The organism is Streptomyces sp. NPDC038707, assembly GCF_040636485.1.
In the GTDB taxonomy this organism is placed as follows: Bacteria; Actinomycetota; Actinomycetes; order Streptomycetales; family Streptomycetaceae; genus Streptomyces.
Genome location: NZ_JBEZUP010000040.1, coordinates 1 through 53,794, shown reverse-complemented (window position 1 = coordinate 53,794; position 53,794 = coordinate 1). Strand labels below are relative to the sequence as shown.

Genomic DNA, 53,794 nt, shown 5'->3' with positions numbered 1-53,794 from the left:
GGGTCCTCGGGGTGCTTCGGTTTCGGTCAGGCTGATGCTAGGCGCATCATCCGGCCACGGCTAACGGGCCGCATCCCAGTGTCGCCCATCGGCCGCGGTGATGAGCACAGGGGCGCAGGAAGGCCCCCGTACCCCGCAAAGTTCGTTACCATATACCCAGTAGGGGTATCTGTCCCTTTTGTCCGCAGCTCGTCCCGAGACGGAGGCCCGCGATGACGACGACGACCGAGGCCGGCGCCACGCACGGCTACCACAAGCAGAAGGACGAGCACCTCAAGCGGCTGCGCCGCATCGAGGGGCAGATCCGGGGGTTGCAGCGGATGGTGGACGAGGACACCTACTGCATCGACATACTCACGCAGGTCTCCGCCTCCACCAAGGCCCTGCAGTCCTTCGCGCTCCAGCTGCTGGAGGAGCACCTGCGGCACTGCGTGGCGGACGCGGCGCTCAAGGGCGGCGACGAGATCGACGCGAAGGTGGACGAGGCGACGAAGGCGATCGCCCGCCTGCTGCGCACCTGAGCGGCGCGGCGGCGCGGGCCGCGCTCAGTCCGGATCCCGCTCCTCGGCGACGCGCAGCACCGCGTCGATGCTCTCCAGACTGAGCCGGTCCTCGGCGGCCGAGGCCGCGATGATCAGCTCTCCGCAGAGTTCGATCTCGGCGAGGGCCACGTGGTCCTGAACCGCCGTGCCGCCGACCCGAGCCACCCGCCTCACCTCTTCCCTGCCGTCACCGCCTCCTAGGGTAGGCAGCGGTCCGCGCACCGCGCATGGCACGGACGGGCTACTTACCCGAGGACGTTCGGGACTAGTGTCTGGCCGGAATCATCCGCTCTCCACGGGCTCGTCCCCCGCCACCCGGCCCGTGTAGATGTCCGCCGGGGCCGGCAGCCGGATGTCCGCGGGGGCGCCGAAGCCGAACAGCAGCAGGGTGGAGGCGACCGCCACGGTGGCCCGGGCACGGCCGTTGGAGAAGCTGAAGCGCTGCCGGAGCTTGCGGATGCGGCCCTGGTCGTCCAGGTAGGCGTCGAACGGCACCCGGGCCGTGGCGAACCCCGTCGCCGCCGCGGCCAGCGCCGCCCGGATCCCGGGCGAGGCGTACCGGGCCGCGCGGGCGAGGTCGGCGGTGCCCCGGTAGTGGCGTACGGCCGTCCCGGCCACCTCGGTGCGGCCCACGAAGGCCGCCTCGCGGGTGCCGCGCAGCAGTTCGGCCGCGACGTACGGGTCGGTGGCGCCGCCGGTGACCAGATTGCCGTCGGACAGCGTCGCCGTCTCCACCCGCACCCACTTGCCGGCGGGCACGCCCGCGCCCCGGTTCTTCATGTACAGCGCGCCCGGGGTGAGCAGTTCGGTGATGGGCCGGTGCCCGGCGGCGCCGGTGGGTCCGGCGGGGAGCACCACGGTGAGCCGGCCGAGGCGGTGGCGGTAGTCGTAGACGCCCCGGCCCCGGATGGTGACGCGGGTGCCGCCGGTGGCCATCTCCATGGAGGTGCCGGCCTTGGAGCTGCCCGCGTCCCGCAGCGCCCGGGCGGCCCGGCGCAGCGCGTCCACGGGGTCGTCCGCGCCCTTGACGTCCTCGGCGGCGGCCCCGCCGCCGGAACAGCCGCAGACGCCCGCCGCGAGGCCGAGGAGGATCACCGTCGCGGCGGCGGTCCTGCCCGCGCGCCTGTGCTGCCGCCGATCCATCGCCTGCCTACTCCCAGCGGTGTGTCCGTCACGGGCCCCCGTCGTCCGGATAACGACGGGTGGCAAGCGCCGTCACGCGCGGCGGGCGGGCTCGGTACGGTGGTCGGCGTGGCAGTCACCTCGGCGCAGCAGGACGGGCCGGAGCACGCCCGGTCCGGGCAGGAACACCGCACGACGACGACCGAACAGGGCCGCTTCTGCGTGGCCCGCTGCACCTGCGGCTGGCGCGGCCCCGCCCGCCGCGCCCGCAGCCAGGCCCGCACGGACGCGGAGACCCACACGACGGACGGCTGACCGGCCGGTTCCCGCCGACCGCCGCCCCGACACCGGACGCCGGCGACCTCGGCCCCGAGTTTTCCGTGCCCGGTGGCCCGGTCGGGAGGCGGAGGATCGGTTCTGTGGTTTGGCGTGGCTCGGGGGTCGGCCGGGCTGTGGCGGGCTTGGACTCGCGGTTTCCCGTGCCCGGTGGTGCGGCCGGGAGGCGGGGGGTCGGTTCTGTGGTTTCGCGTGGCCCGGGGGGCCGGTGGGGCGGTGGCGGGTTCGGTTCTGTGGTTTTGCGTGGCTCGGGGGTCGGCCGGGCGGTGGCGGGCTTGGACTCGCGGTTTCCCGTGCCTGGCGGTCCGGCCGGGAGGCGGGGAGTCGGTTCTGTGGCTTCTCGCGCCCCGGGGGACCGGACCGGCCGGGGAGGGCTTCGCCGGCCGTGGGCGTGGTCCTGGCGTTCCTGTGCTGTCGGCCGGACGGGAGGCAGGGGGGTCGCTTCCGGGCGTTCTCCGTGTCCGGCGGTCCGGTGGGGGGAGGCGGGAGCCCCTGGTCCCCGGGTCCGGCCGGCGGGCGGCGGGGTCAGAGGCGTCGTTCGCCGGGGGCGGGCGGGACATCGAGCGCGTCCAGCAGCTCACGGTCGCGGAACTGGGTCAGACGGGCCCCGGCGGCGCCCGGGGGGAGCCACAGGATGCGGTCCACCTCGGTGTTCGGTGTGAAGTGGCCGGAAACCGCCTCGGCGGCCCAGTACCGCACCCGTTTGAAGCGGCCGTCGGCCGTGTAGCAGACGGCCGGCAGTTCCGCGCCGGGCTCGGCGGCGTACCCGGTCTCCTCCGCGACCTCGCGCAGCGCCCCGGCGAGCGGGTCCTCGCCCCGCTTCAGCTTGCCCTTGGGATGGGACCAGTCGTCGTACTTGGGCCGGTGCACCAGGCAGATCTCCACGGCACCGGTGAGGGGCGAGCGGCGCCACAGGACGCAGCCCGCCGCCTGGACCACCGTGTCGGTCACGCCGTCTCCTTCCGGGTCAGGGGGCGTTGACGGTCTGCTTCTGCCAGGACTGCTGGAACGCGAACCGGGCCGCCTCCACCTCGTGCCGCTGGTCGGCGTGGAGGACACCGAGGGCGTAGGCGGTGGCCGGGGTGATCCGGGGCGTGCGGGCCGCCTGCGCCGCCGCCGCTGCTGCCTCCGACGCGTCCCGGTGCCGGTTCAGCGCCTGCCCGGCCGTCAGCAGCCGTACGTCCAGCGGGGCGTTGCCGCCGTGCAGCACCTCGCGGGCGTACCGGTACAGCCGCAGCAGCAGCCGTACCTGGTGCCAGGGGCCGTCCTGGGGGTGCGGGGACGGCTCCGGGGACAGGCCGTGGACCAGTGCCTCCGCGTTGTACGGGTGGCCCGCGGTGACCAGGGGCAGCGCGGCAACGGCATCCGTGAGGCGTTCCTCGGCGGCGGCGGCCAGCGGACCCAGCCCGCTGCCGGGCGCGGCCGGGGTGAGGGGGACCTCGCTGGCCAGGACGGCGACCTTGTCGGCCACCGCGTGGAAGCGGGAGGAGCCGAGGGCCTGGAGCGCCGTGGAGTGGGCCCTGGTCCGGGCCAGGGTGAGCTGGCGCTCCAGCAGGGCACCGGCCTTGGCCGCGCCGACGGTGAGCGTGCCGCGCTCCGCCGGTGCCGTGGCGTACGCCGGGCCGCCGGGGCTCGCCGGCTTCGCGGACGGGACCCGGCCGCCGGCCGCCGGCGTGCCGGCCGTGGGCACGGGCAGCGCGGTCACCCCGGACAGCCGGTGCAGCGCCAGCAACAGCCGCTCCAGCCGCCCCTGGTAAGCGTGCTCCAGGCCCAGCGTGCCCGACAGCCAGGCCAGTTCGGGGCGGATCTCCTCGGCCCAGCCGGGGTCGAGGAGCGGGCGGAAGGTGTGCAGGCTGCCGCTGATCCGGCGGGCCGAGCGGCGCAGGGCGCGTGCCGCGTCGACGGACTCCTCCACGCCGTCGCCCGCCGTGCCCGTACCCCCGCGCACGAGAGCGCTCCCGCCGGTGCCGCCGGTCTCCCGGTGTAGGCGCAGGGCGCGGAGGAACTCCGTGGCCTGGGCGCGCAGGTAGTCCGCGAGGGCGTCCCCGGTCGCCGCCTCGGCCGTGGGGTCCGTCTGGTCAAGGTGTTGCTGTGCCACGCCGGCGCCTCCGGGCGTCTATGAGCATCTCCTGGACGTTGCGCAGGGGCCCGCCGTCCCCGTCGGTCGCGTGCCGCGTCCACTCGCCGTCCGGACCGAGGTGCCAGGAGGCGGTGGTGTCGGACATGCCGGTGTCCAGCAGCCGGTTGAGGGCTGCGCGGTGGCCGGGGTCGACCACCCGGACCAGGGCCTCTATCCGGCGGTCGAGGTTGCGGTGCATCATGTCGGCGCTGCCGATCCACACCTCGGGTTCGCCGCCGTTGCCGAAGGCGAACACCCGGGAGTGCTCCAGGAAGCGGCCGAGGATGGAGCGGACCCGGACGTTCTCCGACAGGCCGGTGACACCGGGGCGTATCGCGCAGATGCCGCGCACCCACACGTCCACCGGCACGCCCGCCTGGGAGGCGCGGTAGAGGGCGTCGATGAGCGCCTCGTCCACGATCGAGTTGACCTTGATCCGGATGAAGGCCGGCCGGCCCGCGCGGTGGTGCTGGATCTCCTTGTGGATGCGGGAGACCAGGCCGTCGCGCAGCGACTTGGGGGCCACCAGCAGCCGGCGGTAGGTCTCCCGGCGGGAGTAGCCGGACAGCCGGTTGAACAGGTCGGAGAGGTCCGCGCCGACCTGCGGGTCGGCGGTGAGCAGGCCGAGGTCCTCGTACAGCCGGGCCGTCTTCGGGTGGTAGTTGCCGGTGCCGACGTGGCTGTAGCGGCGCAGGGTCTCGCCCTCCTGGCGGACCACCAGGGACAGTTTGCAGTGGGTCTTCAGCCCGACCAGGCCGTACACGACGTGGCAGCCGGCCTCCTCCAGCTTGCGCGCCCACTTGATGTTGGCGTGCTCGTCGAAGCGGGCCTTGATCTCGACCAGGACGAGGACCTGCTTGCCGGACTCGGCGGCGTCGATGAGGGCGTCCACTATGGGCGAGTCGCCGGAGGTGCGGTACAGGGTCTGCTTGATCGCGAGGACGTCCGGGTCGGCGGCGGCCTGCTCCAGGAAGGCCTGCACCGAGGTGGAGAAGCTGTCGTAGGGGTGGTGCAGCAGCACGTCCCGGGTGCGCAGGGCGGCGAAGATGTCGGGCGGGGACGCCGACTCGACCTCGGCGAGGTCGCGGTGGGTGCCGGCGACGAACTTCCGGTACTTCAGCTCCGGCCGGTCCAGCGAGTGGATGCGGAACAGGCCGGTGAGGTCCAGCGGGCCCGGCAGCGGGTACACCTCGGCCTCGGAGATCTTCAGCTCGCGCACCAGCAGGTCCAGCACCTCGCGGTCGATGGACTCCTCGACCTCCAGGCGCACCGGCGGGCCGAAGCGGCGCCGCATGAGTTCCTTCTCCAGGGCCTGGAGCAGGTTCTCGGTGTCGTCCTCCTCGACCTCGAGGTCCTCGTTGCGGGTGATCCGGAAGGCGTGGTGCTCCAGGATCTCCATGCCCGGGAACAGCTCCTCCAGGTGGTTGGGGGCGGCGATGACGTCCTCGATGGGGACGTACCGGCCCGGGGAGGCCTCCAGGAAGCGGGACAGCAGCGGGGGCACCTTCACCCGGGCGAAGTGCCGGTGGCCGCTGACCGGGTTGCGCACGACGACGGCCAGGTTCAGCGAGAGGCCGGAGATGTACGGGAAGGGGTGCGCGGGGTCGACGGCCAGCGGGGTGAGGACCGGGAAGATCTGGTTCCGGAACAGCGTGAAGAGGCGGGCCTGCTCCTTCTCCGTCAGCTCCTGCCAGCGGACCAGGTGGATGCCCTCCTCGGCGAGCGCCGGGGCGACGTCCTCGTGGTAGCAGGCGGCGTGCCGGGCCATCAGCTCGCGGGAGCGGGCCCAGATCATCTCCAGCACCTCGCGGGGCTGGAGGCCGGAGGCGGAGCGGGTGGCGACGCCGGTGGCGATGCGGCGCTTCAGGCCGGCCACCCGGACCATGAAGAACTCGTCCAGGTTGCTGGCGAAGATCGCGAGGAAGTTCGCCCGCTCCAGCAGGGGCGTGGCCGGGTCCTCGGCCAGCTCCAGGACCCGCTCGTTGAAGGCGAGCCAGCTGCGCTCGCGGTCGAGGAACCGGCCCTGCGGCAGGGGGGTGCCGTCGGCCGGGGCCTCCTCGTACGCGTCGAGGTCCGCGTCGAGGTCGGGCGCCAGACCGGAGACGGCGGCGGACACGGCGCGCTGCCGGCGCGCGGCGATGGAACCCACGGGGGGCTGCTGCGTGTGCTGGGCCTCGGCCTGGGTGTCTTGCTGGCTCATGAACCCATTCTTCCCCGCCGCGGGTGGCACGGGCGCGTCGGAACGCGCGGGCGGGAGCCGCACGGTTCCGCTCCCCGCGGCGGTCTCCTCGGGGGGCGGCGAAGGCTCTGGCACGACGGGTGTCATTGGCCGAGCGTCGCAAGCCAGGCTGAATCAATGGTTACGGCGACATGACGTGTGGGATAGCGGGGGGCGGCTCGAAGGAGTCCCGGACGGAGCGGGCCGACGGCGCGGCGGGGCGGTGACCGCGGAGGGACCGGGCGGGTGGCGGCGCGGAGCGGCCGCCGGCCGGGGACGTCACCCTGGAGGCCGGGGCCGCCTGCGCGCTGGCCCTGGCGCTGGCCGGGCTCGCCGTACGCCACTCGGACGACCCGCACCCGGGCCGGCCGGCGGCCACGGCCCTGCTGGCCGCCGCGCTGCTCGCCCCGCTGCTGCTGCCGGACGACTGGCCCCTGTTCGTGCCCGCCGGGGACCCCCGCTGGGACACGGCCCACGGCCACTGGGCCTGGGTACTGGCGGCGGCGGGCACCGTGTGGCTGGTGACCCTCCACGAGCCGCTGCGCCGCCCCTTCCGCCGCCGGTCACCGAGGTCCCGGCACCCGGGCTGAACCGTTCCTCACGTCTCCGTGCGGTACATCAGGTCGGTCTCGTGGACGGTGAAGCCCAGCCGCTCGTACACCGTCACGGCCGCCTTGTTGTCGGCGTCGACGTAGAGCATCGCGGTGGGCAGCTGCTGGGCGGCCAGGTGGCGCAGCCCGATCGTGGTGAGCGCCTTGCCGAGGCCGCCGCCCTGCTCGCCGGGACGTACCCCGAGGACGTACACCTCGCCGAGGCCCTCCTCGGCGTGCGTCTTGGTCCAGTGGAAGCCGATCAGCTCGCCGCGCCGCTCGGCGAGGAAGAACCCGGCCGGGTCGAACCACGGCTCGGCCTTGCGGTCGTCCAGGTCCCGCTGGGTCAGCGAGCCCTGCTCCGGGTGGTGGGCGAAGGCGGCGGCGTTCACCGCGAGCCAGGCCGCGTCGTCCTTGCCGGGCACGAACGCGCGGACGCTCACGCCCTCCGGCAGCACCGGCTCGGGCAGCTCCAGGTCCGTCAACGGGCGCCGCATCTGCCGCAGTTCCCGGAACAGGTTCATGCCCAGCACCTGGGCGAGGTGCCGGGCGGCGGGGTGACCGCCGTGCGCCCACACCCGCAGCCGCTTGCCGGAGGCGGCGAGCAGGGCCGAGCCGAGCGCCCGCCCGTGCCCGTGCCCCCGGTGCCCGGGGTGGACGACCAGTTCGGCGGCCGGGGGCTCCACCGGGTCGGTGTCCTCCAGCTGGGCGTAGCCGGCGAGTTCGCCGTCGACCGTCAGCAGCAGGTGCGAGACGCCCTCGCGGGAGCCGCCGCGCAGGTGCAGCCGGCCCTGCTCGGACACCGGCAGCTGCCCGTCGACGCGGGCGGCCTCGCCCAGCAGGCGCAGCACGGCCTCGCCCTGGTCCGGGGTGAGCGCGGAGTGGGTCTCGATGGAGCGGGCGGGAAAGCCCCGTACGGTGTCGTCGCTGCTCATGCGTACGAGAGTACGGGGCGCCCCGGGTGAAGTCCCGGCACACCGGCGGCAAAGGGGACCGGCAGGGGCGTCGGCGAAGGGAAACCAGGATGTGACCTGAACCCCCTGTCGCGCTACGCGCGTTGACTCTAGGCTGCGCCGAGCACCACAGCCGACCCACAGGGGGGTTTCCATGCCATCCGTACCCCGGCGGACCAGACGCCGTACCTATGCCTTCCTCGCGTCCGCGGCCGGTCTCGCCACGGCGGCGGCGCTGGCCGGCGCGCTCCCGGCGGACGCGCACGAGGACCACCACCCCCACCGCCCGGGCCGCTACCAGGACGTCCAGTTGCTGTCGTTCAACGACCTGCACGGCAACCTGGAGCCGCCGTCCGGTTCCTCCGGCCGGGTCACCGAACTCCAGCCGGACGGCACGACGAAGACGGTCGACGCGGGCGGGGTCGAGTACCTCGCGACCCACCTGCGGAACGCCCGCAAGGGCCACCCGTACTCGGTGACGGCGGCCGGCGGTGACCTGGTCGGCGCCTCCCCGCTGCTGTCGGGTCTGTTCCACGACGAGCCCACCGTCGAGGCGCTGAACAAGCTGGACCTGGACGTCACCTCGGTCGGCAACCACGAGTTCGACGAGGGCGCGCGGGAACTGGCCCGCCTCCAGAACGGCGGCTGCCACCCCAAGGACGGCTGCTACACGGACCAGGAGTTCCAGGGCGCGGACTTCCCGTACCTGGCGGCGAACGTCCAGGACGAGAAGACCGGCAAGCCGATCCTGAAGCCCTACTGGGTGTGGAAGAAGAACGGCGTCAGGATCGGCTTCATCGGCGTCACGCTGGAGGGCACCCCGGGCATCGTCTCCGCCGACGGCGTCAAGGGCCTCACCTTCAAGGACGAGACCGAGACCATCAACAAGTACGCCAAGGTGCTCCAGCGCCAGGGCGTGCAGTCCATCGTGGCCCTGATCCACGAGGGCGGATACCCGGCCTCCGGCTCCTACAACTACGACTGCGACTCCCCGGGCGCGGGCGACGGCATCTCCGGCCCCATCGTGGACATCGCCAAGAACGTGACCCCGGCGGTGGACGCGCTGGTCACCGGGCACACCCACCAGGCGTACGTCTGCACGGTCCCCGACCCGTCGGGCCGCCCGCGCATGGTCACCTCGGCGTCCTCCTTCGGCCGCCTGTACACCGACACCACGCTCACGTACGACCGCCGGACGGGCGACATCGTGCGGACGGCGGTGAACTCCGCCAACCACGTGGTCACCCGGGACGTCCCCAAGGCGCAGGACATCACCGACCTGATCGGCAAGTGGAACACCCTGGCCGCCCCCATCGGCAACCGCCCCATCGGCTACATCTCCGGCGACATCGGCAACACCGGCACCGAGTCCCCGATGGGCGACCTGGTCGCCGACGCGCAGCTCGCCTACGGCCGTGAGCTGGACCCGAGGACCAGCCTGGCGCTGATGAACCCCGGCGGCGTCCGGGCGGGCCTCACCTACGCGGCCAAGGGCGCGGAGGGCGACGGCGTGGTCACCTACGCCGAGGGCTTCACGGTCCAGCCGTTCGCCAACACGGTCAACCTCGTGGACCTCACCGGCGCGCAGCTGATCCAGGCCCTCAAGGAGCAGGTCAGCGGCCCGAACGAGGCGGCCCCGCGCATCCTCCAGCCCTCGGCCGGCCTCACCTACACCCTGGACCTCACCAGGTCCGGCGCGGACCGCGTGGTCACCGACACCATCCGCCTGAACGGCGCGCCCATCGACCCGGCGGCCACCTACCGCGTCGCGATGAACGCCTTCCTCGCGGGCGGCGGCGACGGCTTCCCGTCCCTGGGTCAGGGCAAGAACCCCCTGGTCGGCACGGACGACCTGGCGGCCCTGGTGAAGTACCTGACGGCGAACTCGTCGGCGTCCTCCCCGCTCGCGCCTCCGGCGACGAACCGGATCACGATCACCAAGTAGGCCGTGCTTCTCCTCCTCTGACCTTGTCCACAGCTGTGGACAAGGTCAGAGGGCGACCGGATCGATCACGACGATCTGAGGCCGAGCCGCTTCTCCAGGCTCTCCAGGGACGCCCGCTGGGGCCCCGGAAGCGCGGCTCTGCGCCGGGCCGCGCGCTCCACGTACCTGATCGAGTACGCGCTCACCTGCGCCTGCCCGTGTCGACGGGCTGGCTGTCGGCGTCGTAGGCGTTGCCGTCCGCGTCGTAGAAGACCAGGCCCTCCGTGTCGCCCTCCGTCAGCCGCTTGACGATCTGCTCCACCTCGTCGAGGTACCCGGGAGTGGCGCAGGCGCAGGCGAACGGGAACCACTTGTCGATCACCGCGTCCAGGTCCGGCTGATCGAACTCCGCCGCCGCGCTCAGCCAGTCCCGCTCGAAGGCCTTGAGCCGGTCGGGGCGCCGCTGCAGAGCCGCACGGATCGCGTCCGGGGTCCTCTCGCAGGAGGTCGGATCCACCTCGTGGGCCATGATCGCGCTCTCTTCTCCGGCTGGGACGGTGGGGGTGCCTGGAAGTCCACGGTAGGCCTTGGCGGGAGGGCATCAACGCTCGTACGCGGGAATGCGGGCGCCCCTGCTGTGGGCGATACGGAGGACCTCCTCCAGGGACTCGCCGGCGCGCGTCAGCGCGAAGCGTACGGCGCGTTCGCCCGCCGCCCGGTCCGCGAGCACGGCCCTCGCCCCGGCCAGCACCTGCTCACCCGACCGCATCTGCGCCGCCTCCACGTCGTCCGCGAGCCGGGACAGCCGGCTGTCGTCGTGGTCGGTACTCAGATAGCAGGGCTTGCCGTCGGGGCTCGTCCAGGGCAGCAGGCGCAACTCGGCCATGAGAAGTCTCCGTTGTGGGGTGGTGACGATTACGGTTCGTGCCTCGATCGTCACGGACGGCGAGTACGCTGCGGAAGAGGTGTCGTGTTGTCCGTGAGCAGGGACAACAGGGAGAGGTGACGTGGGCGAAACCGTTGACCCGGGGCCGGTGTCCGGGCGGGCCATCCTCGGCCAGACCCTGAAAGTACTGCGCGAGAAGGCCGGCAAATCCCTGGGCCAGCTGGCCGAGGACACCGGCTACGACAAGAGCTACCTGAGCCGCCTGGAGTCCGGCGAGCGCCTGTCCAAGGTGACGGTCATGGAGGACCTGGACAGCTACTACGGCACGGGTTCCTTGCTGGTCGGCCACTGGAAGGCCGCGCGCCTGGACGCCTTCAAGGACCAGTACAAGGAGTTCATGAAGCTGGAGGCTACGGCCAGGATCATGTGGCTCTTCACACCAGGTGTCCCTGGGCTGTTGCAGACCGAGGACTTCTCGCGCGAGCTTCTGCGTAAGGCCCAGACAACGGCTGACGGTGACGATTGGGTCGAGGAACAGGTGGCAGCACGACTCGGGCGGCAGTACCTGCTACGGCAGGACCCACAGCCCGATGTGCGGGTCATATTGGACGAGACCGCGCTCCGGCGACCCGCCGCCGACCCCCGAACCTGGCACGATCAACTGCTTCACCTTGAATCCGCTGCCATGTGGCCCAACGTGACGATGCAGGTGCTGCCGTTCTCAGCAGGCGTCCATCACCACATGACTGGTTCGCTGACGCTGCTGTGGCAGCAAGATGGAAGCGCGGTTGCCTATAAGGAGGGCAACGAATGCAGCCGACTGGAAGAAGGGCAACACCAGGTGCTCAGGTGCCGGTTGTCCTACGATCGGCTCCGTGACCAGGCGTTGTCACCAGCGCGCTCGCTGAATTTCATCAGGGCCGTACTGAAGGAGCACAGAGACCATGAAGCGCACCCCTGACCTCACCGCAGCCGTCTGGCGCAAGTCGAGCTACAGCGGAGGGGGCGCCAACGACTGCGTTGAGGTGGCCGACGGTTATCCCGCGGTCGTCCCGGTCCGCGACAGCAAGGTCCCCGCAGGCACCGCCCTGATCTTCGGCACCGCGTCTTGGTCCGCGTTCGTAGAAGGCGTGAAGGAGTCCCTGTGACCCCCGACCTGTCCACCGCCACGTGGCGCAAGTCGAGCTACAGCGAAGGGGGAGCCAACGACTGCGTCGAGGTTGCCGACGGTTACCCGGGCGCCGTCCCCGTCCGCGACAGCAAAACCCCCGCCTCCCGGCCCTTGGTCCTCTCGGCCGCTTCCTGGGCCGGGTTCGTGGACGGGATCAAGCGGGGGAAGGGCGCGCACACGTTCGGGTGAGTGGAGCGAAAGCCCTGCGTGTCGGGTCGTGCGTCCCCGCATGGTTGGTCTCCCGGTCGAATGGACGACCGGGTACGAACTACCGATGCGGAAGGTGCCCAGGCGGTTATGGTCGTAGACACGACGCGCCGAAGGAGGACATCGATCATGGCCACCCACGCCAGCGACCGCGATCCGATCATCCCTCCCATGCCCGAGCGGACCCCCAAGGCGCTGCGCAGGGCCATCACCCAGCACGCGCCCCAGCTCCTCCCCGACTTCGACGCACACTGGAAGTGGGCGATCGCTGACGCGTACGACACGACGCCCGTGGCCGCGTTCATGGCTTTGTGGTGGGGCGAGTACGCCCTGGCCCGGGACCCCGAGCTAGACGCACACGTGCGTGATCTGGAACAGCGAGCCTCAGTGGCCACCGACTTCAACGAGGCCAAGGCTCTGCTCGAAGAAGCGTCGAAGATTCACCACCGGATGCGAGACCTGGAGCCCGGGGAGTGACCGACGGTTTCATGGGGCCGCCCTGGCAAATGGACTGGCGGCTCAGCGCTCTCGCCTACCTGGAAGCGCTGCCTGCGGAGGTGCGGGACCTGGTCTACGCCGTGCGTAGCGAGCTGATTACGGTCAAAGACCCTTACTTCCGCGGAATCGATGCCGATGAAGGCCCTCCCGATGGAATCAAGGTACGGCCGGCCCGGTGTACCGAGCCGAAGGGGCGTCACATCTGCTACTTCGGCCACGGCAACGGCTGGCTCAAGTTCGTCTTCGTACCCAGGGTGGAAGATCCCCAGATCGTGGTGGAGGAACTCTTCTGGCTGGGCACCGAACCGGCTGAGGCGCCGCCAACGGAGGAGTAGGACCCCGGCCGCCGCTCCGCAGGACCACGCGGCGGCCGGAGTACCCGAAACCTCAGGAAGCCGAAGGAGTCCAGTCGCCCAGCCAGTCGCCGATCTCCTGGCCGGAGGCCTGCGCGTCGGTCAGTTGAGGGCGGTCCGTGCTGGCCGAGCCCGCGCCCGCGCCGGTGTTCTTGTACTCCGCGAAGCGGTCGTTCTTCCAGGAGAAGCCGCTCATGTCGGTCCAGGGGGTTGTTTTGATCGCCGCGCTCAACGACGTGTTGCGGACCGTGGTCTGCGGGTCCAGCGTGGCGTCGCCGCCGGCGTGCCAGGGGCGGCCCAGGTAGAAGGTGCGGTCGGAGACGTCACCGGACACCGTGGAGTTGGCGATCAGGATGCCCTTGCGGTTCGCCGCCGTGGACGGGGCCGTCACGTAACCCGCCGACGTGCCGTTCCACCGCTTCTTCAGGGTGATGACCGACTTGTCGATGACCGCCGTGGCCCGGCCGAAGATGAAGTCGACGTTGCCGATCACGTACGAGTTCGTCATGTAGACCCGGCCGAGGCGGTCCTTGGACGCCGTGTCCAGGAGGAGGGTGTCCTGGTCGCCGGACACGATCACCCCGTCCAGGAACACCTTGTCGGACGCCGTGCGCAGGGCCACCGCCTGCTGGGCTATGTCCTGGTGGGCCGCCTCGTCGAAGTCGTTCGTGATGCTGAGGTTGCGCGCCTGGAAGTCGTCGGCCTCCACGGCCACGGTCGCGCTGCCGCCGGTGCCGTACGTGCCCGAGCCGTCCGGCTTGGGCGTGCCGGACGCGTTGTTGTAGACGATCACCGTGTCCTTGCGACTGGCACCCGTGCCCTGGATGGTGACGTGCGGCTTGTTCGACGGGACCTTGACCGTCTCCCGGTACGTGCCGGGCTTCACCGCGATGACCACCCGGGAGGCGTTGTTCGCCGGGACCGCGTTCACCGCCGCCTGGACGGTCGTGTACTGGCCCGAGCCGTCCTTGGCGACGGTCAGCGTGGTCGCCGCCGCCTTGGCCGTCGTGGTGGTCGTGCCCAGGGAACTGCGCGGCCCGGCCCCCGACTTCACCACCGACGGTACGTCCGCCGCCTTGTCGGGCGTGTACGCGTAGTAGCTCCTCGGGTCCCACGACCCGCCCGTGCCCCCGCTCTCGTTGCGGCCGCTCGTGCCCGAGAAGACGTTGCCGCGCTGGACGAGGGTGGCCGTCGTGTCCCTGATCACCGGGTTGGCCAGGCCCTGGAAGTACGAGTTCTCCAGCAGCATGCTGGTGTTGCCGCGCGCGTAGTTGCCGTAGGACGACGTGATCGCCGTACCCGGCTCGTCCACGAGGTAGTTGTTGTACAGGTGGGCGTGGGCCACGTTGTCCGTGGACGGGTTGCGCTGCTCGGTCTCGCGGATCCAGTTGTGGTGGATCGTGATGTCCGCCGTGGTGTTCTCGGTCCAGCCGATGCCGAACGCCTTGTTCTCCTGGCCGAGCCGGTTCCAGGACACGGTGAGGTACGTGGTGTCCTTGCGGCTGTCGATCAGCCCGTCCGCCATGTGCCGGATGTCGTTGTGGTCGATCCAGACGTGGTGGGCGCCGTCCATCTGGATGCCGTCGTAGTCGTGCTCCTTGTCGTTCCAGACGCCCTGGTACGCGTCCCGGATGGTCAGGTTCCGGATGATCACGTTGTGGACGCCCTGGCCGAGGAAGAAGCCGCCGCCGACGATCTGGCCCGAGGTGCCCGAGCCGATGATGGTCTTGTCGGACTGGACTTTGATCTCCTTGCCGACCGGGTCCATCGTGATCGCGGCGGCCACGACGATGATGTACGGCTTGTCGGCGGTGGCGTACTTCTCCAGGTCGGCGAGGGTCTTCACGGTGACGATCTCGCCACCGCGCCCGCCGTACGTGCCGTTCTGCCCGAGCGCGTTCACCGAGGCGAACCCGTCGGCGGCCTGCGTGGCCCACGCCGGTACGGCGGTCGCGGCCGACGCGTGCGACGAGGCGCCGGGGCCGAGCAGGCCGTAGCCGAGTCCGCCCGCCGCCGCGAGCGCGAGCGGCAGCCCGGCCGCGAACGCGGCACGGCTCCTGCGGTGACGGGGAGTGCGAGTGCTCATGAGCGACTCCAGGTGTGGTCCGTGTGGGGGTGCCACACCGGAGTCGCCGCCGGGCGCGGGAAGGTTGCCGGACGTGGTCAGCCGGCGGTGTGGAGGCCGAAACCGGTGCGGCCCGGCAGCTCCAGGCCCTCGCGGAGGCGGAGCGAGGGGATCTCGTAGTCGCCGTGGTTCTGGCGGCGGTACGGGACCGGGTCGGTGTCCTCCAGGGTCAGCAGCCGCTTCTTCCACTGCTCGGCCGCGTCCGCGAACACCTCGGGGGCCATCCGTACCGTCCGGTACAGGACGAACGGCGGCAGCACGTCCATGCCGGGGTGGTAGAGGATGCCGTGCTGGATCGGGAACAGCACGTCCTCGATGGGGCCGTTGATGCCCCGGTCCGAGTAGTGGGACTCGGGGCCGCCGACCGTCACCGACAGCATGGCCCGCCTGCCCTTGAGGGCGCCGTCGCCGAAGCGGTCGCCGTAGCGGACCTCGTTGTGCTCGCCGACGCCGTACCCGAAGCCGTAGGTGAACACGCGGTCCACCCAGCCCTTGAGGATCGCCGGCATCGAGTACCACCACAGCGGGAACTGGAGGATCACGGTGTCCGCCCACAGCAGCTTCTCCTGCTCGGCCCGGATGTCGTCGGACAGCGCGCCGGAGGCGAAGGCGCGGCCGGAGTCGTGGACCACGTCCAGCGGGCTGGAGGCGTCACCGCCGAAGTCGGCCGCGTCGACCTCGGACTTCCAGCCCATCGCGTACAGGTCGCTGACCCGTACCTCGTGCCCCGCACCGGTCAGCGTCTCCACCGCGATGTCGGTGAGCGCGCCGTTCAGTGACCGCCGCTCGGGGTGGGCGTGCACGATGAAGACCTTCATGACTGCTCCTGCTCCTTGAGACCTTGGGTCGGGATGCCCTCGATCCTCGCGGGCTCCGGCGGTGCGATTCAGGGACGCTTCCTCCGTAGGACCGGACTTCCTGGTACTCGCGGGGCCACCCAGCCGGGGCGCCCGGCGCGGATACTGGAGCGATGGACGATCTGGCTGACTTCCTGCGCACCCGGCGGGCCCGGGTCCGCCCCGAGAGCGTCGGCATCCGCGCCGACTCGCGCCGTCGCGTGACCGGGCTGCGGCGCGAGGAGGTCGCGCACCTGTCGGGGGTGAGCGTCGACTACTACGTCCGGCTGGAGCAGGGGCGGGCCCGGCAGCCCTCGGTCCAGGTGCTCGACGCGCTCGCACGCGTCCTCGGCCTGGACGACGTGGAGCGCGAGCACCTGCACCGGCTCGCCCGCCGGGTGGTGGGCGAGCCCCGGCGGGCCACCTCGGCCCGGCCGCGCCCCGAACTGCTGCGGGTCCTGGAGCTGATCACCGACGCCCCCGCGTTCCTCATCGACCACCGGCTGACCGTGCTGGCCGCCAACCACCTCGGCGACATGATCTACAGCCGGCCGGCCGAGGGCCTGAACATCGCCCGGCACCTCTTCCTGACCGAGGAGGGGCGGGAGCTGTTCGCCGACTGGGAGAACTGCACCCTCGACGTCGTCGGCCATCTGCGGCTGGCGGCCGGCCGCTGCCCCGGCGACCGGGAACTGGCCGCCCTCATCGGCGAACTCGCCATGCACAGCGAACGCTTCCGGCAGCTGTGGGCGCGCGCCGACGTCCGCACCCGCACCCATGGCCGCAAGGCGTACCACCACCCGGTGGTCGGCCGCCTGGAACTGCACCAGGAGAACTTCGCCCTCCCGGACGTCACCGGCGCGGAGCTGATCGTCCAGTCGGCCGCCCCCGGCACCGCCGCCCACGACAGCCTGCGCCTCCTCGCCAGCCTGGGCGCGACGGACCGGGCGGCCCGGGACGCCGGCCTGCCCGAGCGGGCGGCGGGCGGGGCCTGACTCAGCCGGCCGCCACCTCCGGGGCCTCCGGCGGCGGGGTCGGGGCGCCCGGCAGGCGGACCGTGGCCACCGTGCCGGTGCCCTCCGCGCGGGCGAGGGTGACCTCGCCGCCCGCCTGCTGGACCGTACGGGCCACGATGGACAGGCCGAGTCCCGAGCCGGGCAGCGCGCGGGCGCCGGGGGAGCGCCAGAACCGGTCGAAGACGTGCGGGAGTTCGTGTTCGGGGATGCCGGGACCGTGGTCGCGGACGGTCAGTACGCCCTCGTGCAGCCGCACCTCGACCGTGCCGCCCCCGGGGCTGAACTTCACCGCGTTGTCCAGGATGTTGACCACGGCCCGTTCCAGCGCGGACGGCTCCGCCCGGACGTACCAGGGCTCCAGGTCGGCGGTGATCGACAGCTCCGGGCCGCGCAGCCGGGCCCGGCGCAGCGCCGCCTCCACGGTGTCCCGGAAGGAGACGACCTGCGGCCGCTCGCCGCGCTGTCCCTCCGAGCGGGACAGCTCCTGGAGGTCGCCGATCAGCGCGGCCAGCTCGGTCATCTGCGCCTTCACCGAGGCGAGCAGCGCCTTGCGGTCCTCGGGCGGCAGCGGGCGGCCCGTCTCCTCGCTGCGGGTGAGCAGCTCGATGTTGGTCCGCAACGACGTCAGCGGCGTACGGAGTTCATGGCCGGCGTCGGCGATCAGCTGCTGCTGGAGGTCCCGGGAACTGGCCAGCGAGGCGGTCATCGAGTTGAACGACCGGGACAGCCGGGCCACCTCGTCCTCGCTGTCCTCCTCCACCGGGATGCGCACGCTCAGGTCCTCGGTCCGGGCCACGTGCTCCACGGCCTCCGTGAGCCGGTCCACCGGCCGCAGCCCGACCCGGGCCACCGCGAGCCCCGCCGCGCCGGCGCCGAGGACCCCGATGGCCGACACCAGCAGCAGGATCAGCGCGAGGTCGTTGAGGTTCTGCTGGGTGCTCTTGAGCGGCATGGCGATGAGCACGCCGACGTTGGGCCCGCGCTCGCCGGTCGAGGACGCGGTGGCCAGCAGCGGCCGGGTGAGCACCCGTACGTCGTTGCCCTCGCTGTCGGTGCCGTTGCGGAAGTAGAGGGTGCCGACGTCCAGGTGCCGGATCTCCGACTTGTCGGCCTCCGTGACGTCGATCTTCACCGAGGCGCCCCCGAACAGGCAGACCTTGCCGTCCTCCGTGACCACCTGGGAGTAGCGGTCCCGGAAGGGGTTGTCGGAGGGCGGGGTGTCCGTGCAGCGGGCGAGGGCCAGCAGCACCTGGTCGGGCTGGGTGGTGTTCTTCAGCGACTTGCGAAGGTCGTCGTCCACCTGGTCGTACAGCTTGCGTTCCACGATGAACCAGCAGGTCATCGACACCGCGGCCACCGCGAACGCCACCGCCGCCGCGACCAGCACCGCCAGCCGTGCCCGGATCGGCAGCGCCCGGTACCGGCGCAGCAGACGTTTCACTCGGCGCCGCCCTGCCTCAGGACGTAGCCCACGCCCCGCACGGTGTGCACCAGGCGCGGCTCGCCGCCCGCCTCGGTCTTGCGGCGCAGGTACATCACGTACACGTCCAGGGAGTTGGAGGACGGCTCGAAGTCGAAGCCCCACACCGCCTTCAGGATCTGCTCCCGGGTGAGCACCTGGCGCGGGTGGGCCATGAACATCTCCAGCAGGGTGAACTCGGTGCGGGTCAGCTCCACCGGCCGGCCGCCCCGGGTCACCTCCCGGGTGGCCAGGTTCATCCGCAGGTCGGCGAAGGTGAGCGCCTCGTCCTGCTGGGCCTCGGCGGACACCGCCGCGGCGTAGGAGCTGCGGCGCAGCAGCGCGCGGATCCGGGCGAACAGCTCGTCCAGCTCGAAGGGTTTGACCAGGTAGTCGTCGGCGCCCGCGTCCAGGCCGGTGACCCGGTCGCCGACCGTGTCGCGGGCGGTGAGCATCAGGATCGGGGTGGTGTCCCCGGCGCCCCGGATCCGGCGGGCCGCCGTCAGGCCGTCCATGCGGGGCATCTGGATGTCCAGCACGACCAGGTCCGGCCGGTAGGCGCCAGCCTTCTCCAGGGCGTCCGCCCCGTCGACGGCGACCTCGGTGTCGTACCCCTCGAAGGCCAGGCTGCGCTGCAGGGCCTCGCGCACGGCCGGCTCGTCGTCGACGATCAGGATGCGCTGGGGGTCACGGTCGCCTTCGGCGGGGCTCATCGCTCGCGGTTCCTCGGGGTGCGGGGGGACGGTTGCGGACGTCTCTCAGCGTGCCACGGGTCGCGGGCCGGTGGGGGACGCGCGGGCCGGTCAGGCCCGGACCGTGCTCAGCCGGTGCAGCGGAACCTTGCGGCGGTGCCGGCGGGCGGCGGAGGTGCGCAGGCCCATCAGCTGCGGGACCGGCGTCACGGTCCGGGTCGCCACCTCGGGGGCGCGGGGCGCCGGAACATCGGGGACATGCAGCTCGGACACGATGGACAGGGCCAGGGTGAGGCCGGCGGGGCCGCGTTCGGCCATGCGGTGCGGAACGTGCTTGATCATGACCTGCTCCTTGCTGACTCGTGCGCCGGCTGGGCGCGTGAGTGGTCTAGCTGGTGCCGCCGGACCGCAGGGCGGCCAGGTCGGACTTGACGGTGTTGACCGGGATGGCGAAGCCGAGGCCGATGCTGCCCGCGTCCGCGGACGACGAGGCCTGGGCGGCCGAGGAGTACATCGCGGAGTTGATCCCGACGACCCGGCCGCTCGCGTCGATCAGCGCGCCGCCGGAGTTGCCGGGGTTCAGGGACGCGTCGGTCTGTATCGCCTTGTAGGTGGTGGTGGACGAGCCGGTGTCGCCGTTGAACTCACGGCCGCCGAACCGGAACGGCCACTGGCCGTCGCCGCCCTGGTCCTGGCCCTGGTTCTCGTCGGTGGAGACGGTGACGTCGCGGTCCAGGGCGGAGACGATGCCGCTGGTCACGGTGCCGGTCAGGCCCTCGGGGGAGCCGATGGCCACGACCGGGTCGCCGACCTGCACGGCGTCGGAGTTCCCGAGCGCCGCCGCCTTCAGGCCCGTGGCGCCCCGCACCTTGATCAGCGCGAGGTCCTTGGAGCTGTCGGTGCCGAGCACCTCGGCGGTGTGGCTCCTGCCGTCGCTGGTGCGCACCTTCACCGAGGTGGCACCGGAGACGACGTGGTTGTTGGTGACGATCTCGCCGTCCGAGCTGACGATCACCCCGGAACCGGTGGAGGAGCCGCCCGCGAGGGTCGCGTTGATCTCGACCACGCTCGGGCTGACCGCGGCGGCGATGGCGGCGACGTCGCCCCGCTTGCTGGTCGGCACCGCTGGGGTGCCGACGGCGGCGGTGGCGTCCTTGCCGGTCAGCTCCTGGACGGTGTAGGCCGTGCCGCCGCCGACCGCCGCGGCGACGATCGCGACGGCCGCGAGCAGGGCCACCGGTCCGCGTCCGCGCTTCTTGCCCGGCTCGGGCTGCTGCGCCGGCCGGTACGGCGGCGGGGGCGGCCACTCCGGGTGCGCGGAGGAGGCGGGGGAGGAAGAGTACGGCTGCTCGTAAGTGCCCTGGCTCTCGGTCATGACACAAGAGTCCCCCGCGACCATGAGAGCTTCCTGAGCGCACGCTGAGAAGCCCGGCAGAACCGTGTTTGCCCGATATAAAGACGGGCACCGGCGCGGCGCCCGGGGGCTAGCCGCAGCCGCAGCTCGTGCGTACCACCAGCCGGGACGGGAACGTCTTCAGCCGCTCCCGGCGCGAGCCCGCGACCCGCAGCCCGTCGTCCAGGACCAGGTCGACGGCCGCCCGCGCCATCGCCGACCGGTCGGAGGCGACCGTGGTCAGCGGCGGATCGGCGAGCGCGGCCTCCTTGATGTCGTCGAACCCGGCCACCCCCAGCTCGCCCGGCACGTCGATGCGCAGCTCGCGCGCGGCCCGCAGCAGGCCGATCGCCTGGTCGTCGGTGGAGCAGAAGACCGCCGGGGGCCGCCGGGGCCCGGAGAGGACGTCCAGGGCGACGCGATAGGCGTCGTAGCGGTTGTACGGCGCCTCGAACAGCCGGCCCTCGACGGTCAGCCCGGCCTCCGCCATGGCCCGCTTCCAGCCCTCGACGTGGTCGGAGACCGGGTCGCCGACGGCCGGGGTCTCGGCCGTGCCGCCCATGCAGGCCACGTACTCGTAGCCGTGCTCCAGCAGGTGGCGCACCGCGAGCTGGGCGCCGCCGAGGTCGTCCGTCACCACGGCCACGTCGTCGATGGCCTCCGGCCGCTCGTGCAGCAGCACCACCCGGGCGTCCCAGGCGTCGATCTCGGCGGCGGCGAGGTCGTTCAGCGCATGCGAGACGAGGATCAGGCCCGAGACCCGCATGCCGAGGAAGGCCCGCAGATAGTGCACCTCTCGCTCGCCGATGTAGTCGGTGTTGCCGACCAGCACCATCTTCCCGCGCTCGGAGGCGGCCTGTTCGACCGCGTGCGCCATCTCGCCGAAGAACGGCTGGCGGGCGTCCGGGATGATCAGCCCTATGAGGTCGGTGCGCCGGGACGCCATGGCCTGCGCCACCCGGTCGGGCCGGTACCCCAGTTCCTTGATCGCTGCGAGGACGCGCTCGCGCGTGGCCGGGGCGACCGGCCGGGGTCCGTTGTTGATGACATAACTGACGACGGCGGTGGAGGTCCCAGCCAGCCGTGCCACGTCATCCCGAGTCACCTTGGCCACGCGCGGAGTCTACGCGGATGGACCCCTTCTGGGCAGGGCGTATCACCTGGTGGCCGGGCGGCGGCGGGCCCCCGCGCGCGGTGCCGGGGGCCGGTCAGGTCTCGGCGTGCGCCTCGGCGCCGGCCGGTACGGCGGTTGCGTCCGCATCCTCCGCCTTTGCCCGGGCGGCCTTGCCCTTGGCCTCGTCGGCGGACCGGTCGGACTTCTCGGGCGTAACGAATCGATAACCCACGTTGCGGACGGTCCCGATCAGCGACTCGTGCTCCGGGCCGAGCTTCGCCCGCAGCCGCCGTACGTGCACGTCGACCGTCCGGGTGCCGCCGAAGTAGTCGTACCCCCACACCTCCTGGAGCAGCTGGGCGCGGGTGAAGACCCGGCCGGGGTGCTGCGCGAGGTATTTGAGCAGCTCGAACTCCTTGAAAGTCAGGTCCAGGACCCGGCCCTTGAGCTTGGCGGAGTAGGTGGCCTCGTCCACGGACAGGTCGCCGTTGCGGATCTCCATCGGCGAGTCGTCGTTGACGAGCTGCTGGCGGCCCATGGCGAGGCGCAGCCGGGCCTCGACCTCGGCGGGACCGGCGGTGTCGAGCAGGACGTCGTCGATGCCCCAGTCCGCGGTGACGGCGGCGAGACCGCCCTCCGTGACGACGAGGACCAGCGGACAGCCGGGGCCGGTGGAGCGCAGCAGCTGGCACAGGCTGCGCACCTGGGGCAGGTCGCGGCGGCCGTCGACGAGGATCACGTCGGCGCCCGGCGTGTCGACCAGCGCGGGGCCCTCCGCCGGGGCCACCCGCACGTGGTGCAGGAGCAGGCCGAGAGCGGGCAGTACTTCTGTCGACGGTTGAAGGGCGTTGGTCAGGAGCAGCAGAGAACTCATACGTCTGGTTCCTCCTCGGTCCCTGCGAGGACGCTGTGCGGACGGGCACTGCTCTGCGATCCCGAAGGCCCCGTACACCCGCGGGGACCCGGAGGATTCCCGCTCGTATACAACGCTTCCGAAAGCACAAAAGGACCCGGGGGCTACGCTGCCCGAGTCCTCTGCCCAGCAGAATAGCCCACATGAGCAATCGACCGGCGGGTGATGTGGCCCGTCCCACCGCTCGTCCGCATTGCGGGACGACCGGAAGCGGCCAGGTGCGGGCCTTTCTCCGCACGGCAGACGGCGTGCGGGTCGAATCCGTATACGATCCGGGCCCCGGTGCCGTATACGAAGGCTTTGCCGGCCCTTTGGAAGCCGCACCTCCGGTCTCCCGCGGTCTCGCGTTCGTGATCGCGCACGGCTTCACCGGGGACGTGGACCGGCCGCACGTGCGCCGGGTGGCCCGCGTGCTGCGCGGCAGCGGCGCGGTGGTCACCTTCTCCTTCCGCGGCCACGGACGCTCCGGCGGCCGGTCCACCGTCGGCGACAAGGAGGTGCTGGACCTCGAGGCCGCCGTGGCCTGGGCCCGCCGCCTCGGGCACGCGCGCGTGGTCACCGTCGGCTTCTCCATGGGCGGCTCGGTGGTCCTGCGGCACGCGGCGCTGCGGCCCGGCGCGGTGGACGCCGTGGTCTCGGTGAGCGCGCCCGCCCGCTGGTACTACCGGGGCACCGCCCCCATGCGCCGCCTGCACTGGCTGGTCACCCGCCCCGAGGGCCGCCTGGTCGGCCGCTACGGCCTGCGCACCCGCATCCACCACCGCGACTGGGACCCGGTCCCGCTCTCCCCGGTGCGGGCCGTGCCGCGGATCGCCCCGACCCCGCTGCTCATCGTGCACGGCGACCGCGACGGCTACTTCCCGCTGGACCACCCCCGGATGCTCGCCGAGGCGGCCGGCGGCCACGGCGACCTGTGGATCGAGGCGGGCATGGGCCACGCCGAGCACGCTGCGGACGACGCCCTGGTGGCCCGGATCGCGGACTGGGCGGTGTCGGCGGCGGGCTAGCCTGACTCACACTGTCTTTGACTTTTCTTGTTCCTGCCGTCGATTGAGGATTCAGATGCCCAAGGTCACGGTGCGCTACTGGGCCGCCGCCAAGGCCGCGGCCCGGGTCGCCGAGGAGCCGTACGAGGCGGACACGCTGGCCGGCGCGCTGGCCGCCGTCCGCGAGCGTCACCCCGGTGAACTCACCCGCGTGCTCCAGCGTTGCTCCTTCCTCGTCGACGGCGACCCCGTCGGGACCCGCGCGCATGAGACGGTACGGCTGGCCGAGGGCGGCACGGTCGAGGTGCTCCCGCCGTTCGCAGGAGGGTGAGCATGACCGACCAGCCTTACCAGGGCGGCCCCCACCAGGGCTACGGCCCCTACCAGCAGCCCGGGCAGCAGTGGCCCGGACACGAGCAGCAGTACGGCCACGACCCCGAGCTGACCCAGCAGTGGCAGGGCCAGACCTGGGAGACCCAGACGCACCCGGCGGTGCCGGCGGAGGAGACGTCGTACCTGCCGCGGCAGGAGCAGCAGCAGGCGTACCAGCAGCCGCAGGGGTACTACCAGGAGCCGGGGTACCAGGGGTACCAACAGGGGCAGCAGCCCCAGCAGCCCCAGCACCCCCAGCACCCCCAGCACCCCCAGCACCCCCAGCACCCCCAGCACCCCCAGCAGCCCCAGCAGCCCCAGCAGTACGCCGACCCGTACGCCGATCCGTACGCGGGAGCGTATGAAGGGGCGCACAGCGGTTCGTACCCCGGGGCGTACGCCCCCGCTCAGGCACCCGCACCGGCCCCGGCCCCCGCACCGGCCCCGACTCCGCCCCCGGCCGCCTCCGTACCCGCCGCCGAGGCCCCCGCCGGCCCCGGCGACCCCGCCGACGAGCCCGCCTACGGCCCCGCCACCCTCGCCGGGAACGCGCGGATCACCGACGCCCAGCGGGCCCGTCTGGAGGGCCGTTCGCCGATCATCGAGCCCGGCATGCAGCCGGCGGCGCTCACCGCGCTGCTGGCCCTGCTGCTGGCCGCGGCGGCGCCCATCGCGTCGTACGCCCTGGTCGTCCCGCTCGTGGTGCTCCAGGCGGTCACGGCCGCGGGCTGGTTCCGGCTGAACGGCATGTGGCCCGCCCGGCAGGGCATCGCGCTGGCCTTCGCGGGCGCGCTGACGTCCGACGTGGCGGTCCTGGCGGCCGGCCGCGACCACGCCCTGGTGGCCATCCTCGGCCCGCTCGGCCTGTGGGTCCTGCTCTCCCTCGTCCTGCAACTGCGCTCGCACGCCTCGCCGGACGAGCGGATGTACGGCCTGATGGCGACGGTCGTCTCGGCGGCCCTCGCCGTGCTGGCCACCGGCTACCTGGCGGCCGGCTCCCACGAGGTGTCGGTGGGCGCGGCGGCCGTCGCGGCGGCGGTCGTGGCCCGCGCCCTGCCGCTGCCGGGCCCGGCCCGGGTCGTGGCCGCGCTGCTCGCGGCGGCGGGCGCGGGCGTCGTGGTGGGCGGTCTGACCGGCTTCGGCACCAAGGGCGCCGTCCTCGGCGCGGCGGCCGGGGCGTGCGCGCTGATCGGCCACCGGGCGGCGAGCTACGACTATCCGTCCCGCTTCGTGCACTTCACGGCGGGCGTCGCCCTCCCGCTGTCGGCGGCGGCCCCGGTGGTGTGGGTACTGGGCCGCGCGCTGGGCTAGAACCCGGCCCCCTGAGCCGCGGGAACCGGGGCTCAGGGGGCGGCGTCCTGATCGGCGACCACGTGCCCTGCCTGCGCTGGACGGGTTTCCCTCCCGGGGCGCACCTCTGGAGCCGGCCCCTGTCCTTGCCCTTGCCCCTGTTCTTGCCCTCGGCATATGGGAGCCGGGTGCATCGGGCCAATCAACCCGGTCACACGGCCCCCATCCGCCCCGGGCGGTGCCGACTGTGCGGAGCGGCCGGCGGTGCGGGGGAGTTCCCCCGGTGATCCATATCGCCGCCATCGGTCCGCCGGCCTGCGTCTTCCCTGATCGACAGGGCGCCCACAGACGCTCTTGGCCGTAAGAAGCGCCTGCCGATTCCGTACCCGTTGATCAGGCTCTGGGCCCTATCTAGCCTCTTCAGGAGTCTTCACCGGGCCCAGACGCGCCTTGTCTCGCGTCTTCGCCGAGCACGTAATCCCCAGCCGAGCATGGGAGATCACCGTGAGCAGCAATGGGCAGGAAAGCACTGTCGTCAACCCCCTGGAGAACGGCGCGCTCCGCCGTTTGGCGCACCACTATCACCGGTACGGCATCGTCACCGTCACCGATCTGATCCGGGAAGAAGTCCGCAAAACCGTGCGGGCGGAGGCGGACCGGCTCCTGGACAAATACGCCGAGCGGCGTGATCTGCGCCTCCAGACCACCGGATACACCCGCCGCTCGATGTCCGTGGTGCCGAGCGAGACGATCGCGGCCAACAGCGAACTGGTCACCTCGATCTACGCGAATCCGGAACTGCTCGGCGCGCTGGAGCGCATAGCCGGGGAGAAACTCCACCCCTGCCCCAAGGCCGACGAGGAATTCCTGATCACCCGGCAGGAACGCAGCGGGGACACGCACGGCTGGCACTGGGGCGATTTCAGCTTCGCCCTCATCTGGGTGCTCCAGGCCCCGCCCATCGACGTCGGCGGTCTGCTCCAGTGCGTGCCGCACACGGAATGGGACAAGAGCGACCCGCGGATCCACCAGTATCTCGTCGACAACCCCATCGACACCTATCACTTCCAGTCGGGCGACGTGTACTTCCTGCGCACCGACACCACGCTCCACCGCACGATTCCGCTCCGCGAGGACACCACCCGCATCATCCTGAACATGACCTGGGCCGGCGAGCGGGACCTGCGGCGCGAGCTCCAGGGCGACGACCGCTGGTGGGAGGACGCCGGCGTACCGGCCGCCGCCGCCCTGGACGAGTGACCGGCCACCGCACCGACGGCCCGGCCGGGGCCTGGCGCCCGGCACCCCGCACGTCCCGCACCCCCCCGCTTTCTCCCGCGACGAGGGATCACCATGACCGATCTGAACACCCCCGAAGCCAAGCCGCTGTCGGACCACTTCGACCACGTGGAGCCGGGGATCCGCCGGCGGATCGCCGTGCAGGACCCGGAGATCAAGGACTACCTGGACGGTGTGCTCGCGAAGATCGCCTCGCACCGCGGCGTCGAGCACCCGTACCTCAACGCCTACCGCACCACGGCGCTCACCCCCGAGCAGGAGCGCCTGATGTACAGCGAGTGCTACTACTTCTTCCGCTACCTCCCCTTCTACATCACGGGGATGGCGGTCAAGACGCGCGACGAGACGATCCTGCGGGAGATCATCCTGAACGTGGCGGACGAGGTCGGCGGCGAGGTCACGCACTCCACGCTCTTCGCCGGCTTCCTGGCCCGGATCGGCATCGACAAGGAGCACCTGGACGCCTACGAACCGCTGGACGTCACCAAGCGGCTCAACGACGGCATCCGGGTCCTGTACACCGAGTCGCCGATCCACAAGGCCCTCGGCGCGCTGTACGCCGACGAGACCATGTCGTCCATCATGGTCTCGAAGATCAACGACGGGCTGCGCAACCAGGGCTACGACGACGACCTGCGCCACTTCTGGCAGCTGCACATCGACGTCGAGGTGGGGCACAGCAACTCCGTCTTCAACGCGATCGCGCCCTACGTCCACTCGCCCGCCACCCGCGCCGAGTTCGAGGCGGGCGCCTACGAGTTCCTCGGGCTGGTGGAGGACTACTGGGACGGCGTGCAGCGGCTCGTGGGCCTCGACGCATGAGCCGAGCGGTATCCGGCACCACCGGGCCGGCCGGCGGCCCGCGGCACATCGCCGCCGGCCGGCCCGTCCCCGGCTCCGTGCACTCGGTGTCCGTCTCGATCCCCGACGTGGCCTCGGTCATCGGCTACGAGTCGCACGACCCGGCCACCCTGAGCCGCATCAACTGGGGCTACCCGCGCTTCCGCCCCCACCCGTACGTGGCCCGGGTGGCGGAGCTGGCGGCCCGGGAGGACCCGGGCGGGGAGCGGGGCGGGGCGTGGCTGCCGGTGCGTACGGCGCGGGCCGCGCGGGCCGCCGCGGCCTACGCCGGCCTGCCGCCCGGCGCGGTGCGCGACCTCACCCTCGGCGGGCACTCCCTGCCCGGGGTGCGGCTGCCCGCCGGGGGTCCGGAGGCCGAGCGGGCGCGGGCGTACATCATGCACACCGGCGGCCACCTGTCCTCGCGGCAGGCGGAGGACGTGCTGTGGGACGCGGGCCTGATCGACGCCCGGCAGCCCGAGGAGACCGCGGACGAGTCGCCCGCCCGGGCCGTCGCGGCGGCCCTCGCCGAGGCCTACGGCGTGCCCGGACCGGAGCACGTGGCGCTGCGCAACAGCGGCATGAACGCGGTGACGGCGGCCGTCGAGGCGGTCACGGAGATCCAGCGGGACAGCGGCCGGCGCCGCTGGCTCCAGCTCGGCTGGATCTTCTTCGACACCATGCGCCTGTTCGAGAAGAAGGTCGTGGACGCCGAGCACACCACCGTGCCCGACCCCTACGACCTGGCGGAGGTCGCCCGGGTCGCCGCCGCGCACGCGGGCGGACTGGCCGGCATCGTCGCGGAGATCCCGAGCAACCCGGGACTGAGCGTGCCCGACCTGCCGGCGCTGCGCGAGATCGCCGACCGGGCCGGCTGCGCCCTGGTGATCGACGCGACGATCGCCACCCCGCACAACGTCGACGTGGTCCCGTACGCCGACGTGGTCTGCGAGAGCCTGACCAAGTACGCCACCGGGTCGGCCGACGTGCTGATGGGCGCGGTGGTGGTCCCGCCCGGCTCGCGGTTCGCCGGCGACCTGCTGACCGTGCTGCCGCACCACGGCGACGAGCCCTACCGCCGGGACGCGGCCCGGGTGGCCGCGCGGGTCCGCGGCTACGCGGAGCGGATGGCGCGGGTCAACGCGAACGCGCTGGCCCTCGCCGAGTGCCTGGACCGCCACCCGGACGTCGTCCGGGACACCGGCTGGGCGCTCGACGGCCGGTCCGCCGCCAACTACCGCAAGGTGGCGCGGGACTCCGGCGGCCCGGGCGGGCTGCTGATGGTGGACCTCAAGGTCCCCCTGGAGCAGGTCTACGACCGGCTGGCGGTGGCCAAGGGGCCCAGTTTCGGGGCGGAGTTCACCATGGCGTCCCCGCAGGTCTTCATCGCGCACTACGACCTGCTCACCACCGCCCGGGGGCGGGCCGCGCTGCGCGAGCGGGGGCTGCACCGGGACATGCTGCGGGTCTCCGTCGGCACCGAGCCGCCGGAGCTGATCGTGGAGGCCTTCGAGCGGGCCCTGCGCCCCGTCTGACGTCCCCGGGGCGGGTCCCCGGACGCCCCGGGGACCCGCCCCGAGGTCAGTCGGCTGCGGCGGGCCGCAGCAGGGCTGCCCGGGCGGCCTCGGTGTAGCGCTCGGCGCCTTCGAACGTCGGCGCCAGCGCGGTGAGTTCCACGAAACCGCAGGTCTTCAGGGCGCCCAGGACGTGCAGCGCGACCCCCTCGCCCCGGTCCCGGCGGTACAGCAGGTCCTCGGCGCGCAGCCGCGCCACCGCGCTCCGCGGGTCGAGGCGGCCCAGCGCCGCGGGGTCGAGGATCCGCCCGTGGACGTAGCACATGGCCTGTCCGTCGGGCCGGCGCAGCCGGCCGTCCTCGCCGACGTCCCGGCCGACCAGGGCCTCGGCGTAGCGCAGCACGTGGCTGGGGCCGACCTTGCGCAGATTGATCTCCACGGCGAGCGGGCCGCGTCCCCGCGCGATCACGAAGTCCACGCCGAAGCTGCCCCGGTGGCCGAGCGAGGCGAGCACCGCGCCGGTCCGGGCCACCGCGTCCGTGATGGCGGGCCGCCACCGTTCCTCGGCGGGGTACCGGCAGCCCCAGTACTGGCCCTGGGAGAGCACCTGGTCGTGGCAGGCGAGCACCTTCACCGTGCCGTCGGCGGCGACGTACCCCTGGCCGCTGGGGGAGGAGGTGACCCCCTCCAGGAACTCCTCCACGATCACGCCCTCGTCGGCCAGTTCCCGGTGGAACTCGGCGGCGGACATCCGCAGGACCTCGGCCGAGCCGAGCAGGTCGCCGGTGCGGGCGTACTCCTCGCAGTCGACGAGCACATTGCCGACGGAGGCCGCCCAGGTGCTCGCGCTGACCTTCACCAGCACGTGCCGGGGCCGGTCCGGCCCGCCGGCCAGCCGCCGGATCGCGGCCGCCACCTCCGCCTCGTCGCGCAGCGCCTCGGCCCCGCCGCCGGGCACCGGCACGCCGGCCCGCAGCAGGATCTCCTTGCTGCCCGCCTTGCTGCCCCAGCGGGCGGCCAGGGAGGCGTGCCCCTCGTCCAGTCCGGCGCCGATCCTGCGGGCCAGCTCGTCCAGCGCCTCGGACGCCATGAAGTGCACGATGTCGGCCCGCGGGGTCTTGCCGACGGCGTCCCGCAGCGCGGCCACGAGACCGTCGTCGCCGAGGACGAGGTCGTCCAGCGGGCGGGGCCCGCGGGCGCTCGGGGTGAGCAGGGTCAGCCGCTCGCGGGCGCTGTCGGCCGTCCGGTCGTCGAATCCGAAGACATCCCGGAAATGATATTCGAGGGTGTACGGGTCGACGGGTTCCGAGGTGACGACGACGGCTCTTTCCTCGGGGTCTTTCAGGCTCCACAGAAAACTCAGGCTCCGCTCGGCGGAGTAACGCAGATACGGCACCTCTTCCAGCATGCGATCGGCGTAGTTGAGCGCGTAGATCAGGATCTGCGTGTAACCGGAATCTGCCATACGGGGAGATTAGGCGTGGCGCTCGGGGAATGGTAGTGGAATCGCCCGTTCCGGTGGTGGGTCGAATTCACCCCCGCCCTCTCATATTCAAGTTGACGCTTTTTCCGGGCACATGCCGGAGGGCCGCACCCCCGTCGGCGTCCAACCCCGGGGATGCGGCCCTCCAGCCGTCACGGTGAGTCCTGTCTGCGGACCCGGCCCAGCCCGCTCAGACCGCGATGGCGACCTCCGCGAGCCCGCCCTGCTGGGCGACGACCGTACGGTCCGCGGTCCCGCCCGGCACCAGGGCGCGCACGGTCCACGTGCCCTCGGCCGCGTAGAAGCGGAACTGGCCGGTCGCGGAGGTGGGCACCTCCGCGGTGAACTCGCCGGTGGCGTCCAGCAGCCGGACGTAACCGGTCACCGGCTCGCCGTCGCGGGTCACCTGACCCTGGATCGTGGTCTCACCGGGCTTGATCGCCGAGGCGTCCGGGCCGCCGGCCTTCGCTCCGCACATGTCGTACTCCTGAGGGGTTGAGAGGGGGGCGGGATTACTTGCCGGCGCCGAGCTCGATCGGCACGCCGACGAGGGAGCCGTACTCGGTCCAGGAGCCGTCGTAGTTCTTGACGTTCTCCACGCCCAGCAGCTCGTGCAGCACGAACCAGGTCAGGGCCGAGCGCTCACCGATGCGGCAGTAGGCGATCGTGTCCTTGGCGAGGTCGACGTTCTCCTCGGTGTAGAGGGCCTTCAGCTCCTCGTCCGACTTGAAGGTGCCGTCGTCGTTGGCGTTCTTCGACCACGGGATGTTCTTCGCGCTCGGCACGTGACCCGGGCGCTGCGACTGCTCCTGCGGCAGGTGGGCCGGGGCGAGCAGCTTGCCGGAGAACTCGTCGGGCGAGCGGACGTCGACCAGGTTCTGTGCCCCGATGGCCGCCACGACGTCGTCGCGGAAGGCACGGATCGAGGTGTCCTGCGGCTTGGCCTCGTACGTGGTCTTCGGGCGCTCCGGGACCTCGTCGCCGGCGACCAGCTCGCGGGCGTCCAGCTCCCACTTCTTGCGGCCGCCGTCGAGGAGCTTGACGTTCTCGTGGCCGTAGAGCTTGAAGTACCAGTACGCGTACGACGCGAACCAGTTGTTGTTGCCGCCGTAGAGGATCACCGTGTGGTCGTTGGCGATGCCCTTCTCCGACAGGAGCTTCTCGAAGCCCTCCTGGTCGACGAAGTCACGGCGGACCGGGTCCTGGAGGTCCTTGGTCCAGTCGATGCGGATCGCGTTCTTGATGTGGTTCTTCTCGTAGGCGGACGTGTCCTCGTCCACTTCCACGATGGCGATGGTCGGGTCGTCCAGGTGCTCCTGGAGCCAGTCGGCGTCGACCAGGACGTCGCTGCGGCTCATGCTCTTTCTCCTCCGGGGCAGTCGCGGCGGGGCGTGCGAGTAGACAGGCGTGCGCTCGGTGCCCGAGCGGCACACGGATGCCCTGACAGCAGGGCGGGTGAGGACGCGGGAGCCGGGGGCTTCCGCTCAGAAGGGGCGACAGAGCATGGCGGCCACGCGGCACAGGTCCACTGCCCGCCGCTTGGTGAGAACCGCCTGTCCCCGCGGCTGGAGGACGCTCGTCGAGTACCGCATGGGCCCGATCGTAGGGACGACGGGGCGGGCATGTCACCGGTGTGTCACATGGCGAGACGCGATCGTCCGAATGGTGGTACGAGGAGAGCGTCCGGCCGACCCCGGGGGGCCCGCCGGACGCTCGCGCGCACGGGTACGGCTACGGAGCGGACGCGCCCGTCTCGCCAGTCGGACGATCGCCGTCCGCCCCGGACTCCGGGCGCCTACCCCGCCAGCCGGACGTCCGAACCCTTCACGGTGATCTCGACGCCGTCCGGGGCCGCCTGCACCTTGTCCAGCTTGATCCCGCCGGGCAGCTGGTCGATGGCCTGCTGGAAGTCGGTGATCGTGCGGATGCGGTCCTCGGCGACCGCGGCGCCGGCCAGGCTGGGCAGCGAGTCCGCGTGCACCTCGACCTTGCCGTCCGCCACGCCCACCGAACTGAGCACGGACACCGTCTGCTTGATCCCGAGGGCGGGCGCGGTCAGCTCCACCGCCACCTTGATCTTCCCGTTGCCGCCGTCGGAGAGCCCGGTCACCCGGGCGCTGGCCCCCGGGGCCACCTGGGTCGGCTCCGACTTGGCGGTCTTCAGCAGCTCGGCGTACGAGACCCGCCCGGTGCCGGTCGCGGTGGCCGCGGTGGCGGAGCCGAAGTCACTGGAGAACTCCACGCCCTTCATGTGGGCCTTCAGGTCCTCGACGCGGATGGTCTGCCCGGCGTTGCCGGTGGCCGCGTCGTACTCCCCGATCCCGACCTCGACGTCGTCCAGGGAGCCGCCCGCGAGCTGGGTGAGGAACGGGAATCCCTTGATGTCCACGTCCGGGGTCCCGGCCAGGTTCTCGGTCGTCTTCAGCTTGTCCGCGGCCTCGCCCTCGGCGAAGTGCACGGCGACCCGGTCCGCGATCACGAACAGCGCGCCCAGGATCACGACGACGATCAGCAGTATGCGCAGGCCTCGCATGGGTTCCCCCGGGTCGGTGGTGTGGCGGCGGTGACGGGCGTCCGGTACGGATACGCCACGGTAACCCCGCCGGGCCCGGCCGCCGGGAAATTGTGGATCAGTTGTGACAGGGCCCGCCGGTCCTACTCTGGAGCTATGTACGCCCGGCGACGGCACCTCTACTTCGCCATGATGGGGACGTGTATCGGCCTCTTCGTCCTGGCCTGGGGAGTCGTGCGCATCTGGTCCGTGCCGGCGGCCGTGGGCCTGTGCGTCGTGGCCATGGTCATCCCGCCGGTCGCCGCGATGGTCGCCAACCGGCGGGGCCCGGAGGACCGCTGGTGGGACGACCCCTCGGGCGACCCGCAGTCGGACGAGTGGTGGGACGAACTGGACGGCAAGAAGCGCCCGCGTCCGTGAGGGCCTGCCGGCGCCTCAGTAGACGAGTGCCTGGGTGCCGTCGCCCAGGGCCTCCTGCACGAACACCTGCGCGCCCGCGATCCGCACGCCCTCGATGACGTCCTTCTCGGTGATCTCGCGGCGGGCGGCGCACTGCGTGCACAGCGTGATCCGGCCGGCCGCGAGGATGGACTCGATCAGGTCGGGCAGCGGCGCGGCGTGCGGCAGCTCGAACTCCGCGGCCCGCCCCGGCAGCGCGAACCACGACGACTCCCCGGTCAGCCACAGCGACACGTCGACCCCGCTGGCCACGGCCACGGCGGCGACCGTGAACGCCTGCGAACACCGCTCGGGGGCGTCGGCCCCGGCCGTCACCTTGATAACCAGCTTTTTCGCCATGCCCGAATCGTAATCCGCTTGCCCACAACTCCATGTGCATGCCATGAGTCTCTGTGTCAGCGCGGCGCGGAAGCCGCGCTTCCTTGTCCTTTGGGGGGAGTCCTTTGGACGTGTACGCGAGACCCGGTACCGAGCCGGCGGACGCCGGTGCCGCCGCCGGTCCTGTCAGTGCGGCCGGTGCTGCCTTAGAGCCCTTAGAGCCGGTACGGCGACGGGGGCGGATGCCGTCGCTTCTGCTTGGAGCCGCCGTGCTCGGCCTGGTCTCCGGTCTGTGCGCCGGTTACCTCGTCCAGGCCGGCCGGGAGCCCACCGCGCTGCCCCCGCTGTCGCAGCCGAGTCCGGCCCGAGCCGCGGGAGAGGGGCCCGCACGCCTGTCCGCCGCGCGGGACCGCAGGGTCAGGACCGACGGCGACCTGCGCCGGCTCCTGCTGAAGGCACCGGACGGGGCGCGTGAGAACACGTCCCTGACCGAGGACGGCTGGATGAGCCTGAACCAACTGGCGGAGACGTACGACGACCCGGCGGTCGGCTACGGCTGGCTGCTCGGCGAGGAGTTCCGCCGCGCCGCCGCCGTCGGCTGGACCGAGGGCGGCACCCGCACGGTCGAGATCCGGCTGCTCCAGTTCCGGCAGGAAGAAGTGTTCGGCGCCCGCGAGGAGGCGGAGGACAGCCAGTACTGGGCCGGGCGCGAGAGCGACTCCGAGAGCTGGGCGATACCCGGCACGGGCGTCGGCAAGGCGTACACGTACCGCGGGGCCCGGACCCGGGACGGAAGGCGCGTGTACGAGGCGCGGGCGCACGCGTGGCGCGGGGACGTCTCCCTGGATATCTGGATCAACGACACCGAGCCGGTCCCGAAGAAGGCGATCGTGGACCTGGCGAAGCGGCAGATGGAGCGGCTGTGACGTCCGAGAGCCCTGAGAACCCCGCTCCCGAGCCGGTGTCCGGGCCTGCCGTCCCCGCCGGGTCCGCTCCCGGGCGCCCTCGTCGCCGTGCCGGACGCGTGCTGGGGGGTGCCGTGCTGGCACTCGCCGTCGTCGCGGGGGTGAGCTGGACCGCGGTCGTCGTGCACGGGGCCGACCGCGCCCCGGGCGCCGCCGGCTGGCGGCTGCCCGAGGCGTCCGAGGGCAGGCCGGCCGAGGCCGGGGGCGCCGGACTGGGCGGCCTGCTGCTGCCCTACGGCGAGCACCGGTACCGGCCCGGCCCGGACCTGAACGAATTCGGCTCCGACATCGAGCTGACCGGCGCCCAGACCGCCGCCCTGCGCAAGCGGTCACTCGCCCGGCTGCCCCGGTCCCAGCGGCTGGCGATGGAGCGTCAGATCGACCGCCAGCCGGTCAAGGGCATGGCACTGCGCAGCTACGTGGGGCCCGCCGGGGCCTCCGCCGGCTCCGACGCGGAGGAGTTCACGGTGCAGATCACGCTGGCGCGGGTGGCGGACCGGCGGACCGCGCACTCGCTGGCGGCCGCCCAGCGGCTGCTCCTGGGCTCCGCGGAGACCGTCCGGGAGGGTCCGGCCATCAAGGGCCACGAGGACGCCGGGTGCTTCCTGCCGCCGAAGGACGTGGTGGAAGGCCTCGACGCGATGCTGTGCGTCGGGTCCGTCGGAGACGTCGTGCTCACCGCCTCGGCGACCGGGACCGAGGCGCTGGACCGGCAGGAGGTGGCGGACATGGTGACCGCCCAGTTCGACCGCATCAAGGACCCGGGGAAGGCCGTATGACCGAGCAGACCCAGCACCCGGCCGCACAACCGCCGACCACACGGCCACCGGCCGAGCGGGAGACGACCCCGCGGTTGCCGGCCGTACCGGAGGAGCCCACCCAGCCGTCGGCCGTGCGGGAGGAAGCCTCGGCGCCGTCGGCCGTGCGGGAGGAAGCCTCGGCGCCGTCGGCCGTGCGGGAGGAAGCCTCGGCGCCGTCGGCCGCGCGGGAGGGGGCCTCGCATCTGCCGGCCGCGCGGGAGGGGGCCTCGCGGCTGTCGGACATGCCGGAGGAGCCCCCGCGGTCGTCGGCCCCCGGTGAGGCGGCGCCGTGGGAGGCAGGGCCGCAGGGGGCGGAGCCCGCTCTGCCGCCGCCGCTCGCCGTTCCGCCGTCCCCCGCCGGTTCCCGGCAGCGGCGGCGGATGCGGGCGGCGCTGCGGTGGACCGCCGCCGCGGCCGTGTTCTGCCTGGTGGGCGCCGGGACGGCGTACGGCACCACCCGGATGGAGCGGACGGATCTGCCGGGCCTGGCCACCGCCTCCGACGGCCGCTGGGACTACCCGGAGCTGGTCCGGCCGCCGCTGCCGCCCGGCCGCCCCGGTCCGCTCGAAGCCGGTAACCGCACCGGAGCGCACCACGCGGACCTGCGGGCGCTGGTGCTGCCCGCGCCGCACGGGGCGACGGTGGAGCCGGGACCGCGCGGCACGGACGGCTGGCTGCCGGTGAAGGACTTCCTCGCCGACTACGCGGCCGTGGAGCAGCGCCGGGAACTGGCCCAGCAGCTCACCGACCACGGGCTGCGCCACATCGCGGGCCGCGGCTGGACCACCCCGGACGGCACCCGCACCACGATCCGGCTGCTGCGGTTCGACAGCGCGGTCGTCGCCGAGACCCTGCTGTCCGGCTCCCTCGCCAACGCCGCGGCGCCCGCCTTCCCGGTGCGCGGTGCCGACTACTACGAGCTGGACGGGACGTTCCCGCCGAAGGCCCGTATGAAGGGCGTGACGCTCTACCCGTTCGCGGAGACCGAGCCGTACGGCGCCGAGCAGGTGCGGCAGGCGTACCTGGCGGCCGGGGACACCGTCGCGGTGATCACCCAGACCCGCGAGGGCGGGGTGGACGCCGTTCCGTTCCGGCAGACGGTGACCCTGCAGACCGAGCTGCTCAGCTGAGCGGACCTCCTCAGGAGGGCCGGGGCCCGGCCGCGTAAGCTGGGCTCCGGCTCTGTCGTATGCCCACCCTCGCTCAAGGAGCACCCGTGGAGATCTTCTTCGAAACCCTGCTGGTCCTGGTCTGCGTCGGCGTGCTCGCCTTCGCCGGTCTGACCGTGAAGAAGCTGTACCAGGGCCAGCGCTGACCCCCCTCTAGGAAAGCCTCCGCTCATGATCGAGATCCCGTCCGACCTGCACAAGGACCTTGTCCCGCTCGCCTTCCTGCTCGGCAACTGGGCGGGCGCGGGCGTGCACGACTTCCCCGGCTCTGAGAAGTGCAACTTCGGGCAGGAGGTCAGCTTCACCCACGACGGCCGGGACTTCCTGGAGTACCACTCCCACACCTGGGTGCTGGACAAGGACGGCAACAAGGTCCGCCCGCTGGAGTCGGAGTCCGGCTTCTGGCGGATCGACGCCCAGCGCAAGGTCGAGGTCACGATGACCCGCGACGACGGTGTCATCGAGATCTGGTACGGCGAGATGGCCGACAAGAAGCCGCAGATCGACCTGGTGACGGACGCCGTCGCCCGCACCCCGGGCTCGCCCGCGTACAGCGGCGGCAAGCGGCTGTACGGCTATGTGAAGAGTGACCTGATGTGGGTCGGCGAGAAGCAGACCCCCGAGGTCCCGCTGCGCCCCTACATGTCGGCCCAGCTCAAGAAGGTCGTCACCCCCGAGGACGTCGAACGCTGGGCCAAGGCCCTCCCGGACGACCTGCCCGACGACGGCATCGCTTTCTTCAAGTAGTCCTAGACTCGTCGGTGTGGTGAGCACCGACTGGAAGAGTGATCTCAGGCAGCGCGGTTACCGGCTGACGCCGCAGCGGCAGCTCGTTCTCGAAGCCGTCGACGTCCTCGAGCACGCGACCCCCGACGACATCCTCGTGGAAGTGAGGAAGACGGCGTCGGGGGTCAACATTTCCACCGTCTACCGGACGCTGGAGCTGCTGGAGGAGCTGGGCCTGGTGAGCCATGCCCATCTGGGGCACGGCGCGCCCACCTACCACCTCGCCGACCGGCACCACCATCTGCACCTGGTGTGCCGGGACTGCGAGGACGTGATCGAGGCGGACGTGGAGGTGGCCGCCGAGTTCACGGCCAAGCTGCGGCAGCAGTTCGGGTTCGACACCGACATGAAGCACTTCGCGATCTTCGGCCGGTGCCGGGACTGCTCCCTCAAGGGTTCAAGTAGCACGTCGTAGGCTTGCGTCATGAAGAGCCCCCTGCTGTCCCTGCCCGGCGCCGTCCCCGCCGAGGGCGTGGACGAAGGTGTCGCCGCCCACTACGGCGACCTGTTCCGCGAGCAGCGCGCCCTCGCCGACGGCACCGGTTTCGTCGACCTGTCCCATCGCGGTGTCGTCACCGTCAGCGGTGACGACCGGCTGAGCTGGCTGCACCTGCTGCTCACCCAGCACGTCAGCGAACTGCCCGCGGGCGAGGCCACCGAGGCCCTGATCCTCTCCGCGCACGGGCACATCGAGCACGCGCTGTACCTGGTGGACGACGGTACGACCGTCTGGGCGCACGTCGAGCCCGGCACCCAGGACGCTTTGATCGCGTACCTGGAGTCGATGAAGTTCTTCTACCGGGTGGAGGTCGCCGACCGCACCGCCGACATCGCCGTGGTCCACCTGCCGGCCGGTTCCATCGCCGAGGTGCCGGACGGGGTCGTCGTGCGCGAGACGGCGTACGGCCGTGATCTGTTCCTGCCCCGCGCGGAGCTGGAGTCCTTCGCCGCCTCGCACGGTCCCGCCGCCGGGCTGCTCGCCCACGAGGCGTTGCGGGTCGAGCAGCACCGGCCCCGGCTCGGCTTCGAGACCGACCACCGGACCATTCCGCACGAACTGGGCTGGATCGGTACGGCCGTGCATCTCCAGAAGGGCTGCTACCGCGGGCAGGAGACGGTCGCCCGGGTGCAGAACCTGGGCAAGCCGCCGCGCCGGCTGGTCTTCCTGCACCTGGACGGCAGCGAGGTGCACCTGCCGGTGCCGGGGACCGAGATCCGGGTCGCGGACGAGGGGGCCGAGGGCCGCAAGGTCGGGTTCGTGACGACGTCCGTACGCCACCACGAGCTGGGTCCGGTGGCGCTGGCGCTGGTGAAGCGGAACGTGCCGGTCGACGCGCGGCTCCTGGCCGGAGAGACGGCGGCGGCTCAGGAGGTCGTGGTCGAGCCGTAGCCGTGGCCGTGGCCGTGCGGCCGGGCCGGCGTCGTCGGGGATCGGTGCGTTGCCGGGTGCGGCGCCGTTGTGGTTGCTCGCGCAGTTCCCCGCGCCCCTTCGGGGCGCTGCGGTGCCGGTCGGTTCGACCGGTGTTCCGCACGCGCGGAAAAGCGACCCCGCCTCACATCTCCAGCAACACCGTGAACGGCCCGTCGTTCGTTAGGTTCACCCTCATCTGCGCACCGAAGCGGCCCGTCGCCACCGTGGCGCCCAGGGCGCGCAGCCGGGCCACGACCTCGTCGACCAGGGGTTCGGCGATGTCGCCGGGGGCCGCCGCGTTCCAGGTGGGGCGGCGGCCCTTGCGGGCGTCGCCGTAGAGGGTGAACTGGCTGATCACCAGCAGCGGCGCCCCGGTGTCGCTGCACGACCGCTCGTCCTGGAGCATCCGGATCGTCCACAGCTTGCGCGCCAGCTGGGCCGCCTTCTCCTTGGTGTCCTCGTGGGTGACCCCCACCAGGACGCACAGCCCCTCGCCCTCGATCGCGCCGACCGTCTCGCCGTCCACGACGACGCTCGCGCTGTCCACCCTCTGCACCACCGCACGCATGCCGACCATCATGCCCGGTGCCCCGCCCGCGCCCGCACGGGGACCGCTATGGATCCGTTACCCCCCATCTGGGGCCGTTCGGGGGCTCTCGGTCACATAGCGGCCGGTTGGGGTGGCACGATGCTTCCCACACGCCGGTCGAGGGGACGGTCACACGCAGATGAGCACACCGAGCACCAGCGGGCGGCTGGGGACACAGGGGCCGCACCGGCCGCCCGCGCAGCGCACCGACAGCCCCCCGGACCCCGGGTCCGACGAGCCCGGTCTGGCCCGCCTCAGCCTGCCCGAGCTGCGCGCCCTGCGCCGCGACGCCCAGCGGGACGAGGCGGACCTCAGCTATGTGCGGCGGCTGCTCCAGGGCCGTATCGACATCCTGCGCGCCGAGCTGGCCCGGCGCGGCCGGGCGTCCGTTCCCGCGCCGGCCGACGGTTCCGTGGTCGACCTGCTCCCGGAGATCCTGAAGGACGCCCCGGCCCGGCAGCGCTCCTCGGCCCGCCACGTCACGCTCGGCACCCCGCACAGCGAGGAGTACGGGCGGCTGGCCGCCGAGATGCTCGCCGAGGTGGAGCTGTCGGACCTGACGGCGCGCACCGATCCGGAACTGACCGCCGCCATGGGCCGCCTGGTCCGCTACGAGCAGGAGGTCTCCCGCCGCCGCCAGCTTCTCCAGCGCACCGCCGACGACTGCGGCGGGGAGATCGCGCGCCGGTACCGGGAGGGCGAGGCCCAGGTCGACGACCTGCTGACCTGAGCGCGGCGCGGCCCGTCTGCGTAGGCTCCCCCTCATGGCTGAGATGGGTCTGCGTGAGCGCAAGAAGCGGCGGATGTACCAGGACGTGTCGGACATCGCCGTACGGCTGTTCCTGGAGCGCGGCTTCGACGCGGTGTCCGTGGCGGAGGTCGCCGCCGCGGCCGGGATCTCCAAGCCGACCCTCTTCCGGTACTTCCCGGCCAAGGAGGACCTGGTCCTGCACCGGATCGCCGATCACGAGACGGAGGCGGCCCGGGTGGCCGCGGGGGCGGCGGACCCGGTGGCCGCGCTGGGCCGGCACTTCCTGGCCGGGCTGGACCGGCGCGACCCGGTGACCGGCCTGAACGACCATCCCGAGGTGCTGGCCTTCCACCGGCTGCTCTACGGGACGCCGTCCCTGGTGGCGCGGGCGTACGCCCACCAGGAGCGGTCGGAGGCGGCGCTCGCCGAGGCGCTCGGCGGCGATCTGGACGCGCGGCTGGCCGCCGGGCAGATCATCGCCGTCCAGCGGGTCCTCGCCCTGGAGAACTGGCGGCGGATCGCGGCGGGGGAGCCGGTCGAGCGGGTCGCGCCGGATGCCGTACGGGTGGCGGAGCGGGCGTTCGGGCGGCTGGCCGGGGTGCTGCCGGAGCTGCGGCCTCCTGCTGAGACTCGGTAAAGAATGTAACTCGGTAACGTTTTATCGTACGCTGGCGGCATGACGTCGACCGACCCCGCCCTCACGGAAGCCCTGCACACCGAGCGCGCCTACCACGACACCTGCCGCGCGGCCCTCGCCGCGATGGTCGACGGCGCCGCCGGACAGGTCGTCACCGGCGAGGACGTCTCCGCCTCCGGAGCCGACGCCGAAGTCCTCGGCCGCCGGCTGCGCGGCCAGGCCAAGGCGCTGCGCGAACTGCCGCCCGGGCCACTGTTCTTCGGCCGGCTCGACTTCGCCGACGGCCACCCCGGACACGGCGGGCAGAGCTACCACGTGGGCCGGCTGCGCATCACCGAGGACCCGGCCGCCCCGCCGCTCGTCGTCGACTGGCGGGCCCCCGTCTCCCGCGCCTTCTACCAGGCCGACGCCACCGACCCGCAGGGCGTCGAGGTGCGCCGCCGCTTCGGCTGGGCCCCGGGCAGCCGGGGCGAGGCCACCGACCTGACCGCGCTGGAGGACGAGCACCTGGGCCGGGGCGAGTCACGGACCAGCGACATCGTCGCCCGCGAGATCGAGCGCCCCCGCGTCGGCCCCATGCGTGACATCGCCGCCACCATCCAGCCCGAGCAGGACGACCTCGTCCGCGCCCCCCTCACCGACTCCGTGTGCGTCCAGGGCGCGCCCGGCACCGGGAAGACCGCCGTCGGCCTGCACCGGGCCGCGTACCTGCTCTACACCCACCCCAAGCGACTCCGGCGCTCCGGCCTGCTCATCCTCGGGCCCAACCCGGCCTTCCTGCGCTACATCGCCGAGGTGCTGCCCTCGCTCGGCGAGAGCGGGACCGCCGGGCGCGACACGGCCGGCAAGGGCTACCGCCAGACCACCCTGCTGGACGAGATCGCCCGCCACCCGGCCACCGGCACCGACCCGCTGCCCACGGCCGCCGTCAAACACGACCCGCGGATGGCCGAGGTGCTGCGCCGGGCCCTGTACGCGCGGGTCACCACCGACGGCGCCGGCGACCTCGCCGTCCCGGACGGCTCCTACCGCTGGCGGGTGTCCGCCGCCGACCTGGCCGCCCTGGTGGCCGAGGTCCGCGCCGAGGAACCCCCGTACGCCGTCGGGCGGGAACGGGTGCGCACCCGGGTGGTACGACGGCTGCGCGAGCAGGCCGAACGGCGCTCCGGGGTGCTGCCCGCCGCCTGGGTCCGCCGCGTCGAGCGCTGCCGGCCGCTGACCGAGCGGCTCGATACGGTCTGGCCGAAGGTCCGCCCCGAGGAGATCCTCACCGAACTCCTCACCGACGCCGATGCGTTGGCCCGGGCCGCCGACGGCCTGCTGGACCCCGGGGAGCAGGCGGCGCTGCGGTGGCCGCGCCCGCCCCGCTCGTACAAGTCCGCCCGCTGGTCGGCCGCCGACCTGGTCCTGCTGGACGAGCTGGCCGGGCTGATCGAGCACCCCGAGGGGTACGGTCACATCGTCGTGGACGAGGCGCAGGACCTCTCCCCGATGGAGTGCCGGGCCATCGCCCGCCGGGCCGCCTTCGGCTCGCTCACCGTCCTCGGCGACCTCGCCCAGGGCACCACCCCGTGGGCCGCCCGGGACTGGTCCGTCCAACTGCGCCACCTGGGCCGGCCGGACGCGGCCGTGGTGCCGCTGACCACCGGGTTCCGGGTGCCGGCCGCCGTGCTGGAGCTCGCGAACCGGCTGCTCGCCCGCCTCGGGACCGCCGTACCTCCCGCCACCTCCCTGCGGACCGACGGGGAGCTGACCCTCAGGTCGGCCGAGGACGTGCTCGCCGCCACCGTGACCGCCGTCCGCGAGGCCCTCGCCCGGGAGGGCTCGGTCGGCGTGATCACCGCGGACGCGGACGCCGGCCGGGTACGGGCGGCCCTCACCGGGGCCGGCCTGGAGGCGGCCGGCCCCGACGCACTCGGCGCCCGGCTGGCCGTCGTCCCCGCGACCCTGGTCAAGGGCCTGGAGTACGACCACGTCATCGCCGTCGAACCGGCGGCCGTGGCGGAGGCGGAGGAGCGGGGCGCGCACCGGCTGTACGTGGTGCTGACCCGGGCGGTCTCCCGCCTGGACGTGGTGCACGCCCGCCCGCTGCCGTTCTGAGACCCCGCGGGGGCTCAGCGGCCGGCGTACTCCGCCAGGTGCTCGCCCGTGATCGTGGAGCGGGCCGCGACCAGCTCGGCGGGGGTGCCCTCGAAGACGATCCGGCCGCCGTCGTGACCGGCTCCGGGACCGAGGTCGATGATCCAGTCCGCGTGCGCCATGACCGCCTGGTGGTGCTCGATGACGATCACCGACTTGCCCGCGTCGACCAGCCGGTCCAGCAGGCCGAGCAGCTGTTCCACATCGGCCAGGTGCAGCCCGGTGGTCGGCTCGTCCAGGACGTAGATCCCGCCCTTCTCGGACATGTGGGTGGCCAGCTTCAGCCGCTGCCGCTCGCCGCCGGACAGCGTGGTCAGCGGCTGGCCCAGGGTGAGGTAGCCGAGGCCCACGTCGGCCAGGTTCCGCAGCACGCGGTGCGCGGCCGGGGTACGGGCCTCGCCGTCGCCGAAGAACTCCCCGGCCTGTTCCACCGTCATCGCCAGCACCTCGCTGATGTCCCGGCCGCCGAGCCGGTACTCCAGCACCGAGGCGTCGAACCGGCGGCCCTCGCACTCCTCGCAGGTCGTGGCCACCCCGGCCATGATCGCCAGGTCCGTGTAGACGACGCCGGCGCCGTTGCAGGCCGGGCAGGCGCCCTCCGAGTTCGCGCTGAACAGGGCCGGCTTCACCCCGTTGGCCTTGGCGAACGCCTTGCGGACCGGCTCCAGCAGCCCCGTGTACGTCGCCGGGTTGCTGCGCCGCGAGCCGCGGATCGGGGTCTGGTCGACGTAGACCACGCCCGCGCCCGCCGGTACGGACCCGCGCACCAGCGAACTCTTGCCGGAACCGGCCACCCCGGTGACGACGGTCAGCACCCCGAGCGGGATGTCGACGTCGACGCCCTTCAGGTTGTGGGTGGTGGCGCCGCGGATCTCCAGCGCGCCGGACGGCTCGCGCACCGTGTCCTTCAGCGCGGCCCGGTCGTCCAGGTGGCGGCCGGTGAGCGTGCGGGCGGCGCGCAGCCCGGCGACGGTGCCCTCGAAGCAGACGGTGCCGCCCGCCGTACCCGCGCCCGGGCCAAGGTCCACCACATGGTCGGCGATCGCGATGACCTCCGGCTTGTGCTCCACGACGAGCACCGTGTTGCCCTTGTCCCGCAGCCGCAGCAGAAGGTCGTTCATCCGCCGGATGTCGTGCGGGTGCAGACCGGCGGTCGGCTCGTCGAAGACGTACGTGACATCGGTCAGCGAGGAGCCGAGGTGGCGGATCATCTTCGTACGCTGCGCCTCGCCGCCGGAGAGGGTGCCCGCGGGCCGGTCCAGGGAGAGGTAGCCGAGCCCGATCTCCACGAACGAGTCGAGGGTGCCGCGCAGCGAGGCGAGCAGCGGCGCCACGGACGGTTCGTCCAGCTCGCGCACCCACGCGGCCAGGTCGCTGATCTGCATCGCGCAGGCGTCGGCGATGCTGATCCCCCTGATCTTCGAGGAGCGGGCCGCCGCGCTGAGCCGGGTCCCGTCACAGTCGGGACAGGTGGTGAAGGTGACCGCGCGGTCCACGAACTCCCGGATGTGCGGCTGCATCGCCTCCCGGTCCTTGGCCAGCATGGACTTCTGGATGCGCGGGACCAGACCCTCGTACGTCATGTTGATGCCCGCGATCTTCATGCGGGTCGGCTCGCGGTACAGGAAGTCGTCCAGCTGCGCCTGGGTGAAGGTGCGGACCGGCTTGTCCGGGTCGTAGAGGCCGGACTCGGTGTAGAGGCGGTGGTTCCAGCCGCCGGGCTTGTAACCGGGGATGGTGAGCGCGCCCTCGTTGAGGGACTTGTCCGCGTCGTAGAGCTGGGTCAGGTCGATGTCGGTGACCGTGCCCCGGCCCTCGCAGCGCGCGCACATGCCGCCCGTGATGCTGAACTCGCGGCGCTCCTTCACCTGCTTCCCGCCGCGCTCCAGGGTGACCGCGCCGGCCCCGCTGATGGAGGCGACGTTGAAGGAGAACGCCTTGGGCGAGCCGATGTGCGGGGTGCCGAGCCGGCTGAAGAGGATCCGCAGCATCGCGTTCGCGTCGGTGGCGGTGCCGACCGTGGAGCGCGGGTCGGCGCCCATCCGCTGCTGGTCCACGATGATCGCGGTGGTCAGCCCGTCCAGCACGTCCACGTCGGGCCGGGCCAGCGTGGGCATGAAGCCCTGGACGAACGCGCTGTACGTCTCGTTGATCAGCCGCTGCGACTCGGCGGCGATGGTGTCGAACACCAGGGAGCTCTTGCCCGAGCCGGAGACGCCCGTGAACACCGTCAGCCGGCGCTTGGGTATCTCCACGCTGACGTTCCTGAGGTTGTTCTCCCGCGCGCCGTGCACCCGGATCAGCTCGTGGCTGTCGGCGGCGTGCCGTGCGGTCACCGGCGCGTCGTCCGTCCTCGTGGTCATGCTCATCGCCTCTCCGTCCGTGAACCCCCGCCACGCTAGCGGCGCACCGCGCCCGTCCGCTTCTCCATTCCTGACCCGGTCGCGGACCGGCCCCCCGGGGCCGTCCCCTCCGGTCAACGGACCCTGACGCTGCCGCAGGTGAAGGCGGTCCTCTCCAGCAGCTCCGGCGTGACGGCGACGCCGGTCAGGTGCTCGGCGAGGGCGAAGGCCGCCGGTGCGGACAGGTCGGTGCCGGGGGCGTCGGCTTCTCCCTCGTCCCCCAGCGGGAAACCGATGCCGTGCATGACGTCCAGCAGCTCGTCCGGCGTGGTGCCCCAGCGCTCGTCGGGGAACCCGGGCTCGAACCAGAGGCGTCGCACGGTGTCCTCGGCCCACAGGAACGCGTCGAGACCGTTGATGTTGACGAAGTGCGACACCCAGCGCGTCCCGGCCGAGGCGGGCAGGGCACGGTCCTCGGTGACCCCGAGGCAGCCGTTGGGTTCGATCAGCAGGGTCCAGGCGCCGACGGCCGTCATGGCGACGAGCTGCCGTCCGCCGTCCGACGCGCGGGCGAGGGCGAAGGCGGCCTCCACCACGGCGTCCGCACCGGTCAGCGCGGGCTCCTCCCGCCCGTCCAGGCGGCGCAGCAGCTCCGCCGGTGCCAGTCCCCGCACCAGCGTGAAGCAATAGGCCTCCGCGAGATCAGGGAAGCGTTCCTCGAACCAGGTGCAGTCGGCGGCCGTCGTCATGGTCATGGGGGAGATCCTCGCGCACGCCACTGACACTCCGGCCCGGCCCGGACTCGCCCGGAGAAGCGGGGCAGGGCGGGTTTGGGGCGGGGCTCGCGGCGGAAGTTTCCGGCATGCGACCGGATGACTGGCACCTCACCGAAGACGTGGACGCCTTCCTCGCCCGGGCCGGGGACTTCCTGCGCTCACGGCCGGATCTGCACACCATGGCGCTGACGGTGACCGAGACCCTGCGCGCCCACGGCCCGGGGGCGTACGGCGCCGGGGCCCCGCTGTTCGGCTGCCTGGCGGAGTCGGGCGAGGTCCGTGCCGCCTTCCACCGCAGGCCGGGGGGTCTGCTGAGCCCCACCGTCCTCACCCCGGAGCAGGCCGGCGCCCTCGCCGCCCGGCTGGCCGGCCTCGGGCACGTCCTCCCCGGGGTCAGTGCCGAGCAGCACAGCGCCGCCGCGTTCGCCGAGGCCTGGCGGCGGCACACGGGGGCCGCGTCGGCCCCGCGCGCGCAGCGGGTCCGCCTCCACCGGCTCGGCACCCCGGTCCCGCCGGACCCGCACCCGGAGGGCCGGGCCCGGGCCGCGGGCGAACGGGACCACGCGCACGTCGTGCGCTGGTGCCGCGCGTTCGCCGCGGACGTCCGGGAGGACTTCCCCGCGGACCCCGGCGCCTGGGCCGGCACCCGTTTCGCCGCCAAGCGCTTCACGTTCTGGGAGACCCCGGACGGCACCCCCGTCTCCCTGGCCGGTGCGACACCGGTGGTCGCGGGCCATGTCCGGGTGGACCCCGTCCACACCCCGGCCCCCCTGCGCGGCCGCGGCTACGCGGGCGCGGTGACGACGGCGGTGGGCCGGGCCGCGCTGGCCGCCGGCGCGCACACGGTCGTCCTGTTCGCGGACCCGGCCAACCCCACGAGCACCGCGCTGTACCGGCGCATCGGGTACGACCCGGTCGCCGAGTTCACGGTGCACGACTTCACGTGAGGACGGTCGTGGCCCTCCGCGCGGTCGCAGCCCTTCGCCACCGCTCAGCCGGTGCGGAGGACCCGGAAGCGGCCGGGTTCCGCCGGGTCCCGGTCGACGACCTGGACCGGCGGCCAGACCCACTGCCGGACGCCGATGCCCGGGGCGCGGGAGAAACGGATCCGTCCGCGGGTGCCCTCGGTGTCGGCACGCGCCCAGGACGCGGCGATGTCCGCCCGGTCCGTGCCGTGGGCGCGCAGCACGTCGGCTAGGACGGCGATCGTGTCGTACCCCTCGAAGGCGACGAAGGAGGGCGCTCCGCCGGTCCGCTCGCGCAGCTCCGCCTCGACGCGTGCGCCGAGCGGGGTGAGGCGCTCGGGCAGGTAGCGCAGGAACGGGATGCCCGCGCCGTCGGCGCCCAGCAGCGTCGCCCACTCGGCGAACTCGGGCTGTCCGGCCGGGGCGCCGATCAGGACGCCGGCGAGGCGCGGGTCGCGCCGGACGGCCCGGACGACCGGCACGGCCGGCTCCGGGTGGCCGGCCAGCAGCAGGAGCGCGGTCGCGCCGTGGGCGGCGAGTGCGTCGCACAGGGCGGCGGGGCCGAGCGTGCCCGTGTCGAGTTCCACGACGCTGCCGCCGCGCGGCGCGAGGTGCTCGCGCAGGATGGCGGTCCCGGACGCCCAGTAGACGCTCGGCTGGGTCGCCACGGCGATCCGGGTGTGGCCCGCGCCGAGCAGGAAGTCCGCGTAGATCCGCCAGCCGTGGGACTGGGCCGGGGCGATCCGGGCGACCCGTTCCGTCGGCTGTCCGGTGAGCGCGTCGAGCACCGCCGACGAGCACAGGAACGGCAGGCCGAGGGCGTCCGCCCGGGCGGCGGCGGCACGGGCGACGACGCTGTGGTACTCGCCCGTCACGGCGGCCACGCCCAGCCGGGCCAGTTCGTCCACGGCCGCCTCGGCCCGCTGTGGATCGGCCGCGGTGTCCCGCACCACCAGCTCCAGCGGCCGCCCGCCGATCCCGCCGGCGTCATTGACGTCCCGCACGCCCAGCTCCAGCCCGGCGAGCAACTGCCGTCCCGCCTCGGCCCAGCCGGGCGGCGTCAACGGAGCGAGCGCCCCGACCCCGATGGCCACCCCGTCACCCCGGCCCGCCCCGAGCGCCGTACTCATACGGCCACGCTCCCATCCGTCCCGTCCATGATCATTACGCGGGCCATTGCAACCACAGCCCGCCCCGGCGGGCAAACGGTTATCGCGCCGACGCGCTGTTCGACGGCGAGCGAGTGGCCGGTGGGTTCGTCCCGGCGCGTCCCGCAGGTCGGCCGCCCGGGACAGGCTCTCGCGGCTGAGGGAGCCCCGGACGCCCCGGGAGAACACCTCGTCGCTGCCGACGACCGGCATCTCGGGCAAGCCCTTGACGCAGCGGGGGACGGAGCCTGGTGATCTTCCCTGATCCGCGGCCTCGTAAGGTGGAGGCATGTGGACCCAGCACACCCAGGCTCTGTGATCGCGAGGCGCTGAGGGCGATGCCGTAGCGGCGTCGCCCTCCCCGGTGTGCCTGTCGCGTGTTCCACGTTCCTTCCGCCGCCCCGCTGACAGCGGCTTCCCGAGAGCGCGTGCAGGCACGGTCCTTTCCCTTCACCGTTGCCAGGAGTGCCTCGTGCCCGCGTTGCTTCCCCCTGCCCTCGAACCGTTCCTCGACGTGCTGCGCTGCCCAGTGTGCCGCGCCCGTCTCCGCCCCGGCCACGGCTCACTGCGCTGCCCGGCGGGCCACACCTTCGACCTCGCACGCCAGGGCTACGTGAGCCTCCTGACGGGCAGCCGCGCCACCAGCGGTGACGACGCGGCCATGGTCCAGGCCCGGAACCGGTTCCTGGCCACCGGCGGGTACGCCCCCGTGCGCCGGGTCCTGACGCGTATGACAGCCGACGCCCTGCCCGGTCAGGGCAAGGTCCTGGACGTCGGATGCGGCACCGGCCACTACCTGGCCGGCGTGCTCGAGCACCTGCCCGGCACCCGCGGCCTGGGGCTGGACACGTCGACACGCGCCCTGCGCTCGGCGGCCCGGGCCCATCCGCGGGCCGCTGCGGCGAGCTGGGACGTCTTCCGCCCCTTCCCCTTGGCAGACCAGGGGGTCGACGTCGTGCTGAACGTGTTCGCCCCGCGCAACCCGGCCGAGTTCCACCGAGTGCTCCGTCCGTCCGGCCGGCTGATCGTGGTGCGCCCCGCCGAGCGGCACCTGGCCGAGCTACGGGGCCGGATCCCCGCGATGGTCGCGATCGACCCGGACAAGGAACAGCGTCTGCGACAGGCGCTTGGCCCCTACTTCCAGGCCGCCGGCACCCGGCAGGTGGAGTACGCCATGCCTCTGTCCGGGCAGGAGGCCATCGACCTGGTGGGGATGACACCGAGCGCCCGCCACCTGACCCACGCGGACCTGACCGCTCGCGGTCCCCTGCCCGCCCAGGTCACCGTCTCCGTGCTGGCCACCTCCTACCGGCCTCGGTGAGCACGGGCGGCGGACACCCCTGCCCCAGATAACTGTGGGCAGGGCGAGGTTCTGACCTGCGGTGCCTACGGTTGAGTGGGACAGGTCGGCCGTCGATGTCCCGCTCAACCGTAGGCAGCCGCCTCTAGGGTGCTCATCGCGGAAGTCCACTGGTCGGCGCGGAGGTGCCGGGCCCGCCGAGGCCCGGCGCAAGAAGTCGGGGAACCTTCCCCGCTTGCAAGTCCTCTTCCCCGCCTCCCTGGGGGCGTCGCCGAGTTCACCAGTCGGCGACGCCCGACGTTTGCGGCGGTCAGGCCGTATGGGAGCGGGTAGAGGTGATCACGACGGATGTGTAGGGCATGGTGGCGTGGCCGCCGAGCATGTCGATCGCAGTCCCGGCGCTGTCCAGGACCTCCGCCATTTTGTCCGCGGAGAGTTGGGTGAGGCCTCCGAGGGTGGGGAGCTGGTCGAGCCACTCCTCTCGGGAGTAGGTGCGCTCCCAGGAGAAGCGCCACTGTTCCGGCTCGCTGAACCTGCCGGTCTGCCGGATGCCGTCGGCGATTTTCGCGAACAGTGGCTGGTAGGCGTCCACGGCCGATCCTCTGAGCAGGCCGGGGTTGAACGGAGAATCGGGGGCGACCCGTTGGAGTGTTTCGGCGAGGGCGTCGATCACCTCGGCCGGGAGTTGGGGGACGTGGTGGAAGGGGGCGAGTCGGCCGCCGGGCCGGAGCACCTGGGCCGCCTTGGCCGCGCCGGCGACGGGGTCCACCCAGTGCCAGGCGGTGCCGGCGATGACCGCGTCGAACTGCCGCCCTGCCGGCTGCCAGTCCTCGAACCTGGCGACCTCGACCTCGACACGGCTGCGTCGCGCGAAGGCGGCCATCCGCTCGTCGGGCTCGACACCGAGCACGGTGCAGCCGACCGCCCGGAATTGCCGGGCCTCGATGCCGGTCCCGGCTCCGACGTCGAGGACGCGCCGGCCGGGGCTTGCCGCGACGATCCTGTCGACCAGGGCCTGGGGATACGGCGGTCGGGCGCGGTCGTAGCGTTCGGCGTCCACTCCGAACGACTCGGCCGTCTGCCGGTGGCGGTGGGGCTCGGGGCCGGACTTGTCCGGCTGTCCCTGCGATAAAGTGGGCATGCGCCCACACTAATGGGCGGTTGCCCACTTGTTAAGGCGGGGCCGCGTAGAAAGGGAGACAATGCCGTCAGGGGTGCACATCCACAACGTGCGCGGCCAGTTGTTCGAAGCTGCCGAGCGCGTCCTGCTTCGGGACGGGCCCGACGCGTTGACCAGCCGGGCGGTCACGGAGGAGGCGAACTGCGCCAAGGGCGTGCTGCACCGGCACTTCACCGACTTCGACGCTTTCCTGGCAGAACTGGTCCTCGACCGCGTCCGCGGCATCGAGGACCGGACCACGACTCTGCGCGCGGCCGCCGGCACCGGGAGCGTGGTGGACAACCTCGCCAACGCGCTGCAGGACCTGTTCGGGCCGGTCACGGTGGCGATCGTCGCGCTCATCACCTTCCGCGACGGCCTCCGCGCTCGGCTGCGCGAGGCCGGTCTGACCGGCATCCCCCTGGTCATGCAGGGCACCGCCATGATCGCCGCATATCTCACCGCCGAGCGGGAGTCGGGGCGTCTGGCCGGTGACGCCGACATCGACACGCTCGCCCCCACCCTCGTCGGGGCCGGACACCTGCTGTTCGCCGACCGGACGAGCGCCCCACCGCAGAGCGCCGCCGTCCGCAAGATGGTGACCACCGTCATCGCCGGCGCCTTGCGACCACCCCAGTCGTGACCTGAGCGCCCAGATCGCGTGTCGCCCCGCCCACCTTGCCCCCGGATCTGGTAGGCCTCCGTAGCTGCCCCAGGCTAAGCACTTGGACGTGGCCGGGGTCCGGCTGCGCTGGAGCTGGGTGCGGGCAAGTCGGATCACCAGCCGCATGGGGGCAAGGCGCGGGTCCTCGCCGATCCGGTTGGGCATCCCATCTGCTTCAGCCTGCGCTGATTGCCGGATTCACGAGGCCCTCGACCTGTCTGGCTGTGGCCTCGATGGTTGTGCTGAGCCATGTGCGGCTGGTGCCTCGCAGGGGCGCTTGCAGCGGGAAGCGGCGGTGGAATTCGGCGATGGCCCGGGTGACGACGAGGAGGTCGTCACTGAGGATCGATCGCCTTCAGTGATCTGATGCGAACAGGCTGATCAGCGTGATGTGTTCGGGGTATCCAGCGGCTTCCAGCCATGGGGCCTTTTTGTCCGGCTCGACGGTGGGTGCCTTGACCACGACCAGGTCGTGGAGGAGTTCGGCGCGGTGGGTGAGCCGGTAGTGGCGGTGGGCCAGACCACTCCAGAGCTTGCCGGTGGCGACGTAGCAGGCGTCGATGTGAGTCGGGTCGTATCGCTGCCGGAGTCGCCAGTAGTGGCGTTGAGCGCGAATGACGTCGAGGGTTCGGGACAGGTCAAGTTGCTGTTCGGGGGCGAGGACGTTCTTGCCGATCCAGAGGTTGTGGCGGATGCAGACTTCGTCGTGGATTGAGGCCCAGACCTGGGCGGGCAGCGTCGAACCGGTGCGGGCGACGACGCAGCGGCGGCAGGCCCAGCGAAGCACGTGGTCGGGGGCGGGACATGTGTTTCCGTCGTGGATGACGCATCGTCCGTGCGGAGGTCGGGGATGGCTTCGGCCAGGGTCTTCCGAGACTGGCCGCTGAGGACGCAGAGGGTGTCGAGGCTGGTGAGACGGGAGTCCAGCCAGCGTGAAGGAGAGCGCAGGCGGGCCAACGGGACGTGGTTCGCCAGGGCCAGCCGGTTCCAGTAGGACGATTCGCACTCGCCGGGGAACGGCGGCAGCGTGATGGGCAGCGGGCGGATGAGTGCCGGGCGGAACGTCATTGTTCAGCCGGTGCGGGGCAGAGAGGCGGTGCGTCCACGGGCGGAGGACTCACTGCTGTGGTCGATGCGAATGTTCTTGACCGTGGTCCGGGTGATGCACTCGGTGCTGTCCAGGATTGCGGAGATCGCCGCCGCCCGGATGAGGTGGGAGAGGCTTCCGATCATGCCGCCCGTGCGCTGGTGCAGGTGTTTCGCCATCTTCACCAGGGTGTTCGGCTCGTGGCGGTGGAGGCGGAGGGTGCTTTCCACGGAGGCGATCAGGGACCGCCACTCTGCGTTGAGAGGGAAGGGACCGGTGCGGATGAGGACGCAGCGGCCGGCGAGCTGCTTGCCGCGGATGCCGGTGAACAGCCCGGACTGTTCGACGTTGATGCCAGCATAGACAAAGGCCGCGGGCAGATGCTCGGTGAAGTACTTCAGGTGGTCGGAGAGGTCTTCACCGGCGATGGTGGCGTGGTTGAGCAGGTAGATTTCGTCGACCAGGACCAGATCCGTGCGGGCCTCGATCAGCACCTGGCAGACCGCACTGGTGACGTCGATGGTGTTGTGTCTCGGGCCGATCACGGGCAGGCCGAGGAACCGGGCGAACTCCATGGCGAGTTTGCGCGGGGAGCCCTTGGGCGGGGCGGTGATGTAGACGACCGGGATGCGGTCGCTGCCCGGATAGCGCTGCCGGACGCGCAGTTCATATAGGCGGCCGAGCTGCTTGAGCGCAGTGGTTTTCCCGGTGGTCCACTCGCCGGAGACGATGAGTCCGCGGCGGGCGCCGTGCTCGCGCTGGTTGAGCAGGGTCAGCAGCCGTCCCTGGTGGGCGATGTCCTTGACCGTGGACGTGCGCACGACCTGGAGTTCGGAGTGGTAGGCGATGCGGGCCTCGTCATAGGCGTCCCGCATCGGCGGTCTCAGGGCCTGCCACTGCTGTTCGGGCAGCAGGTCGAAGACAGCCGGGTCTTCTTCGACGAACCGGCGCCAGCCCTCCAGCCGTGCCGACGGGTCCGTGCGGTCCTCGCCAGGCTCCGGTACTTCCTCGCCGTCCAGGTTCGGTGCGTTCACCACCACCTTTCGGCCTCCTTGCGTGCGTCGAAGATCTCCAGCGGGATCACGTCGGCGAGTTCGTCCTCGTCCGTCTCCACCGATTCGGCAATGGGCTCGGCGGCCGGCTCGTCCGGCCGGGGCCAGGAAGGCTCGGCGGTGGCCCGGGTGCGGGCGGCGACCTTGCGGTCCCGGCCGCTGCGGCGCGATGCGCGGGACGGTTCCGCGGGTGCGTCCTTCAGGCCGTCGGCAGCGCGGTCCAGCAGGGCGACGGCGGCCTGGGCGATCTCCTCTTCGGTCGCCGGGTCGGTGCCGCGCTGGGCCAGGACGCGGCGGGCGTGGTCCCAGGCGAGCTCGCCCATCGGCATCGGGGCAGTACGAAGGTGCCGCCAGATCACGGTGATTCAGCCGCCCTCGCGGTGGTTGCGTACCCAGACGCGGGAGATGTCGTAGGGGTCTTAGGCACCGTCTCATTTGGTGAGTCTGCGGTAGCAGATGAAGGTGCAGGCGATGCTGGTGAAGGCAAGGAAGTGCTCGGCTTTGCGCTCGTAGC

Annotated in this window: 59 protein-coding genes; 29 read left to right on the top strand and 30 right to left on the bottom strand. The window is 72.4% G+C overall.

Annotation, left to right across the window (positions count from 1 at the left end):
- Window positions 1–212 precede the first annotated feature (212 nt).
- A complete protein-coding gene (locus AB0E62_RS34620; protein ID WP_030791897.1) occupies window positions 213–521 on the top strand; it encodes a metal-sensitive transcriptional regulator in 309 nt (102 codons plus the stop codon).
- 24 nt (window positions 522–545) lie between these two features.
- On the opposite strand, the gene AB0E62_RS34615 is transcribed toward AB0E62_RS34620, so the two are convergent.
- Window positions 546–707, bottom strand: coding sequence for a hypothetical protein (locus AB0E62_RS34615; RefSeq protein WP_362203219.1), 162 nt, complete (start codon window positions 705–707; stop codon window positions 546–548).
- A 117-nt stretch (window positions 708–824) separates the two neighbouring features.
- Window positions 825–1,685, bottom strand: a complete 861-nt coding sequence (locus AB0E62_RS34610) for a hypothetical protein (RefSeq protein WP_362203167.1) — start codon at window positions 1,683–1,685, stop codon at window positions 825–827.
- 108 nt (window positions 1,686–1,793) lie between these two features.
- Here AB0E62_RS34610 and AB0E62_RS34605 point away from each other — a divergent pair, with 108 nt between their 5' ends.
- Window positions 1,794–1,979, top strand: coding sequence for a hypothetical protein (locus AB0E62_RS34605; protein ID WP_362203164.1), 186 nt, complete (start codon window positions 1,794–1,796; stop codon window positions 1,977–1,979).
- 546 nt (window positions 1,980–2,525) lie between these two features.
- Here the strand turns inward: AB0E62_RS34605 and AB0E62_RS34600 are convergent.
- The 3 genes from AB0E62_RS34600 to AB0E62_RS34590 are packed head-to-tail and all read right to left on the bottom strand — an operon-like array spanning window position 2,526 to window position 6,319.
- Window positions 2,526–2,951: an NUDIX hydrolase gene (locus AB0E62_RS34600; RefSeq protein WP_362203161.1), complete on the bottom strand. Its 426-nt coding sequence runs from the start codon at window positions 2,949–2,951 to the stop codon at window positions 2,526–2,528.
- Between the two features lie 16 nt (window positions 2,952–2,967).
- Complete coding sequence (locus AB0E62_RS34595; protein WP_362203158.1) at window positions 2,968–4,098, bottom strand: CHAD domain-containing protein; 1,131 nt, start codon at window positions 4,096–4,098, stop codon at window positions 2,968–2,970.
- A complete protein-coding gene (locus AB0E62_RS34590; protein ID WP_362203156.1) occupies window positions 4,079–6,319 on the bottom strand; it encodes an RNA degradosome polyphosphate kinase in 2,241 nt (746 codons plus the stop codon). The genes AB0E62_RS34595 and AB0E62_RS34590 overlap by 20 nt, the downstream gene beginning before the upstream one ends.
- A 458-nt stretch (window positions 6,320–6,777) precedes the next feature.
- On the opposite strand from AB0E62_RS34590, the gene AB0E62_RS34585 reads away from it, so the two are divergent.
- Window positions 6,778–6,927, top strand: a complete 150-nt coding sequence (locus tag AB0E62_RS34585; protein ID WP_362203153.1) for a hypothetical protein — start codon at window positions 6,778–6,780, stop codon at window positions 6,925–6,927.
- Between the two features lie 8 nt (window positions 6,928–6,935).
- Here the strand turns inward: AB0E62_RS34585 and mshD are convergent, their stop codons facing one another.
- On the bottom strand, window positions 6,936–7,862 hold the full coding sequence (mshD, locus tag AB0E62_RS34580) for a mycothiol synthase (RefSeq protein ID WP_362203150.1): 927 nt from the start codon (window positions 7,860–7,862) through the stop codon (window positions 6,936–6,938).
- Window positions 7,863–8,034: 172 nt separating this feature from the next.
- Here mshD and AB0E62_RS34575 point away from each other — a divergent pair, with 172 nt between their 5' ends.
- On the top strand, window positions 8,035–9,825 hold the full coding sequence (locus tag AB0E62_RS34575; RefSeq protein ID WP_362203147.1) for a bifunctional metallophosphatase/5'-nucleotidase: 1,791 nt from the start codon (window positions 8,035–8,037) through the stop codon (window positions 9,823–9,825).
- Window positions 9,826–10,006: 181 nt separating this feature from the next.
- Here AB0E62_RS34575 and AB0E62_RS34570 read toward each other — a convergent pair whose 3' ends face one another.
- The gene (locus tag AB0E62_RS34570; RefSeq protein WP_362203144.1) at window positions 10,007–10,333 is read right to left on the bottom strand and encodes a DUF6247 family protein; all 327 of its coding nucleotides are present in this window, start codon (window positions 10,331–10,333) and stop codon (window positions 10,007–10,009) included.
- 72 nt (window positions 10,334–10,405) lie between these two features.
- On the bottom strand, window positions 10,406–10,690 hold the full coding sequence (locus AB0E62_RS34565; RefSeq protein WP_362203141.1) for a hypothetical protein: 285 nt from the start codon (window positions 10,688–10,690) through the stop codon (window positions 10,406–10,408).
- A gap of 121 nt (window positions 10,691–10,811) precedes the next feature.
- Here AB0E62_RS34565 and AB0E62_RS34560 point away from each other — a divergent pair, with 121 nt between their 5' ends.
- The 5 genes from AB0E62_RS34560 (at window position 10,812) to AB0E62_RS34540 (ending at window position 12,901) form a co-directional block, all read left to right on the top strand.
- Window positions 10,812–11,651, top strand: coding sequence for a helix-turn-helix transcriptional regulator (locus AB0E62_RS34560; RefSeq protein WP_362203138.1), 840 nt, complete (start codon window positions 10,812–10,814; stop codon window positions 11,649–11,651).
- On the top strand, window positions 11,635–11,838 hold the full coding sequence (locus tag AB0E62_RS34555; protein WP_362203135.1) for a DUF397 domain-containing protein: 204 nt from the start codon (window positions 11,635–11,637) through the stop codon (window positions 11,836–11,838). The genes AB0E62_RS34560 and AB0E62_RS34555 overlap by 17 nt, the downstream gene beginning before the upstream one ends.
- Complete coding sequence (locus AB0E62_RS34550) at window positions 11,835–12,050, top strand: DUF397 domain-containing protein (protein WP_362203132.1); 216 nt, start codon at window positions 11,835–11,837, stop codon at window positions 12,048–12,050. The genes AB0E62_RS34555 and AB0E62_RS34550 overlap by 4 nt, the downstream gene beginning before the upstream one ends.
- Window positions 12,051–12,197: 147 nt before the next feature.
- Window positions 12,198–12,545 carry a DUF6247 family protein gene (locus AB0E62_RS34545; RefSeq protein ID WP_362203129.1) on the top strand — a complete coding sequence of 116 codons (348 nt, stop codon included), beginning with the start codon at window positions 12,198–12,200 and terminating at the stop codon, window positions 12,543–12,545.
- Entirely contained in the window at window positions 12,542–12,901 is a 360-nt protein-coding gene (locus AB0E62_RS34540; RefSeq protein WP_362203126.1) for a hypothetical protein, read from the top strand. Before AB0E62_RS34545 ends, AB0E62_RS34540 begins: the two co-directional genes overlap by 4 nt.
- Before the next feature lie 52 nt (window positions 12,902–12,953).
- Here the strand turns inward: AB0E62_RS34540 and AB0E62_RS34535 are convergent, their stop codons facing one another.
- A complete protein-coding gene (locus AB0E62_RS34535; protein ID WP_362203123.1) occupies window positions 12,954–15,005 on the bottom strand; it encodes a pectinesterase family protein in 2,052 nt (683 codons plus the stop codon).
- Window positions 15,006–15,082: 77 nt separating this feature from the next.
- Complete coding sequence (locus AB0E62_RS34530) at window positions 15,083–15,862, bottom strand: NAD(P)H-dependent oxidoreductase (protein WP_362203121.1); 780 nt, start codon at window positions 15,860–15,862, stop codon at window positions 15,083–15,085.
- 152 nt (window positions 15,863–16,014) lie between these two features.
- On the opposite strand from AB0E62_RS34530, the gene AB0E62_RS34525 reads away from it, so the two are divergent.
- The gene (locus AB0E62_RS34525) at window positions 16,015–16,875 is read left to right on the top strand and encodes a helix-turn-helix transcriptional regulator (RefSeq protein ID WP_362203118.1); all 861 of its coding nucleotides are present in this window, start codon (window positions 16,015–16,017) and stop codon (window positions 16,873–16,875) included.
- A 1-nt stretch (window position 16,876) separates the two neighbouring features.
- On the opposite strand, the gene AB0E62_RS34520 is transcribed toward AB0E62_RS34525, so the two are convergent.
- The 6 genes from AB0E62_RS34520 to AB0E62_RS34495 form a co-directional block, all read right to left on the bottom strand.
- Window positions 16,877–18,337, bottom strand: coding sequence for a HAMP domain-containing sensor histidine kinase (locus tag AB0E62_RS34520; protein WP_362203115.1), 1,461 nt, complete (start codon window positions 18,335–18,337; stop codon window positions 16,877–16,879).
- On the bottom strand, window positions 18,334–19,068 hold the full coding sequence (locus tag AB0E62_RS34515; protein ID WP_362203113.1) for a response regulator transcription factor: 735 nt from the start codon (window positions 19,066–19,068) through the stop codon (window positions 18,334–18,336). Before AB0E62_RS34515 ends, AB0E62_RS34520 begins: the two co-directional genes overlap by 4 nt.
- A gap of 90 nt (window positions 19,069–19,158) precedes the next feature.
- Entirely contained in the window at window positions 19,159–19,389 is a 231-nt protein-coding gene (locus AB0E62_RS34510; protein ID WP_362203110.1) for a hypothetical protein, read from the bottom strand.
- Window positions 19,390–19,435: 46 nt separating this feature from the next.
- Window positions 19,436–20,422 carry a trypsin-like peptidase domain-containing protein gene (locus AB0E62_RS34505; protein WP_362203107.1) on the bottom strand — a complete coding sequence of 329 codons (987 nt, stop codon included), beginning with the start codon at window positions 20,420–20,422 and terminating at the stop codon, window positions 19,436–19,438.
- Between the two features lie 109 nt (window positions 20,423–20,531).
- Complete coding sequence (locus AB0E62_RS34500) at window positions 20,532–21,554, bottom strand: LacI family DNA-binding transcriptional regulator (protein WP_362203104.1); 1,023 nt, start codon at window positions 21,552–21,554, stop codon at window positions 20,532–20,534.
- Window positions 21,555–21,648: 94 nt separating this feature from the next.
- Window positions 21,649–22,428: a response regulator transcription factor gene (locus AB0E62_RS34495; RefSeq protein WP_362203101.1), complete on the bottom strand. Its 780-nt coding sequence runs from the start codon at window positions 22,426–22,428 to the stop codon at window positions 21,649–21,651.
- Between the two features lie 182 nt (window positions 22,429–22,610).
- Between AB0E62_RS34495 and AB0E62_RS34490 the strand changes: the two genes are divergently transcribed.
- The 6 genes from AB0E62_RS34490 (at window position 22,611) to besB (ending at window position 28,789) form a co-directional block, all read left to right on the top strand.
- Complete coding sequence (locus tag AB0E62_RS34490; protein ID WP_362203098.1) at window positions 22,611–23,474, top strand: alpha/beta fold hydrolase; 864 nt, start codon at window positions 22,611–22,613, stop codon at window positions 23,472–23,474.
- A gap of 55 nt (window positions 23,475–23,529) precedes the next feature.
- Entirely contained in the window at window positions 23,530–23,784 is a 255-nt protein-coding gene (locus AB0E62_RS34485; RefSeq protein ID WP_344350611.1) for a MoaD/ThiS family protein, read from the top strand.
- 2 nt (window positions 23,785–23,786) lie between these two features.
- Window positions 23,787–25,136, top strand: coding sequence for a hypothetical protein (locus tag AB0E62_RS34480; RefSeq protein ID WP_362203095.1), 1,350 nt, complete (start codon window positions 23,787–23,789; stop codon window positions 25,134–25,136).
- 483 nt (window positions 25,137–25,619) lie between these two features.
- Window positions 25,620–26,375 carry an L-lysine 4-chlorinase BesD gene (gene besD / locus AB0E62_RS34475; RefSeq protein ID WP_362203092.1) on the top strand — a complete coding sequence of 252 codons (756 nt, stop codon included), beginning with the start codon at window positions 25,620–25,622 and terminating at the stop codon, window positions 26,373–26,375.
- 93 nt (window positions 26,376–26,468) lie between these two features.
- On the top strand, window positions 26,469–27,236 hold the full coding sequence (gene besC / locus AB0E62_RS34470; RefSeq protein WP_362203089.1) for a 4-chloro-allylglycine synthase BesC: 768 nt from the start codon (window positions 26,469–26,471) through the stop codon (window positions 27,234–27,236).
- Entirely contained in the window at window positions 27,233–28,789 is a 1,557-nt protein-coding gene (besB, locus tag AB0E62_RS34465; RefSeq protein WP_362203086.1) for an L-2-amino-4-chloropent-4-enoate dechlorinase/desaturase BesB, read from the top strand. The genes besC and besB overlap by 4 nt, the downstream gene beginning before the upstream one ends.
- Window positions 28,790–28,835: 46 nt before the next feature.
- Here besB and besA read toward each other — a convergent pair whose 3' ends face one another.
- From besA to AB0E62_RS34440, 5 genes are all read right to left on the bottom strand, one after another.
- Window positions 28,836–30,233: an L-propargylglycine--L-glutamate ligase BesA gene (besA, locus tag AB0E62_RS34460; RefSeq protein ID WP_362203083.1), complete on the bottom strand. Its 1,398-nt coding sequence runs from the start codon at window positions 30,231–30,233 to the stop codon at window positions 28,836–28,838.
- A gap of 208 nt (window positions 30,234–30,441) precedes the next feature.
- Window positions 30,442–30,729 carry a DUF1416 domain-containing protein gene (locus tag AB0E62_RS34455; RefSeq protein WP_362203080.1) on the bottom strand — a complete coding sequence of 96 codons (288 nt, stop codon included), beginning with the start codon at window positions 30,727–30,729 and terminating at the stop codon, window positions 30,442–30,444.
- Window positions 30,730–30,763: 34 nt separating this feature from the next.
- Window positions 30,764–31,609, bottom strand: coding sequence for a sulfurtransferase (locus tag AB0E62_RS34450; RefSeq protein WP_362203077.1), 846 nt, complete (start codon window positions 31,607–31,609; stop codon window positions 30,764–30,766).
- Window positions 31,610–31,735: 126 nt separating this feature from the next.
- Window positions 31,736–31,843, bottom strand: coding sequence for an Ms5788A family Cys-rich leader peptide (locus AB0E62_RS34445; protein ID WP_362203074.1), 108 nt, complete (start codon window positions 31,841–31,843; stop codon window positions 31,736–31,738).
- Between the two features lie 203 nt (window positions 31,844–32,046).
- Window positions 32,047–32,784 (bottom strand): DUF2993 domain-containing protein, encoded by a 738-nt coding sequence (locus tag AB0E62_RS34440; protein ID WP_362203071.1) that lies wholly within the window; start codon window positions 32,782–32,784, stop codon window positions 32,047–32,049.
- A 96-nt stretch (window positions 32,785–32,880) separates the two neighbouring features.
- Between AB0E62_RS34440 and AB0E62_RS34435 the strand changes: the two genes are divergently transcribed.
- Entirely contained in the window at window positions 32,881–33,183 is a 303-nt protein-coding gene (locus AB0E62_RS34435; RefSeq protein ID WP_362203216.1) for a DUF3099 domain-containing protein, read from the top strand.
- Between the two features lie 15 nt (window positions 33,184–33,198).
- On the opposite strand, the gene AB0E62_RS34430 is transcribed toward AB0E62_RS34435, so the two are convergent.
- A complete protein-coding gene (locus AB0E62_RS34430) occupies window positions 33,199–33,561 on the bottom strand; it encodes a DsrE family protein (protein WP_362203068.1) in 363 nt (120 codons plus the stop codon).
- A gap of 221 nt (window positions 33,562–33,782) precedes the next feature.
- Here AB0E62_RS34430 and AB0E62_RS34425 point away from each other — a divergent pair, with 221 nt between their 5' ends.
- The 6 genes from AB0E62_RS34425 to AB0E62_RS34400 all read left to right on the top strand — a co-directional run bounded on the left by AB0E62_RS34425 (window position 33,783) and on the right by AB0E62_RS34400 (window position 38,650).
- Entirely contained in the window at window positions 33,783–34,466 is a 684-nt protein-coding gene (locus AB0E62_RS34425) for a hypothetical protein (RefSeq protein ID WP_362203065.1), read from the top strand.
- Between the two features lie 113 nt (window positions 34,467–34,579).
- Entirely contained in the window at window positions 34,580–35,284 is a 705-nt protein-coding gene (locus AB0E62_RS34420; RefSeq protein ID WP_362203062.1) for a hypothetical protein, read from the top strand.
- Entirely contained in the window at window positions 35,281–36,435 is a 1,155-nt protein-coding gene (locus AB0E62_RS34415; RefSeq protein WP_362203059.1) for a hypothetical protein, read from the top strand. Before AB0E62_RS34420 ends, AB0E62_RS34415 begins: the two co-directional genes overlap by 4 nt.
- A gap of 210 nt (window positions 36,436–36,645) precedes the next feature.
- Window positions 36,646–37,221 (top strand): FABP family protein, encoded by a 576-nt coding sequence (locus tag AB0E62_RS34410; RefSeq protein ID WP_362203056.1) that lies wholly within the window; start codon window positions 36,646–36,648, stop codon window positions 37,219–37,221.
- A 16-nt stretch (window positions 37,222–37,237) separates the two neighbouring features.
- A complete protein-coding gene (locus AB0E62_RS34405; RefSeq protein WP_362203053.1) occupies window positions 37,238–37,675 on the top strand; it encodes a transcriptional repressor in 438 nt (145 codons plus the stop codon).
- A gap of 9 nt (window positions 37,676–37,684) precedes the next feature.
- Window positions 37,685–38,650 (top strand): folate-binding protein, encoded by a 966-nt coding sequence (locus AB0E62_RS34400; RefSeq protein ID WP_362203050.1) that lies wholly within the window; start codon window positions 37,685–37,687, stop codon window positions 38,648–38,650.
- 163 nt (window positions 38,651–38,813) lie between these two features.
- Here the strand turns inward: AB0E62_RS34400 and dtd are convergent, their stop codons facing one another.
- Entirely contained in the window at window positions 38,814–39,239 is a 426-nt protein-coding gene (gene dtd, locus AB0E62_RS34395; protein ID WP_362203047.1) for a D-aminoacyl-tRNA deacylase, read from the bottom strand.
- A 160-nt stretch (window positions 39,240–39,399) separates the two neighbouring features.
- On the opposite strand from dtd, the gene AB0E62_RS34390 reads away from it, so the two are divergent.
- The 3 genes from AB0E62_RS34390 to AB0E62_RS34380 are packed head-to-tail and all read left to right on the top strand — an operon-like array spanning window position 39,400 to window position 42,748.
- Complete coding sequence (locus AB0E62_RS34390; RefSeq protein WP_362203044.1) at window positions 39,400–39,990, top strand: aerial mycelium formation protein; 591 nt, start codon at window positions 39,400–39,402, stop codon at window positions 39,988–39,990.
- Between the two features lie 34 nt (window positions 39,991–40,024).
- Entirely contained in the window at window positions 40,025–40,648 is a 624-nt protein-coding gene (locus AB0E62_RS34385) for a TetR family transcriptional regulator (protein ID WP_362203041.1), read from the top strand.
- A gap of 39 nt (window positions 40,649–40,687) precedes the next feature.
- Window positions 40,688–42,748, top strand: coding sequence for an AAA family ATPase (locus AB0E62_RS34380; RefSeq protein ID WP_362203038.1), 2,061 nt, complete (start codon window positions 40,688–40,690; stop codon window positions 42,746–42,748).
- Window positions 42,749–42,762: 14 nt separating this feature from the next.
- Here AB0E62_RS34380 and AB0E62_RS34375 read toward each other — a convergent pair whose 3' ends face one another.
- Window positions 42,763–45,156: an excinuclease ABC subunit UvrA gene (locus AB0E62_RS34375; RefSeq protein WP_362203035.1), complete on the bottom strand. Its 2,394-nt coding sequence runs from the start codon at window positions 45,154–45,156 to the stop codon at window positions 42,763–42,765.
- A gap of 107 nt (window positions 45,157–45,263) precedes the next feature.
- Complete coding sequence (locus AB0E62_RS34370; protein ID WP_362203032.1) at window positions 45,264–45,884, bottom strand: DUF6461 domain-containing protein; 621 nt, start codon at window positions 45,882–45,884, stop codon at window positions 45,264–45,266.
- 107 nt (window positions 45,885–45,991) lie between these two features.
- Here AB0E62_RS34370 and AB0E62_RS34365 point away from each other — a divergent pair, with 107 nt between their 5' ends.
- A complete protein-coding gene (locus AB0E62_RS34365) occupies window positions 45,992–46,852 on the top strand; it encodes a GNAT family N-acetyltransferase (RefSeq protein ID WP_362203029.1) in 861 nt (286 codons plus the stop codon).
- 44 nt (window positions 46,853–46,896) lie between these two features.
- Here AB0E62_RS34365 and AB0E62_RS34360 read toward each other — a convergent pair whose 3' ends face one another.
- A complete protein-coding gene (locus AB0E62_RS34360) occupies window positions 46,897–48,000 on the bottom strand; it encodes an ABC transporter substrate-binding protein (RefSeq protein WP_362203026.1) in 1,104 nt (367 codons plus the stop codon).
- Window positions 48,001–48,490: 490 nt separating this feature from the next.
- Here AB0E62_RS34360 and AB0E62_RS34355 point away from each other — a divergent pair, with 490 nt between their 5' ends.
- Window positions 48,491–49,339, top strand: a complete 849-nt coding sequence (locus AB0E62_RS34355) for a putative RNA methyltransferase (protein WP_362203023.1) — start codon at window positions 48,491–48,493, stop codon at window positions 49,337–49,339.
- A gap of 289 nt (window positions 49,340–49,628) precedes the next feature.
- Here AB0E62_RS34355 and AB0E62_RS34350 read toward each other — a convergent pair whose 3' ends face one another.
- Entirely contained in the window at window positions 49,629–50,459 is an 831-nt protein-coding gene (locus tag AB0E62_RS34350; protein WP_362203020.1) for a class I SAM-dependent methyltransferase, read from the bottom strand.
- Between the two features lie 73 nt (window positions 50,460–50,532).
- Between AB0E62_RS34350 and AB0E62_RS34345 the strand changes: the two genes are divergently transcribed.
- Window positions 50,533–51,120 (top strand): helix-turn-helix domain-containing protein, encoded by a 588-nt coding sequence (locus AB0E62_RS34345; RefSeq protein ID WP_362203017.1) that lies wholly within the window; start codon window positions 50,533–50,535, stop codon window positions 51,118–51,120.
- 376 nt (window positions 51,121–51,496) lie between these two features.
- On the opposite strand, the gene AB0E62_RS34340 is transcribed toward AB0E62_RS34345, so the two are convergent.
- The 3 genes from AB0E62_RS34340 to AB0E62_RS34330 all read right to left on the bottom strand — a co-directional run bounded on the left by AB0E62_RS34340 (window position 51,497) and on the right by AB0E62_RS34330 (window position 53,609).
- Window positions 51,497–51,928, bottom strand: coding sequence for a hypothetical protein (locus AB0E62_RS34340; RefSeq protein WP_362203014.1), 432 nt, complete (start codon window positions 51,926–51,928; stop codon window positions 51,497–51,499).
- Window positions 51,929–52,212: 284 nt separating this feature from the next.
- The gene (locus AB0E62_RS34335) at window positions 52,213–53,268 is read right to left on the bottom strand and encodes a TniB family NTP-binding protein (RefSeq protein WP_362203011.1); all 1,056 of its coding nucleotides are present in this window, start codon (window positions 53,266–53,268) and stop codon (window positions 52,213–52,215) included.
- A complete protein-coding gene (locus AB0E62_RS34330; RefSeq protein WP_362203008.1) occupies window positions 53,259–53,609 on the bottom strand; it encodes a hypothetical protein in 351 nt (116 codons plus the stop codon). Before AB0E62_RS34330 ends, AB0E62_RS34335 begins: the two co-directional genes overlap by 10 nt.
- Window positions 53,610–53,794: the final 185 nt, after the last annotated feature.

What these genes read in the sequence shown, in the direction of transcription:
- AB0E62_RS34620 (WP_030791897.1), top strand. Translation starts at nt 213, where the DNA reads ATGACGACGACGACCGAGGCCGGCGCCACGCACGGCTACCACAAGCAG.
- AB0E62_RS34610 (WP_362203167.1), bottom strand. Translation starts at nt 1,685, where the DNA reads ATGGATCGGCGGCAGCACAGGCGCGCGGGCAGGACCGCCGCCGCGACG.
- AB0E62_RS34590 (WP_362203156.1), bottom strand. Translation starts at nt 6,319, where the DNA reads ATGAGCCAGCAAGACACCCAGGCCGAGGCCCAGCACACGCAGCAGCCC.
- mshD (WP_362203150.1), bottom strand. Translation starts at nt 7,862, where the DNA reads ATGAGCAGCGACGACACCGTACGGGGCTTTCCCGCCCGCTCCATCGAG.
- AB0E62_RS34575 (WP_362203147.1), top strand. Translation starts at nt 8,035, where the DNA reads ATGCCATCCGTACCCCGGCGGACCAGACGCCGTACCTATGCCTTCCTC.
- AB0E62_RS34570 (WP_362203144.1), bottom strand. Translation starts at nt 10,333, where the DNA reads ATGGCCCACGAGGTGGATCCGACCTCCTGCGAGAGGACCCCGGACGCG.
- AB0E62_RS34565 (WP_362203141.1), bottom strand. Translation starts at nt 10,690, where the DNA reads ATGGCCGAGTTGCGCCTGCTGCCCTGGACGAGCCCCGACGGCAAGCCC.
- AB0E62_RS34555 (WP_362203135.1), top strand. Translation starts at nt 11,635, where the DNA reads ATGAAGCGCACCCCTGACCTCACCGCAGCCGTCTGGCGCAAGTCGAGC.
- AB0E62_RS34545 (WP_362203129.1), top strand. Translation starts at nt 12,198, where the DNA reads ATGGCCACCCACGCCAGCGACCGCGATCCGATCATCCCTCCCATGCCC.
- AB0E62_RS34535 (WP_362203123.1), bottom strand. Translation starts at nt 15,005, where the DNA reads ATGAGCACTCGCACTCCCCGTCACCGCAGGAGCCGTGCCGCGTTCGCG.
- AB0E62_RS34530 (WP_362203121.1), bottom strand. Translation starts at nt 15,862, where the DNA reads ATGAAGGTCTTCATCGTGCACGCCCACCCCGAGCGGCGGTCACTGAAC.
- AB0E62_RS34525 (WP_362203118.1), top strand. Translation starts at nt 16,015, where the DNA reads ATGGACGATCTGGCTGACTTCCTGCGCACCCGGCGGGCCCGGGTCCGC.
- AB0E62_RS34515 (WP_362203113.1), bottom strand. Translation starts at nt 19,068, where the DNA reads ATGAGCCCCGCCGAAGGCGACCGTGACCCCCAGCGCATCCTGATCGTC.
- AB0E62_RS34510 (WP_362203110.1), bottom strand. Translation starts at nt 19,389, where the DNA reads ATGATCAAGCACGTTCCGCACCGCATGGCCGAACGCGGCCCCGCCGGC.
- AB0E62_RS34505 (WP_362203107.1), bottom strand. Translation starts at nt 20,422, where the DNA reads ATGACCGAGAGCCAGGGCACTTACGAGCAGCCGTACTCTTCCTCCCCC.
- AB0E62_RS34495 (WP_362203101.1), bottom strand. Translation starts at nt 22,428, where the DNA reads ATGAGTTCTCTGCTGCTCCTGACCAACGCCCTTCAACCGTCGACAGAA.
- AB0E62_RS34490 (WP_362203098.1), top strand. Translation starts at nt 22,611, where the DNA reads ATGAGCAATCGACCGGCGGGTGATGTGGCCCGTCCCACCGCTCGTCCG.
- AB0E62_RS34485 (WP_344350611.1), top strand. Translation starts at nt 23,530, where the DNA reads ATGCCCAAGGTCACGGTGCGCTACTGGGCCGCCGCCAAGGCCGCGGCC.
- AB0E62_RS34480 (WP_362203095.1), top strand. Translation starts at nt 23,787, where the DNA reads ATGACCGACCAGCCTTACCAGGGCGGCCCCCACCAGGGCTACGGCCCC.
- besC (WP_362203089.1), top strand. Translation starts at nt 26,469, where the DNA reads ATGACCGATCTGAACACCCCCGAAGCCAAGCCGCTGTCGGACCACTTC.
- besB (WP_362203086.1), top strand. Translation starts at nt 27,233, where the DNA reads ATGAGCCGAGCGGTATCCGGCACCACCGGGCCGGCCGGCGGCCCGCGG.
- besA (WP_362203083.1), bottom strand. Translation starts at nt 30,233, where the DNA reads ATGGCAGATTCCGGTTACACGCAGATCCTGATCTACGCGCTCAACTAC.
- AB0E62_RS34455 (WP_362203080.1), bottom strand. Translation starts at nt 30,729, where the DNA reads ATGTGCGGAGCGAAGGCCGGCGGCCCGGACGCCTCGGCGATCAAGCCC.
- AB0E62_RS34450 (WP_362203077.1), bottom strand. Translation starts at nt 31,609, where the DNA reads ATGAGCCGCAGCGACGTCCTGGTCGACGCCGACTGGCTCCAGGAGCAC.
- AB0E62_RS34445 (WP_362203074.1), bottom strand. Translation starts at nt 31,843, where the DNA reads ATGCGGTACTCGACGAGCGTCCTCCAGCCGCGGGGACAGGCGGTTCTC.
- AB0E62_RS34440 (WP_362203071.1), bottom strand. Translation starts at nt 32,784, where the DNA reads ATGCGAGGCCTGCGCATACTGCTGATCGTCGTCGTGATCCTGGGCGCG.
- AB0E62_RS34430 (WP_362203068.1), bottom strand. Translation starts at nt 33,561, where the DNA reads ATGGCGAAAAAGCTGGTTATCAAGGTGACGGCCGGGGCCGACGCCCCC.
- AB0E62_RS34425 (WP_362203065.1), top strand. Translation starts at nt 33,783, where the DNA reads ATGCCGTCGCTTCTGCTTGGAGCCGCCGTGCTCGGCCTGGTCTCCGGT.
- AB0E62_RS34415 (WP_362203059.1), top strand. Translation starts at nt 35,281, where the DNA reads ATGACCGAGCAGACCCAGCACCCGGCCGCACAACCGCCGACCACACGG.
- AB0E62_RS34410 (WP_362203056.1), top strand. Translation starts at nt 36,646, where the DNA reads ATGATCGAGATCCCGTCCGACCTGCACAAGGACCTTGTCCCGCTCGCC.
- AB0E62_RS34400 (WP_362203050.1), top strand. Translation starts at nt 37,685, where the DNA reads ATGAAGAGCCCCCTGCTGTCCCTGCCCGGCGCCGTCCCCGCCGAGGGC.
- dtd (WP_362203047.1), bottom strand. Translation starts at nt 39,239, where the DNA reads ATGCGTGCGGTGGTGCAGAGGGTGGACAGCGCGAGCGTCGTCGTGGAC.
- AB0E62_RS34390 (WP_362203044.1), top strand. Translation starts at nt 39,400, where the DNA reads ATGAGCACACCGAGCACCAGCGGGCGGCTGGGGACACAGGGGCCGCAC.
- AB0E62_RS34385 (WP_362203041.1), top strand. Translation starts at nt 40,025, where the DNA reads ATGGCTGAGATGGGTCTGCGTGAGCGCAAGAAGCGGCGGATGTACCAG.
- AB0E62_RS34380 (WP_362203038.1), top strand. Translation starts at nt 40,688, where the DNA reads ATGACGTCGACCGACCCCGCCCTCACGGAAGCCCTGCACACCGAGCGC.
- AB0E62_RS34375 (WP_362203035.1), bottom strand. Translation starts at nt 45,156, where the DNA reads ATGAGCATGACCACGAGGACGGACGACGCGCCGGTGACCGCACGGCAC.
- AB0E62_RS34370 (WP_362203032.1), bottom strand. Translation starts at nt 45,884, where the DNA reads ATGACCATGACGACGGCCGCCGACTGCACCTGGTTCGAGGAACGCTTC.
- AB0E62_RS34365 (WP_362203029.1), top strand. Translation starts at nt 45,992, where the DNA reads ATGCGACCGGATGACTGGCACCTCACCGAAGACGTGGACGCCTTCCTC.
- AB0E62_RS34360 (WP_362203026.1), bottom strand. Translation starts at nt 48,000, where the DNA reads ATGAGTACGGCGCTCGGGGCGGGCCGGGGTGACGGGGTGGCCATCGGG.
- AB0E62_RS34350 (WP_362203020.1), bottom strand. Translation starts at nt 50,459, where the DNA reads ATGCCCACTTTATCGCAGGGACAGCCGGACAAGTCCGGCCCCGAGCCC.
- AB0E62_RS34330 (WP_362203008.1), bottom strand. Translation starts at nt 53,609, where the DNA reads ATGCCGATGGGCGAGCTCGCCTGGGACCACGCCCGCCGCGTCCTGGCC.